A 57671-nucleotide genomic window follows, 5' to 3' on the forward strand; every position below is an offset into this window, starting at 1 on the left:
TCCATACGGTAGCTAGCAATTGCGCTCATCGCGTCTTTCTTCTCTAACATTGAGTGCGCCTCTTTTGTAATCGTCAACTTTGTTCATTAAATTCATAACGAATAGAATCCCATCTCGCACAAAAGACGGCGGCTGGATTCGAATCATTTTACGAATAGATAACCTAACTTTTTATTATATTTATCGTCCGGATACTTCCGGCTCGAACTGTACTATCAACTAATCGATTGCGGTTTCGCAACTAGATTGATATTTAATCAGTAAATTTTAGCCAATTAGGTATTTATTTATTAAATAACAAAGACTTGATAAAAACATAAAAAACTATAAAACACGTAAAAATGCATTCTTTGAGGACGTATTTAGCAAATTGATAGGACAGGCGGTCAACACAAGCATGCATTTAGCTCAGTTATTAGTTGGAATAAGAACAACAGATGACAGCTATATCTCTGATTGAATTTTGCACTTATCAGTCAAATTATCAGCAAATACACACTGAATAGAAATGAGAGAGGAAGAATAAAAATGCAGCCTTCTAAACAGAAAGGCTGCAACAAAATCGTGTCAAAAATGGAAGGAACAGTGTACTGAACAACGTACTTAAATGTTCGACACGTAACTTGGAAAATCAACCTGCTCCCACAGTTGTCTGGATAACTCTGCTTTTGAATCCCATGCACCTTGCAGTACCCAATGAACAATAGCCTGAGCAACATCTGGGTATTTCACACTTTCGGCTTGTTGCTCCTTTAGCCACTGGCGTACTGCGGAAATGTCTAAGCTCTCCATCGACATCGCAAGCCCTAAATCTTCTAAGGTCGCAACATTGCTCTGCTGCTCGAATTGACCCGCGAGTGGCTTTAGTAACAATTTTTTCCCCAAAGACAAGGCTTCTGAAGGAAGCTCAAACCCACCATTAGCAATGACACCACTACAGCGATGCAAATGATGCTGGAAGTTGCTGTGGCATAAAGGGCGCAGTTCTATGTTTTCTACCTGCTCACATTCGATCACATCCGGGTGATAACAGATAAACGCTTGTTGATTAAAGTGGAACAATAAGTCCGAGATATCTTCTATCGATTCGAACGGCAGATACACCAACACGAAGTCGTCGTTTTCTGCTTGGCTATCGACGGTATGCACTATTGGTGGTAACAAAGGTTGATCAAAATGATGCCAATGCAAACCAAGGTGATGTTGAGAAGGCGCAAAGTATTCAATGACGGATTTATCTAACCAACTTGCTCCCTTTAGTGGCACCGGATAACGGAAAGCATTTTGGTGGCTAATACCAATAGAAGGCTTATTTTGTTGTCTCGCTGCCCACGCAGTCACAGGTTCGAAATCATTAATGATAAGATCGTAGGACGACAGATCGAGTTGCTTAACTTCTTTGAAAAACTGCACCAAATTGTTATTCAATGCTGTTTTCGCGTAGTTTACAGAGCCTTTTTCGGTAATAAAGGTGAAGCCTCGGCGAGTCTGGTAATCGCCAAATGCTTCCATTGAAAAGTATTTTTCCGGCGCTCGCCCAGAAAACAAAAAGTTGACCTCAACATTGTGCTCTTTAAACGCATGACTCATCGCCCTTGCGCGTGCAATATGTCCGTTTCCTGTCCCTTGAACACCGTACAAGATTTTCATCAATTAGCCTCCCAACATCGCAATCGCTAATCCACCACAAAGACTGCCAAGCAGTGCACCAATGATGACATCGGTAAAAAAGTGCACACCCAATAAGATTCGCGCGGTTCCGATTAAACTTGCCCAAAAGAATGCAGCAACGCCTAGGCTCGGATAGAAATGGTCAATCAGAGTCGCCATGACAAACGCAGCGGCAGTGTGTCCTGAAGGAAGACTATAGCGATCAGAGGGGGTAATAAAAGCAGGAAGGAGTGCACTAAGCTCTTCAGGACGACGACGCTTAAAACTATTTTTCAGCGTCCAATAAATTGGTAGCTCGATAGCAAAAGCAAGTAAACCCGCCAGTAAAAACCAGACTCCTTGCTCCTTATCTAAATACCAAGCTAATAAACCCAACACCAAGTAAAGGTGCCCGTCACCACTGTGGGAGACTCCTTTGCTGATATTGGCGACTTGTTGATTAAAACGGTGCTTAAGACAAACACTAGAGAGCGCTAAATCAAACTTAGCAATGGTTGCAATTGGCTGTGTAATTGTCTCTATGGTTCGCATGTGACCTTTCCTTACTTTGACAACGCCTTTGTGTGAAAAGTAGGAGGTTTAGGTGACAACAGCATGACGGGAGTTTGGACAATTAATGACAAAGGCCAAATTAAGGTGTGCCCAACAATTTATCTATTGGGCATAACCATAAAAATAGAACATTAAGAAGGGTTTGATGGTTGCGGTTGAGGGGTGTCTATATACCAGACTTTTCTCTTCTTGCGGCAGGCGCGCAAAGAGCCCGTCGTCATGTCGCCATCTTTTGTAAGCTCATAGCTCAGTGAGCGGCAAGTATAGTTTCCCGACAGTTCATGCTCTATACTCGTTTGCTCCGTTTTACTCGAGTTAGGCTCTAGTAGAGGGTTAGGCTGAGTAGATAAAATGTCACGATTTATCACATTGCTGCGCGCATAATCCTTATGGACATAACCTTTTATCACTCCTTTCTGTTCAACGAGAAACCAAGGTTGATCAACCACTTTTGCTAGCACATTAAAGACTTCCCCTTTCGATAATACGCCAAGCTTTGCCCCTTCAAGACTCGGTTTGGAGCGTAGGTTTAATGTGGTCTTAGAGCGGTAAGAGACATCCATAAACTCTACTGGGTTTGAGGTATCGACACCTTCAGTTGTTGGTCGGAAAACTTCCGCTTGCTGTTTCTCACTAGGTTGAACACGGATCTTCCACCAAGAATACGTTTCCGGATCTTTACCTTTAAACTTATTTCGGCTGTCAGACTCAAGGGCAACAAGCATCTGATTCAAGAACGATTCGCGTCCTTCATAACTCAAAAATCGATCCATTTGATCATTGATGACCATGACGCTCTGTGAGTGATCATTCATAACAACGGGGGAAGCCACTTCCACATAGGTCTGCGATTGAAACAGCTGACAACCCGACAAGCTGACCAGAGTAAATACTATGGCTGAACGTCCAAATTGTTTTGTTAACCTCATTCTTTCCCTAACCCTTATATTTCTTTTACCTAGTGCAACTGCACTACTATAAATGGTCATTCAAAACTTTTGCCAAACAATTCGGACCTTTGTGTGACAAGTCGCAATCCCGATGCTTGTTTTGGTAATGAAACGTCGCAAACTTGATGAGAACTTACTTCTTCTAGCACGTTTCTATCGCATCATGTCGTTTCACTTAGTGCATCATTTTTTTCAAGCAAACGAAAAGACTCATCCGATATGAATAAAAAATCGACTTTAGGGTTGACGCGCTTCATGGAGTGCGGTACTAATTTGTTAACTTAATTATGTGGAAAGCTTAACAACTATGCCAGCTCATTTTTCTATCCTGCTTAGCCTCCTCCTGATCGTGACCAGTTCGCGCGGGTAGGCTGTGGAAGAAAAATAACCACACCAATTTCTAAGAACCCGCATGAGAATGCGGGTTTTTTTATATCTAAATACTGGAAGTAAACGATTCACTTGCGCGAAAGTGCAGAAATCAGGAAGGAAGCAAACATGAACGATCAGGTCATTATATTCGACACCACATTGCGTGATGGCGAGCAAGCGTTGTCAGCAAGCTTGACGGTTAAAGAAAAACTGCAGATTGCCTATGCGCTGGAAAGACTCGGCGTTGATGTTATCGAAGCTGGCTTCCCAATCTCTTCACCAGGTGATTTCGAGTCTGTACAAACCATCGCAAAAAACATAAAAAACAGTCGAGTTTGTGCCCTTTCGCGTGCCGTTGCGAAAGACATTGATGCTGCCGCTGAAGCCTTAAAAGTGGCCGACCAATTCCGTATCCACACGTTTTTAGCCACTTCCACCATTCACGTAGAAGACAAACTACGCCGCAGCTACGACGATGTACTAGAAATGGCAGTCAACGCCGTTAAACATGCGCGTAACTACACTGATGATGTCGAGTTTTCTTGTGAAGATGCAGGTCGTACTCCTATAGACAACCTATGTCGCATGGTAGAAGCCGCCATCAATGCAGGTGCGAGTACAATCAACATTCCAGATACCGTTGGCTACACCGTACCAAGTGAGTTTGGTGGAATTATTGAAACCCTATTTAACCGCGTTCCGAACATTGATAAAGCGATCATCTCCGTTCACTGTCACGACGATTTGGGGATGTCAGTTGCCAACTCTATTGCCGCCGTTCAAGCTGGCGCACGTCAGATAGAAGGCACGATCAATGGCATTGGAGAGCGAGCGGGTAACTGTTCACTTGAAGAGATCGCAATGATCATCAAGACTCGTCAAGAGTTTTTGGGCGTTCACACTGGCATTAAGCATGATGAAATTCACCGCACCAGTAAGTTGGTTAGCCAGCTATGCAATATGCCTATTCAAAGCAACAAAGCAATTGTGGGTGCAAATGCGTTTAGCCACTCTTCAGGCATCCACCAAGATGGCATGTTGAAGAATAAGAATACCTACGAAATCATGACCCCTGAGTCTATTGGCCTAAAAAACCAAGCTCTGAACCTAACCAGCCGCAGCGGTCGCGCTGCCGTGAAGAGCCATATGGATACCATGGGTTACAACGAAGACGAGTACAACCTAGACGCGCTGTATGCGGATTTCTTGAAACTTGCTGATCGCAAAGGCCAAGTGTTCGATTACGACCTAGAAGCCCTAATGCACTTCTCGAACTTGCGTGAAGAAGATGACTTCTACAAATTGAGCTACCTAAGCGTGCAGTCTGGCAGCGTAATGGCTACCACCAGCATCAAAATGCAATGCGGTGATGAAGAAATGTGTGAAGCAGCGGTCGGTAATGGCCCAGTTGATGCGCTATACCAATGTATCTACCGCGTGACAGGCTACGACATCGTTCTGGATAAATTCGACCTAACCGCGAAAGGTGAAGGTGAAGATGGTTTGGGTCAAGCAGACATCATTGCCAACTACAAAGGTCGCAAATACCACGGTACGGGTGTTTCCACCGACATCGTTGAGGCTTCCGGCCAAGCATTATTGCACGTTATTAACAGCATTCATCGTGCAGATAAAATCGAAGAAATGAAGCAGAAAAAGATTGCGACTGTGTAATAACAACCGGGCTACACGGCTCAGGAAAGAACACGCTCGTTGAAATAATTAAGCTCAAAATTAGAAAACTTAAAGGATTAACATGACAGACAAATCGTACAAAATTGCCGTCCTACCCGGTGACGGCATTGGCCCGGAAGTAATGGCGCAGGCACATAAAGTATTGGATGCAATCGAAAAGAAACATGGTATTGCGTTTGAGCGTGACGAGCATGATGTCGGTGGTATCGCGATCGACAATCACGGTTGCCCACTTCCAGAGAGCACAATAAAAGCATGTGAAGAGTCTGATGCAGTCCTATTCGGCTCGGTTGGCGGCCCTAAGTGGGAGCACTTACCACCAAACGACCAACCTGAACGCGGTGCCCTACTGCCGCTACGTAAACACTTCCAACTGTTCTGTAACTTACGTCCAGCGCAAATTCACTCAGGTCTTGAAGCTTTCTCACCGCTACGTGCAGACATCTCGGGTCGCGGCTTTGACATCGTGGTAGTCCGTGAACTGACGGGTGGTATCTACTTCGGCCAACCGAAAGGTCGTGAAGGTGAAGGCGCAACAGAAAAAGCATTTGATACTGAGGTGTACCACCGCTTTGAGATCGAACGTATTGCAAAAATCGCTTTTGAGTCTGCTCGTCTACGTCGCAAGAAAGTGTGCTCTATCGACAAAGCGAACGTTCTACAAAGCTCTATCTTATGGCGTGAAGTAGTCGAAGAAATCGCAAAAGACTACCCAGATGTCGAGTTGTCACACATGTACATTGATAACGCGACTATGCAGCTTATCAAAGACCCTGCTCAGTTCGACGTAATGCTGTGTTCAAACATCTTCGGCGACATCATTTCTGATGAGTGTGCAATGATCACTGGCTCAATGGGTATGCTGCCTTCAGCAAGCCTAAACGAAAGTAAATTTGGTCTGTACGAGCCAGCAGGTGGCAGTGCACCCGATATCGCAGGTAAGAATATTGCTAACCCTGTGGCGCAAATCCTATCAGCAGCACTGATGCTGCGTTACAGCCTAGGTGAAGAAACTGCGGCGCAAGACATTGAAGCCGCAGTATCAAAAGCACTTTCAGCTGGGGAGCTAACGGGCGATCTTGCTGGTGACAACCCTGCGCTTACAACATCTGAGATGGGCGATAAGATCGCTGAGTACATCTTAAACTCGTAATACAGAACAGATTCATAATAAATACTAAATCCTCTATCCACCAATGACTTACCTCTAAGTCATTGGTGCTAAAACAAAGCAACAAGGATAACGAGGAAAGGAAGCAAACAATGGGCAAAACACTATACGAAAAAGTCTACGACGCACACGTTGCCGTCGCAGCAGAAGGGGAAAACCCAATCTTGTACATCGACCGTCACTTGGTACATGAAGTGACGTCTCCGCAAGCATTTGACGGCTTGCGTGAAAAAGGTCGTAAGGTGCGTCAGGTCAGCAAAACTTTTGCCACCATGGACCACAACGTTTCAACAACCACCAAAGACATCAACGCATCCGGTGAGATGGCTCGTATCCAGATGGAAACGCTATCGAAAAACTGTGAAGAGTTTGGTGTTACGCTTTACGACATTAACCATAAATATCAAGGTATTGTGCACGTTATGGGCCCAGAGCTTGGTATTACCCTACCGGGCATGACCATTGTTTGTGGTGACTCGCACACTGCTACACACGGTGCGTTCGGCTCGCTAGCTTTTGGTATTGGAACATCTGAAGTTGAGCACGTATTAGCAACTCAAACGCTAAAACAAGCGCGCGCTAAAACGATGAAGATCGAAGTGAAAGGCAAAGTGGCTCCGGGCATTACTGCGAAAGACATTGTGCTAGCCATCATCGGTGAAACGACAGCAGCAGGCGGTACAGGCTACGTAGTTGAATTCTGTGGTGAAGCGATCACTGACCTTTCAATGGAAGGCCGCATGACCGTATGTAACATGGCGATAGAGCTAGGTGCGAAAGCCGGTTTGATTGCGCCAGATGAAACCACGTTCGAATACATCAAAGGCCGTAAATTCTCACCTCAAGGTGCCGACTTTGATGCAGCAGTAGAATACTGGAAGACATTAAAAACTGACGATGATGCTCAGTTTGATGCAGTCGTGACACTAAACGCAGCGGATATCAGACCACAAGTCACTTGGGGTACTAACCCAGGCCAAGTGATCGCAGTAGATCAACCTATCCCAGCACCAGAAAGCTTTGCCGACCCAGTAGAAAAAGCATCGGCAGAAAAAGCTTTGGCTTACATGGGCCTAGAGGCAGGAAAGTCATTGTCTGATTACAACGTTGATAAAGTCTTCGTTGGTTCTTGTACTAACTCACGTATCGAAGACATGCGCGCAGCCGCTGAAGTAGCGAAAGGTCGCAAAGTCGCGCCTCACGTTCAAGCGCTAATCGTTCCTGGCTCTGAGCAAGTAAAAGCGCAAGCAGAAGCGGAAGGCTTGGACGTTATCTTTAAAGAAGCGGGCTTTGAGTGGCGCCTACCAGGTTGCTCGATGTGTCTAGCAATGAACAATGACCGTTTGGGCCCACATGAACGTTGTGCGTCTACTTCAAACCGTAACTTTGAAGGCCGCCAAGGTCGTGATGGCCGTACCCACCTAGTGAGCCCTGCGATGGCAGCGGCAGCAGCAATTGCTGGTCACTTTGTAGATATTCGTGAACTAGACTAAGGAGCAAACCAATGTCAGGCTTTAAACAACACACAGGCTTAGTTGTTCCTCTAGATGCAGCGAACGTTGATACTGATGCCATCATTCCAAAGCAGTTCCTACAAAAGGTCTCCCGCCTAGGGTTTGGTAAGCACCTATTCCATGACTGGCGCTTCCTAGACGATGCTGGCGAACAGCCAAATCCAGAGTTCGTGATGAACGCACCTCGCTACCAAGGCGCGTCTATCTTGCTGGCTCGTGAAAACTTCGGCTGTGGCTCATCTCGTGAGCACGCACCGTGGGCACTAGCGGATTACGGCATCAAAGCGATGATCGCACCAAGCTTTGCCGATATTTTTTACGGCAACTCGATCAACAACCAAATGGTGCCAGTTCGTTTGACTGAACAAGAAGTGGATGAAATCTTCCAGTTTGTTGAGGCAAATGAAGGTGCAGAAGTCGAGGTCGACCTAGAAGCGAATGTCGTTCGTGCCAACGGCAAAGAATATGGTTTTGAAATCGATTCGTTCCGTCGTCATTGCTTGCTAAACGGTTTGGACAACATTGGCCTAACCCTTCAACACGAAGATAAGATTGCTGAGTACGAAGCGAATATTCCAAGCTTCTTGCGTTAAGACGCGTTAGTAAATACACAAATCAAGGGCTGGCAATTGTCGGCCCTTGATTTGTTTTGGGTGACTGATCTCATATCGCTTTGCTTACAGAATACCGAACGCCTCTGTTGAAATTCGTCATCCTGAACAGCGACGAAGGAGCGTGATTCAGGATCGACTACCAGAGCGCACTGTACAGATTCATACTGTCTTTACTCAAGAGTTTGTGGGTATTAGATTCCTGATATCGCTTATGCTCCTCGGAATGACAGCGAATAAAGGCCACTGATTACTGAAAGAAAACAAGCACTAAACTGGTCTACACTATCAACAATATCTCATTCAAAGGTATCTCTATGAAGCGTCTGTTATTGCTGTTGTGTGCTCTGGTTTCTTTCTCGACATTGTCCGCGCCTAAATCCGACTTATGGCCATATTGGAAACAATCGAATCAAGCCAACCAAACCCAAATTTCTCATCAAGAATGGCAACAACTGCTCGATACTTATTTAGTTGAACAAGGCGAGAATACCTTGTTTCGTTATAGCCAAGTCTCCTCTGTCGATAAAACTAAGCTGAAACAATACATCCAGCGTTTGGCAAAACTAGACCCTCTACAATACAACCAAGCAGAGCAATATGCCTATTGGGTAAACCTTTACAACGCCATCACGGTAGATCTTATTTTGGATAACTATCCAGTCGAATCAATCACCAAGCTAGGTGGTTTATTTAGCTTTGGTCCTTGGGGAGACGATGTGGTCGTGGTCAATGGGAAGGATCTAACTTTAAACGATATTGAACATCGAATTTTGCGTCCAATTTGGAATGACCCAAGGACGCATTACGCCGTAAATTGTGCAAGTTTGGGATGCCCTAACCTACAAGCTCAAGCATTCACTGCTGACAACACGCAAGCTCTACTGGATAGTGCCGCCAAAACATTTATCAACAGCAGCAAAGGCGTATCTATCCAAGGAAACACGGCGCAGCTGTCTTCTATTTATGATTGGTTTGCAGCGGACTTTGGTGGAGAGAAACAAGTCTTCAACCACATCGCAAAGTATGCTCCGCAATACAAAAACTTCTCTGGCAAAGTGAAATACGAATACGATTGGGACTTGAATCAAGCCAACTAAACTGGGGGGATGTGAGGTCAATTAGCATTAGGGACATAATAGGCCAAAAGCTAAAGACACCGGCAACTCAAAGACTAAGACATGAAAAAAAAGGGCACTGAGTGCCCTTTTTTACATCCAAATGTTTGATAGAAAATGTCCGACTACTTAAAGCCTTTAACCTTCTTAATAAGATCGTAAGCGTTTTGAATCTCTTGAGATTTCTCTTTCGCGACGTTCATCATCTCTGGTGGTAAACCTTTAGCCATCAATTTGTCCGGGTGATGCTCGTTCATCAATTTACGATAAGCACGCTTGACGGTTTTACTGTCGGCATCTGAAGACACATCCAGAATTTTGTACGCGTCAGCCAGTTGATCTGCTTGTGAAGCTTGTTGCCAGCTACCACCAGAAGATTGGCCTTGATGCTGACCATGAAAACCGCCCTGGCTTTGGAAACGAAATGCGGCTTCTTGCATTTGCAAACGACGCTCTAATTGCTCAGAAGAGAAACCCAAACCACGTGCAATTTTGTGTAGTACATTTCGTTCACTCGGGTGGATTGAGCCATCTGCAAAGGCCGCCGAGATTTGCAGCTCTAAGAAAAATTGCAACAAGTCAAAGCGACCAGCTGTCGAAATTTTCACACGAACAAGAACATCTTCTAACGGAAAGTCGCTGTCTTTACCTTCACGAAACGCGTCTTGCGCTGCGCGACGCTGTTCGCCATGCAAATTCATGCGGTCCATCATGGCTGAAGCCAGTTGGATTTCCTCTTTGGTGACTTGGCCTTTCGCTTTTGCCACATGTCCCATTACCGCAAACGCCGCTTTAAAAAACTCTTCTTGGCGTTGAGCTTGACTTGGCCCTTTTCCAAAGCCGCCAGTAGAGAACCCGGCTTGACTCAAGCGACGTGCTTTATCGAATTGATGGCCAATAAATAAGCCAAAGAGTAAACCTAGCGGCCCGCCAAGTAACAAGCCAAAAAAGGCACCCAGAATTTTGCCAAAAATATGCATTATGTGTTCTCTATCAATGAATTTTTATCGACGACGGCGGTCTTATAGTGCCGGATGCAACGATTTCCTTTATGATAATGGAATTAGTTTTATTTCGGCTAGGCCATTTCGCCTGCTTATCTTTGCAGCTATTTTGTCGTCATTATGCCACAGTGAATCAATACGCTGGGATAAATGCGACTATAGTTGATTCATTTGGCTATTACGCTAGGGTACAACAAGCCCTATAGCCATCGAGTAGTAGTGACACAGGAAAGTTCAATTCAATGCAACATTTCTCCCGCACATTTTTAGCGGCCTCTATCAGCACCGCCTTGTTTGTACCCACCACTCAAGCTGAAGCGAATATCCATGATAGTGTGCAGGAAATGCCCGCCACAGATCAATGTTTGGTCGATACAAGTGGCGAGGAGGACGCTCTTAATACCCCAGTAGTGGTAGAAGCTGACACCCTGCAAGCCATCAATGGTGACAAAGCTCAGTACTCAGGTAATGTACAAGTCACCCAAGGCCAGAAGAAAATTACCGCAGATAGCGTAACGCTGCACCAACAAGACAACGTCGTGGTTGCCGAAGGCAACGTGACTTTCAATGACGGCCAAGTCAAAGCTCGATCTGATCGTGTTACTAACGACATTAATCAAGATACGTTTTCACTTGAGAACACTGATTATCAGTTCCTTTGCCAACAAGGTCGAGGCACTGCAGCCTATATCGCTCGCACAGGTCAGTCGGTTTATGAACTCGAAGACGGCTCTATCACATCGTGCCCTCAAGGCGATAATTCATGGCGATTGGTTGCGTCAGGCATCGATGTTGACCAAGATGAAGAGACAGCGACGCTGCACCATCCTCGATTTGAAGTGTTAGATGTGCCTGTTTTCTATGTGCCGTATCTAACCATGCCAATTGGAGATACGCGTAAAACGGGTTTCCTCTTTCCTTCTTTATCGTATGGTTCTAGTGATGGTATGGAAGTCGAGGTGCCATTCTATTGGAACATCGCGCCTCAATATGACATGACACTCACCACGCTCTATATGCAGCAACGTGGTACAAAACTCGATACTGATTTCCGCTACCTAACAGATGGTTGGGGAAATGGGGAAATCAAAGGCGAATACCTCAATAGTGATCGCAAATATCAGGACGAGTCTCGTTGGGGCTACCAAGTTAAACACGACGGTATCATCAATAAACAGTGGATAGTCAAAGTCGATTACTCAAAAGTGAGTGATATTGATTACTTCCTCGATCTCGACTCCGACATTGGTAACCGTGAAGATGGTCAACTGGTTCAAGAAGGACAAGTACAATATCGTTCTGACTTCTGGGATGCCTCGTTAACCGTTCGTGACTTCCAAATCTTATTGAAAGAAGAGAACCGCCCTTATCGCCTGCTTCCTCAGTTAGACTTGAACTACTACACGCCGTTGTGGGGAGACTACCTTAACTTTGACGTGAAGAGCCAAGTGAGCCGCTTCGATACCAGCGATGCTGCGCGACCAAATGCGACCCGTGTTCACATTGAACCAGGGCTTACATTACCACTCTCAAACTCATGGGCAACGTGGACAACAGAAGCGCGTGTGCTCTCTACGTATTACTCTCAAGACTTAACGGGTTTGACAGATGTAAACTTGCAAAACCAGTTGGATGATGAAGTTTCTCGTGTTATTCCTGAGTTCCGCACGCATGCGCAACTTTACTTAGAGCGAGATACAAGCTGGATCAAGGGCTACACCCAAACACTGGAGCCTCAGCTGCAGTACTTGTACGTACCTGAAGAAGATCAAACCAACATCTACAACTACGATACCACCTTGCTACAAACCGACTACTACGGGCTATTCCGCAGTCGTAAGTACAGTGGCATTGATAAAATCGCCTCGGCGAACCAGTTAAGCTACGGTGCGAGTACTCGCTTCTTTGATGATGACTATAAAGAGCGTCTTAACGTTTCATTTGGTCAGATTTACTACTTCGATAAAAAGACCAAACTGAGCAACAGCCCAAATCTTCCGGATGAGACAACCAATTACTCATCATGGGCGATTGAAGCTGATTTCAACTACAACGATTACTTGTTCTATCACGGTGGAATTCAATACGATATTGATTTGAGCTCCATGCAGTTGGCAAACAGTACCTTGGAATACCAATTCAACGGCGGCTTTATTCAGGGTAACTATCGCTACGTTACGCGTGAATACATCGAAGATACGATCATTCTCGAAAACCTAGACACAATTACTCGTAAAGGTATTTCTCAAGCAGGTATTGTAGCGGCCTACGAGTTCAACCCGAACTGGTCTGCGAGTGGTCAATACTACTACGACCTCAATGAAAATGCGGACCTAGAATGGTTAGCGAGCCTACGTTACCAATCTGACTGTTGGTACATTGGCGTCACTTACTCAAACCAATTGCTTGGTTGGGAAGACCAAGCTATCGGCAGCACCGGGGCATCACCTGAATACGAAAATAACTTCAGCGTTAACTTCGGTATTCAAGGCTTTGCGACCAACCAGCGTGAAGACACTGCTGTCAAAGAGCTGGATGGTTCTGACAACGCGATTAAGTACGGCCGCCCATTCTATCTGAACAATTAATCAAAATAGGCGTCTTAAATGAATAAGACGCCTATTCAAAAATACTGACGGAATTTTAAATGAAAATTTGGAAATCAATCTTATTCACGACCCTACTCTCTTGCGGAGCGGTTGCAGCACCAGTAGAGATCGATAAGGTTGCGGTCATCGTGAACGACGGTGTAGTTCTACAAAGCGACATCGAAACAGCGATGAAAACGCTGCAAGCCAACGCTCGTCAAAGTGGAAAGAGCTTACCTTCTACCAGCGTATTAAAAGAACAAGTTGTTGAAAAACTTATCATTGACACGTTGCAAGGCCAAGAAGCTGACCGTATTGGTGTGCGTATTGACGACAACCGTTTAAACCAAGCGATTGCAGAGATCGCACGTAATAATGAGCAATCGGTAGAACAACTCGCTGCTTCTGTAGAAAGTGAAGGTTTAAGTTACCCAGAATTCCGCGAACAAATTCGTAAGGAAATCGCCGCATCAGAAGCTCGCAATGCACTGGTTCGTCGCCGTATTAATATCCTTCCAGCAGAGGTCGATAGCCTTGCTGAGCAACTATCACAAGAAACCAATGCGACTGTTCAATACAAAATTGGACACATTCAACTGCGCTTCTCTGACGATAAAGAAAAGTCAGCTGTAGAAGCAGAAGCTAAAGCGCTCGCGAAAAAGCTAAACGAAGGTGCAGACTTTACGGAGATGGCCTACACCTACTCAAAAGGTCCTAAAGCTTTACAGGGTGGTGATTGGGGATGGATGCGTAAAGAAGAGATGCCAACCATCTTTGCTGATCAGATCAAGATGCAAAACAAAGGCAGCATTATTGGTCCATTCCGTAGTGGCGTTGGTTTCCACATCCTAAAAATAGAGGATGTAAAAGGCCTAGAAACGGTTGCGGTAACGGAAGTAAATGCGCGTCATATTTTGATTAAACCAACAGTGATTCTGAGCGACGAAGGGGCGAAGAAGCAACTGAATGAATTTGTACGCCGCATCAAAGCCGGTGAAGCAACGTTCGCTCAATTGGCAACACAATACAGTCAAGATCCTGGCTCGGCAGCACAAGACGGTGAACTAGGTTATCAAACACCAGATCTTTACGTGCCAGAATTCAAGCACCAAGTAGAAACTCTGCCAGTTGGCTCAATCAGCGAACCGTTCAAAACCGTTCACGGCTGGCATATCGTTGAAGTGTTGGATCGTCGCCAAGTTGACCGTACTGACTCAGCGATGAAGAACAAAGCTTACCGTATTCTATTTAACCGTAAATTTAATGAAGAAGCGGGCGCATGGATGCAAGAGCTACGCGCAAGTGCGTTTGTTGAAATCGTGGATGACAACAATGACAACTAATACAATTCGTAGAATTGTCGTAACCGCAGGGGAACCTGCGGGTATCGGCCCAGACTTAGTGCTTGCCCTATCGAAAGAAGATTGGGCGCACCAAATTGTCGTCTGTGCCGATAAGAATATGCTGACGGAGCGAGCCAAGCAGCTTGGCATCGAAGTCCAACTGTCTGATTACAATCCAGAAGAAGCACCTAAAGCACAAAAAGCGGGCACGCTTATCGTTGACCATATCCAAATATCGGAACCTGCGGTCGCAGGCGAGCTCAATGAAGCGAATGGCCACTATGTACTAAAAACGCTAGAAAGAGCGGCTTTAGGCTGTATGAATGATGAATTTGATGCTATTGTCACCGGCCCTGTTCATAAGGGGGTGATTAATCGCGCAGGTGTTGCATTCAGTGGTCATACTGAATTTTTCGCCGAGAAGTCACAAACGCCGCTAGTCGTAATGATGCTAGCAACGGAAGGACTACGCGTGGCGCTGGTTACAACACATATTCCTTTAGCTTATGTGTCCAAAGCTGTCACCGAAGAGCGATTAGAAAAAATCATCGATATTCTTCATAAAGACCTTGTAGAAAAGTTTGCTATCGCACAACCAAACATCTACGTTTGCGGGCTTAACCCTCATGCTGGCGAAGATGGCTGCTTAGGTCGTGAAGAGATCGAGACCATCACTCCGACACTGGAAAAAATTCGACAAGAAAAAGGTATCAACCTGATCGGCCCTCTGCCGGCTGATACCATTTTCAATGAAAAATATTTAAATGATGCTGATGCTGTTTTAGGCATGTACCATGATCAAGTATTGCCAGTATTAAAATACAAAGGCTTTGGTCGTTCAGTAAATATTACTCTTGGTCTACCTTTTATTAGAACATCGGTGGACCACGGTACTGCATTAGATCTGGCAGGGACAGGTCAAGCGGATACAGGGAGTTTCCGAACAGCGCTCACGCATGCGATAGATTTGGTAGAGAAGAAACAATGAGAAATGATGTCCATTTAGGACACAAAGCGCGTAAACGTTTTGGTCAAAACTTCCTGAACGATCCATACATTATTGATGGAATCGTATCAGCGATTAACCCAAAACCAGGTCAAAACCTGGTTGAAATAGGTCCTGGTCTTGGTGCAATCACTGAGCCGGTAGGTCGTGAAGTAGATAAGTTCACAGTTATCGAATTAGACCGCGATCTGGCGGAACGCCTACGTACTCACCCTGAACTGGCAGATAAGTTGACCATCCATGAGGGTGACGCTATGCGTTTTGACTTCACTCAACTAGTGAAGCCAAACAACAAGCTGCGCATTTTTGGTAACTTGCCATACAACATCTCTACACCATTGATGTTCCACCTTTTTGAGTTCCATAAAGACATTCAAGACATGCACTTTATGCTGCAAAAAGAAGTGGTAAACCGCTTAGCCGCCGGCCCTGGCAGCAAAGCTTACGGCCGTTTAACGGTAATGGCTCAGTACTACTGTAAAGTGGTACCGGTACTGGAAGTACCGCCAACGGCATTCGTTCCACCACCGAAAGTGGATTCTGCCGTTGTTCGTTTAGTGCCTTACGAAGAGCTGCCATGCCCGGCGAAAGATCTGCGTTTGCTCGATCGCGTTTGTCGTGAAGGCTTTAACCAACGTCGTAAAACCGTTCGTAACTGCTACAAATCGTTGTTAAGCACAGAAGTACTAGAAGAGCTAGGTGTTAATCCAAGCATGCGTCCAGAGAACCTGACGCTAGAACAATTCGTCGCAATGGCGAACTGGCTTGCGGATAACCCGCAGCACTAAGAACTCAAACAATAAGCCAAACCCTTGTAGGTTTGGCTTATTATTATTGGGATATTACGTTTCTGAGGAGTGCACATGGACGTCATTCAACCTTGCATCAAAATTCAAGTTCACACCAAATACATCGAAGAACAGTCCAACCCAGAGCTACAACGCTACGTTTTCGCTTATATCATCACCATCAAAAACCTTAGCCAACAAACCGTACAGTTAGTGAGCCGCCGCTGGCTAATCACAGACTCGAACGGCAAGCAAATGACGGTTGAAGGTGACGGAGTGGTAGGCCAGCAGCCCTTTATTCCAAGCAATGATGAATACACGTACAGTAGCGGAACCGCGTTAGAAACCCCTGTCGGCGTTATGCAAGGACACTACAAAATGCTGGATGAGAAAGGGCAAGAGTTCATCACCGAAATCGAACCATTTCGCTTGGCTGTTCCAAATGTTTTAAATTAGTAAATTGGAGATTCAGTGGCTACCTATATTGTTGGTGACATCCAAGGCTGTTTTGATGAATTGCAGCGACTACTAGAAAAAGTATCTTTCTCTGCGAAAAAAGACCAACTTTGGCTTGCTGGTGATTTGGTCGCCAGAGGGCCTAAATCACTAGAAGCGTTACGCTTTGTGAAGTCACTTGGCGCAAGCGCAATCGTCGTGCTTGGTAATCACGACCTTCACCTTCTTGCAGTGGCTCACGGGATAAAAAAGGTCAAAGACAAAGATAGAACCGCACCTATTTTCACGGCCCCTGACAAAGAGGAACTACTGACATGGCTAGCTCAGCAACCTCTAATGGCCGAGCATGACGAGTTCGTGATGTGTCACGCTGGCATATCACCGCAGTGGAATCTAAAAACAGCGAGAAAGTGTGCCCGTGAAGTTGAGCGCATCATCCAAAGTGAAGAGCTGCCTTGGCTATTAAAAAACATGTACAGCAATCAACCTGATTCCTGGGATGACTCTCTACAGGGTTTGGACCGATACCGTTATATTATCAATGCTTTTACGCGGATGCGCTTTTGTTTCCCTGATGGTCGTTTGGATATGGATTGTAAATTGCCACCGCAACAAGTTTCCGGTAACGAACTTATTCCATGGTTTGATGTGCCTAAACGTATCCACTTAAACAAAGCGGTGCTCTTTGGGCACTGGGCTGCACTACAAGGCTATATGAACAACGAAGTCATCGGGCTAGATACTGGCTGCGTTTGGGGCGGAAGACTGACCATGATCCGTTGGGAAGATAAGAAAATTTTTACTCAGGATGCGTTAAGTTAAACACTGAATAACAGTCGATAATCCATAGTAGGAGGAATACCTGTCACTTAACACCTCCTGTAGGGTCAACGAGCCTTAACGAGACTAGGAATCTAATATCCTCGCGCTGCGAATAGATAGAAATACCTTTGACAACAAAGTACTCGTATAGAGGCTCCTGAATCTCGCTCTTTCGTTGCTTTTCAGGATGACGGTAGGTTGGGATGGCCGCTCGCTGTTATACGAACGGCATTACCGTATTAACTACGCGGTGTTAATCTCGAATTACTTTTCTAACACAGTAAAGCGCATGTTGTAGGCGTTCTTCTCATCGGCTTGATACATTTCTGAGTAAGTTTCCTTAAACTCGTCTCCCCAATCTGGGAACTGAGTATCACCATCAATGGCCGCTTCAATGTGTGTTACATACAGTTTATTGGCCATAGGCAGACAAGTGGTGTAAATCGCACCACCACCAATGATCATCACTTCTTCCACATCACCTGCGACTTCCAGAGCCTGCTCAATCGATGTTACGGTAGTGACGCCTTCGATCTTTAGTGTCTCATCACGGCTAATAACAATATTCAAGCGACCTGGTAAAGGGCGACCAATAGACTCATAGGTTTTGCGTCCCATCACAACCGGTTTTCCCATGGTACAACGCTTAAACCAAGCGAAATCGGCGGGAAGATGCCAAGGCATTTGATTGTCTTTGCCAATGATGCGATTGTCGGCCATAGCGGCAATCATACTAATGATCATGTTAGGTCCTTATACAATTGGTCTGCGGCGATAGAATAACAGCCCTGGAACCGCAAGACCAACAGCTAAACCTGCAATAATAAACATGGCCTTAAGAAAGTTTTCCATACAGGTTGCGACAAGCTCGGGTGAGTAGCCAACATGATTGATTTCTACCATAGCGATCATTGCTTTGTACGCAAACACACCCGGCACCATCGGGATCAAAGCAGCCACAGTAAACACTTTTGGATGCGCGAGAAAACGGTGAGACCAGTACACACCAATCATCCCAACTAACGTCGCAGCAAAAAAGGTTGCCCACTCAATAGGAATGCCAAACTGCATCATCAAGTAGCGGCTACCATGACCAATCGCGCCACCAACAGCGCAATACACTAAAGCTCTTTGTGGTACGTTAAAAACCAATGCAAATCCTACAGCGGGAATCGCCGCAAAAAACATGTCATTCAAAAGGCCAAACATCAATTCAAATAAACTCATTAGATTGCCCACCCCCAAATTCCAGTTACACTCATCGCAGCAACGATCCCCAAACATGTCGCCAACGTTAGTAAACTAGCCATCACAAATCGAGCAATCCCCATATTAATGTGGCCTTTCAACATATCTGCGACAGAGTTAATGAGTGGGAAACCAGGTACAAGCATTAATACTGACGATGCCATTGCTACGGTAGGTAGATTACCGATTTGGTAAATTTCCGCCTGTGCTGAAATTAAGGTGGTCACAAAAGCGGTCGCAGCAAAGTTCAATAGAGGGTTGAAATGACGATGACCAATTTCTTGGCGAACGATCATGCCACCAGCTGAAGCTAAAAAGGTCATAATGAATACTCCCCAATCACCACCAGCTAGATGACTGAATGCCGCACAAGACAAGCCAATCATAAACACCACCAACCAGCGGTTATAACGCTCTGGACTGATAGCGTTCAGCTTTTTCTGCGCCATGGTTGCATCGAGCAAACCACGCTCCATCATGATACAGATTCGTTGAATTTGCGTAATAACGCGCATATTGATGCCACGATCAGCGCAGCTTCGGGTGGTGGTGATGCAATGCCCATCCATTACCGTCGTCACAACCAATGCATTAGCTGATAGTGCTACCGCAACTTCATTCACCCCACAAGCTAGGCCAATACGACGCATAATATCGCTCACAAGAGTACTTTCAGCACCATGAGCAAGTAGCATTTGTCCGGCTTGGGCGACAAGACGAGAAATCGATCGTTGAGTAGATACCGCCAACTCTCTAGGCGGTATGGTTTCTAGAGTCATAAATAAGTCTAATTCCTTTTAGGGTGTTACTCATTCATACGCGCGAGGGCCAAACTAACCCTCAAAAAACACGACGTATCGGTTATTGTGCCGTAAATCACATCACCTAAATATGATTTAGATACAAAAAAAGCCGCAATAAATAATTGCGGCTTAATGAATTATAGGCAAACAGGCATTGTTTGACCGTTCTGATTAGTCACGAACGTAGACAACGTGACCGTCATCTTCTTCATCGTCCCAGTCATCCCAATCGTCGTCGTCATCTTCAGTGATAACGTCTTTACCCGCCATCGCATCTTTATGGTAATCATCCCACATGAAGTTAACTTTATCTTCTTCAGCCACTTCTTCCTCTTCGCGAGGTAGGTTATCCATAAAGTCAGCCAGTTTGTAACAAAGCTCTTTAGTACCGTTACGATTGATCGCCGAGATCTTAAAGTACTCGTCTTCCCAACCTAGTGCGTCTAAGATTTCTTGGATCTTCTCATTCGCTTCTTCTTCAGGCATTAGATCAACTTTGTTGAACACTAACCAGCGCGGCTTACTTGCCAGTTTTTCGCTGTATTGTTCTAGTTCATCAATGATCGTCAATGCATTTTGCACCGGATCGGACTGATCAATTGGCATAATATCGATCATGTGCAGCAACACTCGACAACGCTCTAAGTGCTTCAAGAATCGAATACCAAGGCCAGCGCCATCTGCTGCACCCTCGATCAAACCAGGGATGTCTGCAACAACAAAACTTTTCTCTGGTACGACACTTACGACACCCAAGCTTGGGATCAAAGTCGTGAATGGGTAATCAGCGACTTTCGGTTTTGCTGCTGATACTGCGCGGATAAAGGTTGATTTACCAGCATTAGGTAGACCAAGCATACCCACATCAGCAAGAAGCAATAGCTCAAGGCGAATTTCGCGTACTTCACCTTTTGTACCCAATGTTCTCTGACGAGGCGCGCGGTTTACTGAAGATTTGAAACGCGTGTTACCTAGACCGTGCCAACCGCCTTTTGCGATCATCACTTTCTTACCGTGTTCAGCAACTTCCGCCACGATTTCATTTGTGTGGATATCCACAGCGCGCGTACCCACAGGTACACGAAGAACGATGTCTTTACCACGCTTACCTGTACAGTTACCACCGCGACCGTTTTCACCACGCTCAGCTTCGTAGAAGCGCTGGAAACGGTAATCAATCAGGGTATTTAGGTTTTCATCAGCTTGGATATAAACATCACCACCGTCACCGCCATCACCGCCATCAGGGCCACCTTTAGTGATGAATTTTTCACGCCAGAAACTGACAACGCCACTACCGCCATCACCAGCCTGAACTTTTACTACCGCTTCATCTACGAACTTCATCTTTTACTCCGACTACTTCGTGCGTGGATTAAATCTTACTATGTCATCCGACAATTTTAGCAGATGACAGATCTAAGCTCCCAGATTCAAATCGCTTAGGATCTTAGCGAGAAACTTCGATATGTCGACTACCACAAATAAAAAACCCCGCCGATTCGGCAGGGCTTTTGAATTCAGCTTAAAGCTATTAAGTAATTTGGTTAAAAACCTAATTACTCAGCTTCGATGCTTACAAACTTACGGTTCTTAGGACCTTTCACTTCGAACTTCACTTTACCTTCAGTAAGAGCGAATAGAGTGTGGTCTTTACCGATACCTACGTTGTTACCAGCGTGGAACTTAGTACCACGTTGACGAACGATGATGTTACCTGCAAGTACAGATTCACCACCGAAACGCTTAACACCTAGACGTTTGCTTTCTGAATCGCGGCCGTTACGAGTAGAACCACCAGCTTTTTTGTGTGCCATTGTTAAACTCTCCTAATAGATTAAGCGTTGATACCAGTGATCTTCACTTCAGTGAACCACTGACGGTGACCCTGTTGCTTACGAGAGTGCTTACGACGACGGAACTTAACGATTTTAACTTTATCGCCACGACCGTGTTGTACAACTTCAGCAACAATTTTGCCGCCCTCTACAAGAGGAGCACCAACTTTGATGTCTTCGCCGTTAGCAACAAGAAGAACTTTATCAAATTCTACAGTTGCACCAGTTTCAACGTCTAATTTCTCTAAACGAAGAGTTTGACCTTCGCTTACACGGTGTTGTTTACCACCAGATTGGAAAACAGCGTACATATTTTACTCCGCTTTTTCCGCACAGCCTTTCTTGAGGGTGTGCGCTAAACTAATCATCAATAGGGCGCAGATTCTACAGAATAGATGCTCCTATGACAAGCCATATTTTGAAAAAATTGGCGAAAAGCTAATCGCCAAAGAAAAGTGCGGCAATCATGCCCTTTAGTAATGTATTAATCAACGTTTTTTAGTGTATTATTCGACAATTATATAAATCGAATAAGCCTTGCAGGGTCTAACTTCAGCCGGATATACGATGGATTTTAAAACTATCCAAGCGCTTACTGCCGATGACATGGCAAAAGTGAATGAAACAATTCAAGCCCAACTTAATTCTGATGTCTCTTTAATCAACCAGCTCGGTTTTTATATCGTGAGTGGTGGAGGCAAACGTCTAAGACCGCTTTTAGCGATACTGTCAGCCCGTGCACTTGGTTACCAAGGCAATGGTCATACAATGGCAGCTGCGTTTATTGAGTTTATCCATACAGCGACTTTGCTGCATGATGACGTGGTAGATGAATCAGACATGCGCCGTGGTAAAGCCACTGCGAATGCAGCATTTGGCAATGCGGCTAGCGTATTAGTTGGGGACTTTATCTATACACGCTCATTTCAGATGATGACAGAACTAGGATCCATGAAGATCCTTAAACTAATGAGCAATGCCGTAAACGTGATCGCCGAAGGTGAAGTACAGCAGTTGATGAACTGTAACGACCCTGACACGACAGAAGAAAGCTACATGCAAGTCATCTACTCTAAGACTGCGCGCTTATTTGAATCCGCAACTCAAATCGGTGCAATCTTAAATGATGCTCCTGAGCATGTTGAAATCGCAATGCAAAATTACGGTAAGTATCTAGGCACTGCGTTTCAGCTCATTGATGACGTCATGGATTACACTTCTGATGGCGAAGACATGGGTAAAAATGTGGGTGATGACTTGGCCGAAGGCAAGCCAACTTTACCTCTACTCCATGCTATGCGTAATACCACACCAGAAAACTCAATCATGATTCGTGAAGCGATTGAGAAAGCGAATGGCATGGATCGCTTAGAAGAAATTCTTGCGGTCATGAAAGAAGCAGGCTCTCTGGAATACACAACGCAAAAAGCTCTAGAAGAAGCAGACAAAGCAATCGCAGAACTATCAGTGTTGCCAGAGTCTGAATACAAACAAGCGCTTGTTACTCTGGCTCATGTCGCTGTACAACGCACGAAGTAATCAATAGCTACCCATAACGCAAGGCTTATAGCTAAAAGGAAGAGCATGCTCTTCCTTTTTTACGTTTGATACCTAATGACGACGCCCGAGGCGCTAGTAATATCTGTCACTACCGCCATGCAGTTGTGGATCATCTTCTATTTCATCAAAGCTAACGGCGAGCTGCTGTTCAGTCCCTTGTTTGGACAACAATACCGTCTCTGCTTCATGGTCGACCACTAATATCGTACCGACGCCTTGTTGGCACTCAACAACCATGCCTTTACGGATTCGCCTCGCTTCCATCATCTTCTCCTTCACTACGTGGTTTTATTCGACCATTTTTACGAAGTTGAGAAATCAAGGATCAAAAAAGCCGATCAAAATGATCGGCTTTCTTCTTATATAGGCTTTCTAGATTACTTTGCGAATTCAACACCAATGTTGATGTCGCCATTTAGTGTTTCTAGCATACCGTCTAATGCAGACTTTTCGTAATCGCTGAGTTTGCCGTAGCTTAGTACTTCTTCAACGCCTTCTTTACCCAGTTTCACAGGTTGCGCGAAGTACGTCGCGTGTTCGCCGTCGCCTTCAACGTAAGCGCACTCAACTACGCCTTCTTCACCTTGAAGAGCACGAACCAGAGACAGACCAAAGCGACATGCAGCTTGGCCCATTGATAGTGTTGCACTACCACCACCCGCTTTCGCTTCTACAACTTCAGTACCTGCATTTTGAATACGTTTCGTTAATGCTTCTACTTCTTCAGCTGTAAACTCAACACCTTCTACTTGAGACAGTAGAGGTAAGATCGTTACGCCAGAGTGACCACCAATAACTGGCACGCGAACGTCACCTGGATCTTTGTCTTTTAGCTCAGCAACAAACGTTTCTGAACGGATAACATCCAACGTTGTTACACCAAATAGACGACGCTTATCATAAACACCCGCTTTTTTAAGAACTTCAGCAGCAATTGGCACTGTTGTATTTACAGGGTTTGTGATGATACCAACACAAGCTTTCGGACAAACAACCGCAATCTTCTCCGCTAGCGATTTAACGATACCAGCGTTTACATTAAATAGATCCGCACGATCCATACCTGGCTTACGCGCAACACCAGCAGAAATTAGCACAACATCCGCGCCTTCTAGTGCTGGAGTAGGATCTTCACCAGCGTAACCTTTGATAGAAACTGGCGTAGGGATGTGGCTAAGATCAGCGGCCACACCAGGAGTTACTGGAGCAATATCATATAGGGCTAGATCAGAACCAGCAGGAAGACGGTTCTTAAGTAGAAGGGCCAGGGCTTGACCGATGCCACCAGCGGCACCAATAACGGCTACTTTCATGTAGTTCTCCTTGAGAGTATTTCTCTTATAAACGTATTCGTAGGGTAGTTTGTAACCAACTTAAATAAAGCTATCGGAATCACAACTTGATTACAATCAATTAACGCTAGCTTTGCGACCTCGCGCAACTCGCTGTTACCGTGCTACAAATGGGGCTTGGATTATTCTTTTATTCTGTTGAAATGACAAGGAATTCAAGAAAACAGATACAGCCCTACTTCAGCGCGCTAAAGAATTCTATGTGGTATATAGTTTACAGTGACGCATCTAACATAATCCTGGGACTCTTTGGCACCGCCTGAATATATATGCGAGAATATGCAAAATTGCTGACCCGTAATAAGAGATTTGTAATGACTATGCGCAATTCAGAAAAACAAGACAACTTAGTTCGCGCCTTTAAAGCCCTGTTAAAAGAAGAAAGCTTTGGCTCACAGGGCGAGATTGTTGACGCACTCAAACAGCAAGGGTTTGAGAGTATCAACCAATCTAAAGTCTCACGTATGCTGACTAAATTTGGCGCCGTCCGTACGCGCAATGCAAAAATGGAAATGGTTTACTGTCTTCCTGCTGAGCTAGGTGTCCCAACAGTCAGCAGCTCTCTGCGTGAACTGGTACTAGACATCGATCGTAATGCAGCGTTAGTGGTAATTCACACCGGCCCAGGTGCAGCACAGTTGATTGCTCGCTTGCTTGATTCACTCGGTAAATCCGAAGGTATTCTTGGCGTTGTCGCAGGTGACGATACCATTTTCATTACGCCAACCATGGCAATTACGACTGAGCAACTCTTCAAATCAGTGTGCGAGCTGTTCGAATATACTGGTTAAGTTCTATAAAGCTTCAATCAGCTAACTCATTGTGGGTTATAAAAGAAGTCTCATTTTGTAGCCCATAATTTATGTAAATTTTTTGCTTGCTCCGCTCATTATTTAACCGCCCATTTTGTGATTAACATCACGCAATTGATCTTTTTCATTTCAATCACTAAACGTCAATTAAGTAATTGTTATAAAAAGAATTAAATCACAAATTGAATCCTATCCCCTGATACAAAATTCAGACTTATCAACTATAACATTTAACAATTGGATAATTTTCTGCCAAATTTTTGTTATGATTCGCTCGCTTTTTCAAACGATTGGATTGAAAAAGGTGCCGTTTCCAAATAGGAAACTCCAGAAGTGATTTATGGTTATTTCCGGGTAAATAATGAATATAAGGAAGGGAAATTCATGGCATTTAACAAACTTCTCAAAGTAGGCGCTATCGCTGCAGCCGTAATGGGCGCAGGCGCAGTTAACGCTCAAGAGTTTATTACCATCGGTACTGGCTCTGTGACTGGTGTTTACTACCCAACTGGTGGTGCTATCTGTAAGTTGGTAAATAAAGGTCGTAAAGACCACAACATCCGTTGTTCAGTAGAATCAACTGGTGGCTCAATTTACAACGTTAACACTATCCGTGCAGGCGAATTAGATTTTGGTATCGTGCAATCGGATTGGCAGTACCACGGCTACAACGGTACGAGCAAGTTTGAAGAACAAGGCCCGTACAAGAAGCTACGCGCAATGTTCTCTCTTCATACAGAACCTTTCAACATCATTGCGCGTGCAGATTCAGGTATTGAAAATGTTGAAGACCTGAAAGGTAAGCGAGTAAACATCGGTAACCCAGGCTCTGGTGACCGTGCAACGATGGGCGTTGTCATGGAAGCGATGGGTTGGACAAACGACAGCTTCAAATTGGCGTCTGAGCTAAAAGGCTCTGAACGCTCTCAGGCACTTTGTGATAACAAAATTGACGCCTTCATTTACATGGTCGGCCACCCGAACGGTTCAATCAAAGAAGCAACCACATCATGTGATGCGAAGCTAGTTTCAGCAACAGGCCCTAAAATCGATAAAATTGTTGCCGACAACCCATACTACGCCTTTAGCTCAGTACCGGCTGGTATGTACCGCGGTACAGACAAAGACGTAAACAGCTTTGGTGTTGCAGCAACAATGGTAACGACCTCTGATGTTTCAGACGATGTCGCTTACAACGTGGCAAAAGCTGTGTTTGAAAACTTTGATACCTTCAAACGTCTACACCCTGCATTCGCAAACTTGAAGAAAGAAGACATGGTGAAAGCTGGTCTTTCTATTCCTCTTCACCCAGGTGCAGAAAAATACTACAAAGAAATGGGTCTAATTAAGTAATTTCCTCAGACTCTACATACAGGCAGGAAAGAATATTTTCTGCCTGTTTGAGCATACAGGTTGTAGCACGTTCTAACTGTATGCTTCATTCGCCAGTTTTCTTCTGAAAACTGCGAGCTCATACCCAAGAAAACTTAAACGCCGCCTAACAGAGTATCCAACAATCAACACTTTGAGTTCAGGCAGCAAAATACTCGAAAGCAAACTTCGCTCCATTCACTACACTGATAGAGGCGAAGTGTGGTTCTCGATAAAAATCAGACAGGACCATCAATAATAAGGAAAAAGTACATGGCGACGAATCAAGCTCCGTCACAAGATGTGCAAGAAATGGTGGCTCAGGCAGACACAGGTGCACGTAGCCCTTCGGGAATGCAAGGACGAATCCTTTGGTTTGTTCCTCTGTGTTGGTCACTATTTCAATTATGGTACGCATCCCCGTTACCATTTATTTTCAATTTTGGCGTACTGAACGACACGGAAGCGCGATCTATCCACCTTACTTTCGCGATCTTTTTGGCTTTCACTGCTTATCCAGCGATGAAGAATTCTCCTCGCGATCATATCCCTCTTGTTGATTGGATACTCGCGTTGGCTGGCAGCTTTTCAGCAGCCTATATATACCTTTTTTATACCGAGCTAGCAGGACGCTCAGGCGCACCGACAACGGTTGATATCGTTGTTGCTGTTATCGGTATGATCCTCCTTTTAGAAGCAACACGCCGAGCTCTTGGTCCACCATTAATGGTCGTGGCTGCTGTTTTCCTTACTTACACCTTTGCAGGCCCTTACATGCCTGACGTTATCGCGCACAAAGGGGCAAGCTTGAACAAGGCCATGTCTCACTTGTGGCTAACAACAGAAGGCGTATTTGGGGTTGCGCTAGGTGTTTCTACCTCTTTTGTCTTCTTGTTTGTATTGTTTGGAGCAATGCTGGAACGCGCTGGTGCTGGTGCTTACTTCATTAAAGTTGCCTTCTCGTTACTTGGCCATATGAAAGGTGGTCCAGCTAAAGCGGCCGTTGTTGCATCAGGTTTATCTGGTCTGGTTTCTGGTTCTTCAATCGCAAACGTAGTAACAACTGGCACCTTTACGATTCCACTGATGAAGCGTGTTGGCTTTCCCGGCACAAAAGCGGGTGCGGTAGAGGTAGCGGCTTCAACCAATGGTCAGTTAACACCGCCAATCATGGGTGCAGCAGCATTTTTGATGGTGGAATACGTCGGTATCTCCTACGTTGAGGTGATTAAAGCCGCCCTACTTCCAGCGCTAATCTCTTATATTGCTTTAATTTACATTGTTCACCTTGAAGCGTGTAAAGCAGGCATGACAGGGCTTCCTCGTCGCCACAACCCAACACTAGTACAAAGTCTGCTGTCCTTTACTGGCACAATCTTAGGATTGTGTGTGATCAGCGCATTGGTTTACTACGGAGTGGGCTGGACAAAGGACGTCTTTGGTGATGCCGCGACACCAATTGTTACCGTCGCACTATTAATCGCGTACGTTGGGTTGGTGAAAGTCTCAGCAAATCACGTGCAAGATGGCGCAATTGAGATTGATGCAGAATTAACAGAAGTACCTGATCCTGGCCCAACCGTTAAGTCAGGCTTGCACTACCTACTCCCTATCGTCGTATTGGTTTGGTGTTTGACTGTCGAACGTTTCTCACCTGGCCTTTCGGCATTCTGGGCAACGGTGTTCATGATTTTCATTTTGCTTACTCAACGTCCGTTGATTGCACTGCTGTCAAAGCAAGGTGACATGCTTCAGCAAACCAAAGATGGCTTTGTCGATCTTGCCGAGAGCTTAGTTTCTGGTGCGCGTAATATGATTGGTATCGGCGTTGCAACCGCGGCAGCGGGCACCGTTGTTGGTGTTGTTACACTAACGGGTATCGGCCTAGTGATGACCGACTTCGTCGAGTTTATCTCTGGTGGCAGTATCATTCTTATGCTGCTGTTTACCGCCATCATTAGCTTGGTTCTGGGGATGGGTCTGCCAACAACGGCGAACTACATCGTGGTCTCTACGCTAATGGCGCCGGTTATTGTTACGCTCGGCGCAGCGCATGGCTTGATTATTCCGTTGATAGCGGTGCACTTGTTCGTTTTCTACTTTGGTATTTTGGCCGACGATACCCCACCTGTAGGTCTTGCAGCTTTTGCAGCAGCCGCAATTGCGAAATCAGATCCAATTCGTACCGGTATCCAAGGCTTTACTTACGATATTCGAACCGCTATTTTGCCGTTCATGTTTGTGTTCAATACCCAGCTATTGTTAATGGGGATCGACTCTTGGTGGCATTTGGCACTCACGGTCATCTCATCGATCATTGCAATGCTGATATTCTCTGCGGCAACTCAAGGATGGTGGTTCACGCGTAACAAGTGGTGGGAAACAGTCCTATTATTAGTACTGACATTTTCGTTTTTCCGTCCAGGTTTTTGGTGGGACATGCTGTACCCAGCGAAAGTTCTTTCTCCTGGCGTTGAGGTAGCTCAAATCACGGAAACACTAAATGTAGGAGAATCATTGGAGTTACGTGTTGCCGGTGAAAACCTTGAGGGCGACTACATTGAGAAAACGGTTCGTCTTCCATTCGAAGACAGTGCGACAACAGCAGACGCACGTATTTCATCTATGGGTCTGATGCTGACCGAAAGTGACAACAAAATGATTGTCGATATGGTTGAATTTGGTAGTCCAGCAGAATCTGCAGGTATCGACTTTGATTGGGAAATCAAGTGGGTTATCCAGGATGCAGACCGTCCGATGAAAGAGTGGGTGTTTGTACCATGCTTAATGATTTTGCTGGTGCTTGCCATGAACCAAAAACGTCGTGCTCGTAAGGAACAATTGAGCGCATAACCGATTTGGCCCCGAGGATAAAGGGGCCTTAATGAGAGACATTGAATGTACAAACAAATTCTTGTTCCGGTTGATCTAAATGACCAAGGCTTTTCAGACCGAGCAGTTGAACTAGCGGTTTGGCAGGCAAAGCAAGCAAATGCTCAAATCCATCTTCTGACGGTACTACCTGGTATTCACATGTCGATGGTTGCCACATACTTTCCGAAAGATGCTGCAGCCAAAATGAAGCAAGACGTGAAGCAGCAACTAAAAACTTTCGCTAATGAGCATATTGCTGAAGATGTGGTTTACCAAGTGCATGTTGCTGAAGGCAAGGCCTACGCGACCATTCTTGATTATGCAGAACGTTTAGGCGCTGATCTCATCATTATGCCAAGTCACAAGCGCTCTAAAATCAATAAAGTAATGCTTGGCTCCGTCGCGAGTAAGGTTGTGGAATATTCTCCAATCAATGTGATGGTCGTAAAACCGCAAGGCTAAGTAAATACAGAAACGAAAAAGGACGCTAACATTAGCGTCCTTTTTATATGAAACAAGTAAGGGTTATGCCATCACTGGGTAATCGGTATAACCTTCTGCTCCACCCAAATAAAAGTGTTCTGGTTTCGCCTCATTAAGAGGTGCATTTTTCTTAAATCGCTCAACTAAATCTGGGTTTGCGATAAAGGGAACGCCAAATGCGACCACATCAACTTTGTTTTCTGCAATTGCTGCTGCCGCTTCTTGTGCACTGTAGCCCACGTTCGCCATTAAGTGACCTTGATAGTTTTCGCGTGCTGGCTTGAGAACATCTGCTTTTTGTACGCCTTTCAGATCCGCACGCATCACGTGCCAATAAGCAAGATCGAAAGAATTAAGTTGCTCTGCTAAGTAACGCACCAAACCAACCGGATCACTGTCTTTCATGTCATTAAATCCATTTAGCGGAGATGTACGCAGACCGACTCTTCCAGGTCCCCATACCTCAACGACTTCTTTCACTATCTCAAGTAAAAATCGAGCACGATTTTCAACCGAGCCACCGTATTCATCGGTACGTAAATTTGAGCCGTCACGAAGGAAGTTATCAATAAGATAACCATTGGCGCCATGTATCTCGACCCCATCAAAGCCGGCTTTCTTGGCGTTTTCTGCACCTTGTTTAAACGCCGCAATAATGGAAGCTATCTCATCCACTTCGAGTGCTCGTGGTACCGTATATGCTTGCTTACCCGAAGGGGTATGGACTAATTCATCACGAATAGCCAATGCGCTCGCCGCTACAGGTGTTTTTCCTTCATTCAGATCAGGATGACAAGCTCGTCCCGCATGCCAAATTTGCAGTACAATCTTACCGCCTCTCTCATGAACCGCATCCGTTACCTTTTTCCAAGCTGCGATTTGCTCTTCGTTGTAAATGCCCGGCTCTGCCATGAAAGCAGACGTACCTTCCATCACCATGGTGCATTCAGCAATGATAAGTCCGGCACTCGCACGTTGAGCGTAGTATTCAACCATAAGGTCATTAGGAATATGGTCCGCACCAGCACGAGCTCGCGTTAAAGGCGCCATAATGGCACGGTTATCTAATGCTAATTGACCGAGTTCGATAGGAGAAAATAAGTCTACAGAGTTGGACATGGTGTTTACCTCAAATGACAATAACTTGATGGCTAAGGATGAGGTGCCAGACTATAATCAGATTAATATTGAAACAATATGGATAATTGAAAGTGATTGTTCGCAATTTAGAAACAATTGACTTTAGAACGCTTTCTATCTTTGTCACAAGCTGTCGACTACTGAGCTTAACCAAGTGCGCGCTGGAGTTAAACCTACCAAAATCTACTGTTAGTAAAGCCATAACCAAACTCGAACAACACTTTGAAGCCAAACTGCTAGAGCGCACAACCCGAAAGTTAGTGATCACCGAAGCTGGCCAAATGGTTTTAGAGCGTGCTGCAAGCTTAGTTGAGGAATTCCACTCAATTGGCCATGACGTACAGGAGATGGAACAACAGATCCAAGGCCGGCTGCGTATTTCCGCGCCACCAGCGTTGGATGCGTATATGGCGGAACACATCTTTTTGCCATTTTTAAAACAATGGCCAAAAGTACAAATTGCGTTAGAAGCATCGAACGATTTTGTTGATCTGTTTTCACACGGCTTTGATATGGCAATTCGAGTCGGTCAGATAGTTGATGATCGATTGATCGCAAAAAAATTAGGCTATACCACTCGAGTCCTGGCTGCTAGCCCTGAGTATTTAGCTGAGTTCGGCGTACCTGAAACGCCAGAAGATCTGACAAAACACAACTGTTTGAGGTATCAATATGTTTCAGAAATAGGGCCTTGGACGCTGATCTCACACGATAATACCGTCAATGTTTCAATAACCAGTAACTTCTCAAGTACAACTGTAGAAGCAATATTGAAAGGCGCACTTAAAGGACTAGGCATCGCTAACTTACCTGTGCAGAACATGACGCAAGAGCTAGAAAGTGGCACCTTAGTCAGAGTGTTACCGCAATGGCACACGGTACCAATGCCTATTTATTTAGTCTATCGTCCTGGAGCAAACCGCCCACGGCGTGTACAAGCAATGATTGACCATATCATGAGCTTAAGATCTCAATTTGAATTTGGCCCTCGGCATGGTTTGTGTTGCGGAGAAGCATAACCTAGCAACTATCAGGCACTAGCATGCTGCTCGGATAAATGCCGCAAGCTTCTCACTAGCATGCTGTTCACTCAATGCAGACATATCACCCGCGGCTTCCACTTTACCATCTGCCACAAACACAAAGTGGCTGGCAATCGCTTTGGCATCGCTTAAATGGTGCGTGACCATCAATACGGTTATTCCCCGCTCTGCTGCGAGTTTTTTTACCAAGCTCAGCATCTCTTCACGCAACACCGGATCAAGCGCCGAGAACGGCTCATCCAATAGCCACATGGGATGAGGCTGAACAAAACAACGCGCTAAGGCAACACGTTGACGCTGGCCACCAGAAAGATGCTCTGGCAAACGGTCGAGGTACTCTGCAACACCAACTTGCTGCGCGGCTTGTTCAATCTGACGATTTTGGTCCACCGTAAGCTTTAGCCCTGGGTGTAAGCCCAAACCGATGTTGTCACGCACCGATAAGTGAGCAAACAAATTGTGCTCTTGGAACAACATAGAGAACGGACGCAGATAAGGCTCTTTACGCACAATGGACTCACCATCAACACAAATATCACCACGGTCAGGATGGATGAATCCTGCCACCAACGCCAGCAAGGTTGACTTCCCTGCCCCACTTGGTCCCATCAGCGACACAATCTGTCCTTGCTCAATCGTTAAGTCAAAAAGAAACAGTTCACGTTGGTAGGTGTACTGCACATCATCCAACACTAACATTACGCTCTCTCCTTCGTTTTCAATACTTTCTCAATCAAGGCAAAACAGCCCACACTCAACAACAATAAGGTCACCGATACCACCGCAGCCGCGTCCATCTGATAGCTGCCAAGCAGCTGGAATAAATACAGAGGTAAAGTGCGGAACTCTTGTCCGCCAAACAACGCAATAGCACTTAAATCGCCAATCGCAAACATAAAGCTGATCGCAAACGCATGTGCAAACGGCTTGCGTAGCGCCTGCCACTCCACCACTTTAAACCGTTGCCAGCCACGCATGCCTAAGCTGGCACATACATACTGATACTGTTGTTCAATGTGCAGCATTGGCTGCGCTAGCGTTTTGATCACGTAAGGCAAAGCCATCAAACCGTTCACCAAAATCACGACAAAAAATGCCAAGCTAAAAACATCGGTAAATGCGCGCAGTAGTAAGAATAAACCGGTGCTAATCACCAGACCTGGAGTCACCAAAATAACGGTGCCGATTAACTCAATCTGATCGGCTCGCGTGTTTTTGTACTGCAACCGCCAACGGCGACTGGTCAATAGTATGGACACCCCTGCAGCGACCGCAAGCGCGCTAGCGACACAGGCGACTTTGAGGGAGTTCAATAGCGCAGACCAAAAACGCTCATCGGTTAATACTGTCCAAACTTGTTGGTTGATGCCACTCAGTAACACCATCAATAACGGCGGTATTACCAGTAAAAAGGCACCTATGATCCAAAAGCTATCCCAAGCTTTTGACCACCCATGATCCTTCGTTAAATATTGCTGTACCGATGTGCTTCCAGCACTGATAGAAACAGGCCTTGTTAACTTCTGCACTCCAATAGCAAGCAGTCCACATAACAGCATCTGCCACAGCGCCAATAACGCCCCAGCTTGTAAATCAAAATCAAACTTAATCGCTTGGTAAATGGCCAATTCAATGGTGGTGGATTTTGGCCCGCCCCCCAACGCCATTACAGTGGCAAAACTGGTAAAGCACAACATAAACACCAACCCACAAACGTGGGGAAGCTGCTGCCTTAAACGCGGCCATTCTACCCAGCGAAACTTATCCCAATGGCTCATCCCAAGATGCGCGCAAAGCTTATGCTGCTCGGCAGGAATAGACTCCAAGGCTTGCAGAAGCAATCGTGCCGCGTAAGGTAAATTAAAGAACACATGGGCGAGTAAAATGCCGTTCAAACCGTAAATAGAGAATGGCAGTTTAGTGTCGAAACTTTGCAACCACTGCGCCAACAAACCACTGTTGCCATAAATCGCTAACAGCCCAAAAACACCAACCAAAACCGGCAAAACCAGTGTCGATGCAAACAGCTTAAGCAGTAATGATTTACCAATAAATTGGCGACGCGAAAGTGCGTGCGCTACTGGAATGGCAAAGCCAACACTGAGCAATGTGGAAAGAAACGCTTGGTAGAAACTGAACTTGGTGACATGTTGATAGTACGGGTCGCCCCATACCACAGACACATCAAGTGAAGGGGCTTGAACAATCAAAGCACCTAGGGCAGAAATAACAAAGGTCGCGATGATCATCGCGACCCCTAAACCTATTTTTGGAACAGAATTCAAAGGTAAAACCTATCTCATTCAGATGAGGATGGAAACGTCAGCTAAAACGTCAATGCGCTTTGCCATTCGCGAATCCAAGACTTACGCATTTTTGCCACTTCATCAGCACTAAAGCTCAACGACTTGCTTGGAACACTCAAAGTTTCAAAACCTTTAGGTAACTCAACGTCAGTGACTGGGTACATCCAGTTACCCGTTGGCATCGCCGATTGGAACTCATCACTTAAAATGAAACTCATAAATTGATCAGCAAGTTCTGAATTTTTTGCCCCTTTCACTTTGGCGGCTACTTCAACTTGCATGTAGTGGCCTTCAGCAAAATTCGCCGTAGCAAACTTCGAATCGTTTTCCGCAATTAAGTGGTACGCAGGTGAAGTGGTGTAAGAAAGCACTAAATCGGACTCACCATTGAGGAACATAGAATACGCCTCAGACCAACCTTTCGTGACCGTTACGGTTTTGCTCGCTAGCTTCTGCCACGCTTGCGTCACATCGTCGCCATAAATAGATTTCATCCATAGCATTAAGCCTTGGCCCGGCGTTGAAGTCCGCGGATCTTGGTAAATCACTTTCAGATCGTTGCGCGTTTCCACCAGCTCTTTCATGCTTTTCGGCGGATTAGCCAGTTTCTCTTTGTTGTACACAAACGCGAAGTAGCCGTAATCGTACGGTACAAACGTCGTGTCACTCCAACCGTTTGGTAACACTGTGTTAGCCGTATCCACATTGTGCTCGGCAAGCAGATCGGTTTTCTTCGCTTCTGCCATCAGATTGTTATCCAAACCTAATACGATGTCCGCTTTGCTATTACCGCCTTCAAGACGAAGACGATTCAGAATCGACACACCATCATCCAACGCTACGAAGTTAACGTCACAGCCACATTTTGCTTCAAAAGCTTGCTCGATTTTAGGACCCGGCCCCCAATCTGCGGCAAAAGAGTCGTAGGTATAGATGGTTAATGTGTTTTCAGCGGCAAACGCTGAAGTAGAGGTGATTGCAGCTAGGGCAATCAGATTTAGAGTGGGTTTCACAGCTCGCTCTCCATGATTATTTCAGAGAAATAAGTTGAGCGGCACAGGGTTTGAGGCGGCTATTAAGGACTTCCAATATCCAGACTCAATTCCTACGCCAGCATTATCTGGTTCAGGTAATACGGGTCCCTAGTTAAACACTTAGGTCTCAGCGCCCCAATGCATTGATTGACTCAATGCTAAATGGGTTTGCTCCCCGATGAGTTGGATGGATTGTAAAGGTATTTGAGTGGTTACACAATCAGCTCACGAGCGCTGGTCATAACCCCAACGAGGCACCAAACCTTGCTCAATACCTAAGTGGTCGAGAATTCTCGCCACCATAAAATCCACTAAGTCTTCAATGCTCTTTGGCTGATGATAGAAGCCCGGAGCCGCTGGCATGATGGTGACGCCCATTTGCGACAGTTTGTGCATGTTCTCCAGATGTAGCGTTGAAAATGGTGTTTCGCGAACCACGAGCAACAGCTGCCCGCGCTCTTTCATTACCACATCAGCGGCCCGCTCGATCAAGTTATCTGACATACCATGCGCAATCGCTGCAACGCTTCCCGCAGAACATGGGCAAACCACCATTTGCTTTGGTGCAGCAGAACCAGACGCAACCGGTGAGAACCAGTCATCTTTACCGCAAACGGTGATGTTATCGGGATTGCAGTTCAGGTGCTCTACCAATGCTTGCTGCGCCGCTTCTGGGCCACTTGGTAGCTTAAGATTATGCTCGGTTGCCATCACAACACGAGCTGCCGAAGAAATCAGAACGTAGACATGATAATCCGCCGCAACCAAGCATTCTAAAAGACGAAGGCCGTAGGGAGCACCAGAAGCCCCCGTTAATGCCAACGTGATGGCTTTTTTATGAGAGGGTTGTGTTTTGTTTTGCATATAAATCAGGCTTTTTGTTTTAACTGCTCAAGAAGTTTTCCGTGAATACCACCAAAGCCACCGTTGCTCATGACTAGAATTTGGTCACCTGGTCGCGCACGTTCGACGATCTTGGCTACAAAGTTATCTATATCCGCATCGACAAACGCTGGCTGTTTGCATTGGTCGGCAATGTCTTGCACAGACCACTCGATATTATCTGGCTGGAACAAGAAGACTTCATCTGCACTGTGTAGTGACTCTGCAAGTGTGTTTTTGTGTACACCACGCTTCATGGTGGCAGACCGCGGCTCTAACACAGCAAGGATGCGTTTTTCACCTACCTTGTTACGCAAACCACCGACAGTAAGTTCAATTGCCGTTGGGTGATGCGCAAAATCATCGTAAACCGTCACACCTTGTTCTTCACCTTTCAGCTCTAAACGGCGCTTGGTATTGATGAAACGCCCTAATGCCTGGCAAGCAAGATCCGGAGTGACTCCAACATGTCGTGCAGCAGCGATTGCCATCAGCGCATTATCCACATTGTGGTCACCCACCAAATTCCATTCGACGGTACCAACCTTCTCACCTTGCAACGCAACGTCAAACTTTGAGCCATCAAGCACTAATTTGTGCGCTTGCCAGTCGCCATCAACACCTGAAAACTGCTTTTCTGTCCAGCAACCACGCTCTAATACATCCGCTAACGCTTGATCCTGCCTCGGCGCTAAGATCAATCCATTGCCCGGTACAGTTCGCACTAAATGATGGAATTGGCGTTTGATCGCCTCTAGATCATCGAAGATATCAGCATGATCGAACTCAAGGTTATTCATGATTAAAGTGCGAGGATGGTAATGCACAAACTTAGAACGCTTATCGAAAAAAGCACTGTCATATTCGTCCGCTTCAACGACAAAAAACATGCTTTCACCCAAACGAGCAGACACTCCGAAGTTACCGAGTACCCCACCGACTAAGAAACCCGGTTGATAACCACAATCTTCAAGTATCCAGGCAAGCATGCTCGACGTGGTCGTTTTCCCATGTGTACCCGATACCGCCAATACCCACCGATCATGCAGCAAAAACTCGTTGAGCCACTGCGGACCAGAGGTGTAGCGCATGTTAGTGTTGAGCACATGCTCGACACAAGGGTTGCCACGGCTCATCGCATTACCAATCACCACAAGATCTGGTTGAGGGTCGAGTTGAGACGGGTCAAAGCCTTCAATAATTTCAATACCTTGAGACTCAAGCAGTGTGCTCATTGGCGGATAAACGTTGGCATCAGAACCAGTGACTTTATGTCCTAATTGGCGCGCTAGAATCGCTGCGCCGCCCATAAATGTGCCACAGATACCCAAGATATGAATGTGCATAAACTAAACCTTGTAATGCGTTTTTTAATGCTTTCATTATCGCGATTACCGCCTGAAAAGCGAGTGACTTTAGCCTTCTTCTTGCAGTCCCTTTCACAAATATGACAAGGTTGAACACAGACTGTACAACCTCTTGCTTACTGATGAATCCCTCAAACAAGTCTACAAATAAATTGAGATCTCAAACAGTTACTTCATTACCATTAAAAAGATCTGCGACTTAAACTTACATCCAGCGCAATCGTTTAACATCCATAAAGAGATGCTCACTTGCGCACTACCCCCAATGAAATGAAAATGTAAGGATTAACCATGTCAGGACTGCGCACCCTAGGCGAGTTCATTGTCGAAAAACAAGCGGATTTCCCCCACGCTAGCGGTGATCTATCATCCCTTTTAGCCTCCATTCGTTTAGCTGCAAAAATCGTTAACCGCGAAATCAACGCAGCGGGTCTCGGTGATATCACTGGTGCTGTAGGTACGGAAAATGTCCAAGGTGAAGATCAGCAAAAGCTCGATGTTTACGCGAACGATAAGTTCAAAGCCGCGCTTGAAGCTCGTGATCAAGTGTGTGGCGTTGCCAGTGAAGAAGAAGACGAAGCAGTTGCGTTCAATAAAGAACTCAACCAAAACGCCAAATATGTAGTACTGATGGACCCACTTGATGGTTCTTCTAACATCGATGTGAACGTCTCTGTTGGTACTATCTTCTCGATTTACCGTCGTGTTTCTCCAATCGGTACTCCACCAACTGAAGAAGACTTCCTACAACCTGGTCACAAACAAGTGGCTGCGGGCTACGTAATTTACGGCTCCTCCACCATGTTGGTATACACAACAGGTAACGGCGTAAACGGCTTTACTTACGACCCATCTATCGGCAGCTTCTGTCTTTCTCATGAAAACATGATGATTCCTGATGATGGTAAGATCTACTCCATCAACGAAGGTAATTACATTCGTTTCCCTCAAGGGGTGAAGAAGTACATCAAGTACTGCCAAGAAAACGTGCCAGAAGACGGTCGCCCATACACTTCTCGCTACATTGGCTCGCTGGTTGCTGATTTCCACCGCAACCTACTGAAAGGCGGTATCTACCTTTACCCAAGCACACAAAGCCACCCACAAGGCAAGCTACGCCTGCTTTACGAATGTAACCCTATGGCATTCCTCATTGAGCAAGCTGGCGGCATTGCATCGGACGGCGTGAATCGCATTATGGACATCAAGCCTACTGAGTTGCACCAGCGTGTACCTTTCTTTGTGGGTTCGAAGAACATGGTTCGCAAAGTTGAAGAGTTCCTTGAACTGCACCGCGACGAAGAATAATTTCAGACCTTTGTCCAACGCGGCAGGTGTTTACCTGCCGCGTTTTTGTCGCTAAAGTGAAACGCGAATTTATCATCAGATGAAGCCGCTTTTGTGTGACTCATCGTTAATGAAAAGGAATATTCTAATGAGCTTAAACCATGTACCAGCAGGCAAGTCGCTGCCTGAAGATATCTATGTCGTTATCGAAATTCCTGCAAATGCAGATCCAATCAAGTACGAAGTAGATAAAGACTCTGGTGCTGTATTTGTCGACCGTTTCATGTCTGCACCAATGTTCTACCCATGCAACTATGGCTACGTGAACAATACCCTGTCTCTTGATGGCGACCCAGTCGACGTATTGGTACCAACACCATACCCACTCATGCCAGGTTCAGTCATTCGCTGCCGTCCTGTTGGCGTTTTGAAGATGACAGATGAATCGGGTGAAGATGCAAAAGTGTTTGCGGTTCCCCACTCAAAAATCTCGAAAGAGTACGAGCACATCCAAGATGTGGACGATATCCCAGAACTACTGAAAGCGCAGATCACGCAATTCTTTGAGCGTTACAAAGAGCTTGAAGCAGGCAAATGGGTGAAAGTGGATGGTTGGGCAGATGTTGCTGCCGCCAAAGCTGAGATCCTAGAATCTTACGAGCGCGCTCAGAAAAAATAAGCATCACTGCTGATACAAAACTAAAAAGAGCTGCTCTAGGGCAGCTCTTTTGCTTTCATCTTACCTGTGTCAACTAGATAGGTGCGCCTGCTGAAGACATTCGTCCAGCGTCGTAGTCATGTTGAAAGAAGGGGTCAACATCATCACAAATGCCAAAATACGGCCGCCCGATAACACCGAGCATATAAGCACTTTGCTCGCAATACTCTTGCTTGCCTTGCTGGTAACCCGCTTGATAAGCCATTATCAGTTCTGCCGTCGCATGGTTAACATCATCCAGCTTCGCAATTCGCTCCTCAGATAACTCCCGTAATCCATCTAAAGCTGACTGCTTACCAAACACTTGCCAATCGGTCACATTATTCGAAGTCGGTAGTGTTGTTTGTGCGCATGCAGCAAGAAGCAACGCCATTGATCCAATTACGAATGTTTTCATCGTGACTCCTTAGTGTTTAGCTCGTTGCTATTGATAATGTCAGTATAGCTCACACCTTTTGACACCAATCTCCGGAAGCGATTTCTTCGGTTAATTGCTCAGTATCTTGATATAAGTAGATCCAAGCTTGGCCAAACGGCGTAACGATGCTCTCTCGGCGATATTCCACTGGCACATCTTCTAACCTATCTAGCTCGGATAAGGTTTCATCATCAATCAGATACACTTCACCTTGAATCGAGCGTTGCCCATCAGACAACGCTGGATAAGGGCCTAAGTCATACATTGCAAATTGAGCATCCGTTTCATGTAAACCAAGAAACTGCGCCGAGCGCAAATACTGATGGTTGTACTCTCCCTTGCGTAACGTGCCGTAGACAAAAATCAAATGCTGCATAACCACTCCTTAGTCATGACTGTGTATGCTTAGGTTAAAGCACTTTAATCGAACTCAAACTGATAGAGTAGGTCAACGGCGCTATCTACACCAGATACCGCTTCTAAATACAAGTCTTGCATCAATCGGTAACGCACAGTGAACTCACCTAGGGAGTTAAAGATGCCGACACCATATTTCACCTGCAAACCTGGCAGAATATAACCACTCACCGTCACTTGCGAGTCATCGCCCGACCCAGCAGTGTCCAGCTGTAAATCCTGTACGCCAAAGGCTTCACCGATTTCACCAACCACACGCCCACTCTTCGCCAAGCTTAAACCAATTAAGGTAGTCGTCATTGCATTACCACCAGCTTCACCATCAATATCTTGACCACGAAGTAGATAAGAAAGTGCATTGGCTTGGTTCATCGCGGGCTCTGAGAAAATTTCTATACTCGGATCAGATGCTGGGCCCGACACTTGTACCCCCGCAATGACATCATCTTGGGTATTGTCTGGATTACGAATCGCTTTGATAGACAAGTAAGGTTGATCTGGTGGACCATTCATCAGAATCTTACCTTCTTTAATCAATAAGTCCTGACCAAACGAACGATAAGAACCGTCGACAACATTCACTTCACCAACGATGAAAGGACCTTTGTCTTTTTGTGTCACGTTTAGGTTCCCTTTCAACCCACCTTTTAAACCAAAAGCGGCAAGTTGGAAGTCATCACCAATTTTAATGTTGATGTTCGTTTCCACATCAAACGGCATCGCAGCCACATCGTCCACTGGCTGCAAGTTTCTATCGAGAATAACGGTATCACTCGATACGCCTACCGCACTTGGTGGAAGCTCTTCGACGACAATTCTGCCCCATGGCAAATTAATATCACCCTCAATTTTCGCAAGCTGAGGAGTCACATCTATTGTCATGTCAGGCTCAACTTTGATTTTTACCATTGGAGGCAAATCAACATTGAGCTCTTTAGCAAATACACGCGCTTTAGTGCGCCAGTTCTGTAAGTCCTGCCAGTCGGCATCACCGGTAACGTTCAACTCACCATCCGGGGTTAAAATTCCAGCATCCAAGTCCGCTTGATGACCTTTAAAGTTGATGACGACCTGTCCTGAGTTTATATCTATCGGTGTGACTTCACCCTGTAGCTTCATTTGGTCAATCAAGAACTGACCGTTCACCTTCGGATGCATAACGTCACCTGATATCGCTAGGTCAGTATTCATGTTTGCTTTAAACAAGCTGTACTCACCAATCAACGGTGCCAAGAAGTCCAAGTGGAACGTAGAGAGTGAAACCTTACCATCAATAGTGGGCTTTTCAGACGAGACATTCAGTAAAGAAACCTTACCAGACAAGTCACCGTTATCTTTCACATCAAATAGCCACTCGGCATCAAGCTTGTCTTTCGCTAATGCCGCTTTAAAGTTGAAGCTTTCCCAACCGACTTTAATTGGCTGCTCAAGTGCTTGTTCAACTTGGCCTTTTGGCATATTGACACTTAAGGTTACTTCGGGCTTTTTCTCTGGTGCCCATTTAGCAAAAACCTGTGCATTAACCGAGCCTTGCAGCTTGGTTTCTGGCGGCAGGAATTGCTTGATTTGGTCAAAATCAAAATCATTGATGGCTAGCTTCGCCTGGCCACTCTTACCAACACTAATGTCTTCGGTTAGACATACGCTCGACTCCGCTTGCAACCAACAATGCGCTTGAACGTTCGCGATCTGTTTGTCGATATTGACCTTGACCGCGGTCGATTTTTGCAACGCCCACGGGCCTTGTTGCGAGCTCAGCGTCAAGCGGCGCAGCGCCCCATCCCAAATCATTTCTGGTTTCTGCTGGAATGTCCCTTCAATTTCTAAACTGGTCGACACCAGGTCAGACACTACATCGAGCGTCAGTTGATGCAGTTTTTCATCCCCAGAGACTTCAAGGTCAGCACTATCAACTTTTATGTCGTCATAGGTAATGTTGTTCGCAATAAGGCTTATGTTCGCTTTTGGTGCTGGCAGAGGCTTCACATCACCCTTTAAGGTGATCGTTTCTACGTTCGCCTGTTGCTGCCAGTTTATCTGATTTAAAGCGAGATCAAGATTGATGTCTGGTTCTTTCAAGCTACCACGTAGTGCGACTTTACCTTGCATCTTACCTGCAAGGTCCGGAACACTTTTCGCAAAATCAGGGAAGTTAACCTCAACATCCATCAGAATTTGCTTATCTATCTTACCCTTTGCACTCAGTTGGTTCGGACCATGAGAAAGCGCTAAACCCTGAGTGGTAAGTTGGATGTCTTCGCCTTTGCCGTTCTTATCAGACGCTTCAAGTTGCCCTTCAACATTCAGCGGATAACCTCGCAAAATGCCGTCAATGTCTAACTTAGGCAAACTGACTTGCCAACCGCCTTGTTCTGTTAACAACCCCGAAGTCGAAAGATTACCGCTGATATCCCCTTCGGCTTCTTTCCACTGCAATCCTGGTTGAATGTTCTTCAGGTTTAAGTCAGCTTGCCAGTTGATTGGCGCGGCCCAATTGGCCATGACTTTCCCAGAGAGTTCGCCCCCTAAGGTTTTCACTACAAGGCTTTCAAGGTCAATTTGCTCTAACGTACCTTTGCCGTTTAGTGCGACATCAACGGCGGGAATATCTTTGCCTGACGCTTTGGTTTCTAATGCGACTTCGTAGCCGTCAAGTGAGCCTTTTGCCGCCAAGCTTGGTACAGAAACCTGGTAATCGCTTTGTCCAAATAGCGGCCATTGCGCTTGTACATTTTTAATCGCGACATCAAACGGTAACTGTGTTTTAAGCGGTTGAATATCACCTTTGATCTCCGCTTGTATAAGCTCAGAAAGCGTAGCATTTAGTGACAAATCACCAACCGAACCCGAGACCGAAAGCGACAGTTTTTGTCCCTTCGCATCCGCTTGCTTCACTAACGCGTCCAGTTGCGCTTTGATAGGGTAATCAGAAGAAAGCGTCACTTGTGTGCTCAACTTGCCTTCCACTTCTGGCATGTCGAGCTCTAATGTTTTGACATCAACACGCTCACCGCCTGCTCTTGCAACCAAACCAAGATGATTGACGATCACTGGCGTTTCACCTGCCAGTTTGAAATTGTGAATATCAAGACGACGCGCTTCCACCGTCAGTGGAATCCATACTTCGGGTAACACAATATCTTGCGGCGTAACGTCAGTTTCTTTCGGCTCCTCGGCAGCCGCTTCAGGTTCAGCCTCACTTGGTGCTAAAGCCACATTAATGTCTTTCAACGCGGTAGGTGCGATCACCAAACGATCACCCTGCATCGACAAAGCGGTCGAGAATGTTTGCCAATCAATTTGATTGCCCAGCACATTGACATTGATGTCATTAAAGCTGACTTTATTAACAAAAATTGGCACTGGCGTACTGATAGAACGCAGTGGTGGTGTTTCCTCTTGCTCCTCGCTTGCTGGCGGTAGCTCTGGCATCTTAAAGTCAAGCCCCTGCAGTCTTAACTCATCGACACAGACCTTAGGGTCAAAGAAACAGCGGAAGTTCACTGCCAAAGCTAAACGCTCGACTTTGGCGTCGATATTCAAAGACTCATCGACAAAACTGACGTTATGCAGTTCGAAGCGAGGAAACAATGAACCCTGCACTTTTTCAATCTGCAATTGTGGTAATGCTTTTTCAGCTCCCCACAAGGCAAATTTGAGGCCTGGGTGGGTAAACAAAACTGTCGCGACAATAATGATGAGCAACAGCAATAGACCAATCAAACTGAGCGACAGCCATTTGGTCCACTTAAACATCATTTTGATCATAGCTCAGGCCCCAATGAGAAGTGGATACGAAACTCTCGTTCTGGTTTTGCATCCAACCCCCATGCAAAATCAAAACTAACAGGGCCCACCGGAGACGCCCAGCGGATACCAACACCAGCACCTGATTTCCAATCTGGTGTTTCATTAAACGCATCACCAATATCGTAAAACGTTGCAGCCCACCAGTTTCCATAAACACGATATTGGTATTCTAATGTACTGCTAACAATGTATTTACCACCCGTCAAAGCACCACTCTCATCCACAGGTGAAATAGATTCATAGCCGTAACCACGAATATTATTGTCACCACCAGCGAAGAAACGCAGCGACGGTGATAGTTTTTCAAGTTCATCGGTAATATTCGCACCACCTTCTAAGCGGAACAAACCACGATGATTCTCTCCAATACCACGAATCCAAGAAGTCGAGCCAATTAAGCGGAGCACTCTAGTTTCAGAAAGCATAGCGGTATCACCATACTCAATAGTGATGCTTTGCTTGTCTCCCCACATTGGCATATTGCCCCCTCGAACCCTAGTCCGAGAAAATGTCGCACCTGGAAGTACGAAGTTGAATTCATCATCTTGTAAACCTTGCGTAAAGCTCTCGTACAAATGACGAACATAAACGGTATTATGCCAACCACCGTCTGCTAACCAATGACGCTCCACTGCAAGGTTAGACTCGATACTCTGCGTGTCACGGTTGTCTAGGTTTTTAAGCCCATATTGAACTTGATAATAATCGTTAGCGACATCTTCTAAAGGAATTTTGTAAGAAGCAGTCACGGTTTGCTCTGGCTTAGATAGGGATAAAGCAGTGTTGAAACTGTGTCCTCGGGAGCTCACCCAAGGTTTCTTCCACTTCAACGTTCCTCGAACGCCAACATCCGTTGAGTAACCAATACCCGTCTCGATCTGATTCTTCGAAGCAGGAGATAAAGACACTTTAATTGGCAAGTCTCGGCCATCATCAAGCCTATCCAATTCAGGCTCAACAAAAACTGAGGAAAACCACTCCGTATTTGATAGCTTCTGGTTAAACTCGCCCAGCTTCGAAACGTTGTATGGGTCCCCTTCTTTAAAAGGTTGTAGTGATGCGACACGGTCTTCCCAGATGTGGTTGCCAATAAAAGAAACGTCGCCAAAATTGAAACGTATTCCACTGCTGTAGTGCAAACGGACATTAGCTTCGTTCAGATCAGGGATAACCTCTAATCGACTTAGCGTAAACTCACCATTGAAGTAACCACGCTGAAGCGCCAAGTTACGAATGCCTGACTTAAGGCTGTCGTATTGGCCTTGATTCAAAACTTGACCAACTTTGAGCGGAGAGCGCTCAATAAGTTTTGCAAACTCTTCATCGTCCTTGGCCTCTCCAGTGATGACCACATCCATGACTTTCACTTTCACTGGCAAGCCCGGCTTGATGAGCACAATTAACTCATCATTCGCTTCAGGAATAGAGTATGAAATTTTTGCATGATAATACCCAAGCGCGTTAAGCGCTTCAGTGATACTTTGATCTAATCTCGCTTGAAAACGCAGAGAAGTGGAGTAATCCTTCTCTGGAATAGATGATAGATACGCACTGACATTCTCTTCTAAAGCGCCATCAATGCCTTTCAAAGTCAAAGAAACATCGGCATAGGCACCATGAGAAAAGGCAAACAGGCCAACAATGGTGGGGAGAGCTTTTTTTATCATGCTTTTATGGCTGAATGAGGTTAAGTAAACGTAAATAATGATAACGCCAATTAGATTCTAAGTCTGTAATATTAATAGGTTTAACGCGGTCTATGTCATCACAGCATCAGATACAGACGAAATGAAAAAGTTCGCAAATTTAAGACACGTATTGAAGGACAAATACCATGCTCAACAAACAAACATTGATCAGTATAGAAGATGCCTTGCCAGGTAGAGATCAACCAATGCAGATTGACGATCATCATTTTGTAAATAAATCTAACCTAAAGGCGCCTCTGGCGTCACACCAACAGCAGATTTTGCTCGGAATGGGCTGTTTTTGGGGCGCTGAGCGCGTATTTTGGCAACTCGACGGCGTTGTATCTACTTCGGTCGGTTACGCTGGGGGGTACACACCCAATCCCACCTATGAAGAAGTCTGTACGGGTAAAACGGGTCATACAGAAGTCGTACGAGTCGTTTTCGATGAACGCGTCATCTCATTAGAAAAGCTACTGGCTGTTTTTTGGGAAAAACACGACCCAACTCAGGGAATGCGTCAAGGTAACGACTTAGGTACTCAATATCGTTCTGCAATTTACACTTATTCGACGGAGCAACTCGAGAGCGCAGAGAAATCGAAACTCTTGTATCAGCAAGCACTGCAAGAAGAGCAGCGCGCGAACATCACCACCGAAATACAACCAGCAGGTCCGTATTACTTTGCGGAAACCTACCACCAGCAATATTTGGCGAAAAACCCTGATGGTTACTGTGGCATCGGAGGAACGGGAGTTTGCTTCCCACCAAGCCTCCAAGGATAAACCTAACCAGCAACAAAAAGAGCGACCGATATGGTCGCTCTTTTCTAAATCTAAGTGGGTACCAAGCTAACTAAGCCGATAATGATGCTATCACTTGGTTGACTTCTTTAAAGATGGTGAGCCTTTTATGATCGTTGACGTCAGGTAGTAACACTTTGCCATTGTCGAACTGAAAACAGCCAACCCCAACAATAAAAAATTGACCTTTGAACAACGTTTTAACAAAACGGGCCACTTGTAATGGTCGATATACAGCAAACTCACGTAGCATAACTCACCTCAATTCCTTTGAGAAAACACGGATTGCTTATTTTTCCTCTGCAATCTTAATGCGCAATTTGCGACGGAAATCATTTTAGCAAATTCTAAATATAACGCAAGATTACACCACTCCATACGTTAAATAAATGTTATCAACGGTCCTACAAATTTCTAAGATCTGGATATATACTGGAAGCTTTCAAACCTCGTACGGAATATAACAATATGAAAACTAAGACTCTCCTACCTCTACTACTGGCCTTAACGCCAAGCTTGACCTTTGCACACAACTTGTCAGTAGGAAAAAGCGTTCCTCCTGTCAATGTTGCCGCTTACGGCGAGATTGTTTTACAAGGCGAAGGCGTTGCATACCAACCCTGGGCAACTCAACATATGCAAGGCAAAGTTCGTGTTATTCAAGCCATCGCAGGCCGTAGCAGTTCAAAAGAGATGAATGCCCCTTTAATGTCGGCAATAACAGCGGCAAATTTTCCACAAGAAAGCTACCAGACGACGACTATCATCAACCAAGATGATGCAATTTGGGGGACAGGCTCTTTCGTGAAGTCTTCAGCTCAAGACAGCAAAAAAGAGTTTCCTTGGTCATCCATGGTTCTTGATGAAAATGGCGTAGTTGCTAATACTTGGGACCTGAAAGAAGAAAGCTCGGCCATTATTGTTCAAGACAAAACGGGCAAAGTTCTGTTTGTCAAAGAGGGCGCACTTGAGCAAGATGAGATAACAAAAGTCATTGAGCTTATTAAACAGAACATCTAGCTTCATTGAATGGCTCCTTGTTCCTGTTGTAAGGAGCTATATGAATTTGATTAGAAGCATGGGCAGTGATAACTCTGCTCTTTATAAGTGCGACACTTCCATCAGAGAGTATTACCAATATTTTTCGGCACGTATGTGTTGAGTTAAATTTTTCTGCTAGCCAACAAAAGAGTGAACTTTTATTCATTATGGGTGTTATATTATAACAGTCGGTAAGAGGAGCTCAGATGTACCACCACCAGCAAAAAATACTAAGATATTGGTATCGCACTGCTTTATTTTTCAGTGTTGCGTTGCTGATCGCTTGGAACTTTGCGGTTGTACTTCATCAAGTCGCTCTGACGCCCGACCATCATACCCATCATCATTGCCAATTATTTTCTGGTGTTCAGCACGGTATAGCAAAGGTACAACCTACCCTCTCTACACCGACTTTTACGCGCGCCCAGCATCATCATGTTTTTTTGCATCTCGTGTACCGCGAAGAAGTTCTTGGCGCTGCTCGTGCCCCTCCTTATTTTGCTTAATTTCCAAACTATTCCACACTCAAAATTATTGAGTTCATTCCCGCACCTAGTGTGTCAGGGAATAATAACTTAGTGAAACTCGAATCTGAGCAATACCGCCTTTGGTTAATGCCAGTAAAATTAGGAAAAATACAATGTCATCAAAACACGTTTTAGCCCTTGCTATTGGCCTCACTTTATCGACAGCAGCGAATGCAAACGAATACCGCCAGCATGGTGCTCATGTGCATGGTCACGTCGAGTTTAATATCGCCCAAGATGGCAAAGATCTGTTAGTAGAGATCACAGCTCCTGGAGCTGATGTTGTGGGTTTCGAACATGCTCCAGAAAACGCACAACAAGAGCAAGCGCTTAAACAAGCCGTCGCTACACTCGAAGACAGCAACGCATTGTTCGCTATTAACTCACAAGCTGATTGTAGTGTTGAAGAAGCTTACGTGAGCCACAACCTAAGCGAAACTCATGAGGAACATGATCATAGTGAGCACGACCATGATGACCATGCACATCACGATCATGAAGGGCACGAACACCATGATCATAATGAACATCATGATAAACATGACCACCATGACGCTCATGATGAAGCGCACGATCATGGCGGTCACGGTGAATTTTCGGTGCAATATCGCTTCAGTTGCGAACAAGTTAATCAGCTTAGCCAAATCCAAACCGATTGGTTTAACCAATTCCCAACTACAGAGTCCATCAGCGTCAATATATTCACTGATACCATGCAATCAGCAATTAAATTAAGCAAAGATAACACCCAAATCGTAATCAAATAACACGAGTGGCGTGTAAGTACCCACTTACACGCCACAGCTTTGGTGATTTAATATGACTGAAACCACACCAAATGTTGTCGAGCTAGAGGATGCCCAATTTTTCTGGCCCGGTTCAACCAACGCAACCATCCACATTCCCAAATTACACATTACACAAGGCGAGCATGTGTTTATCAAAGGTCCAAGTGGCTGCGGTAAATCGACCTTGCTCGCTTTGTTGACGGGGATTAACACATTAACTTCAGGCTCTCTATCTGTACTCGATACTGACCTTGCTAGTTTAAGTGCCAGTCAGAGAGACCGCTTTCGCGCCAATCATATTGGCTACATCTTTCAACAGTTCAATTTATTGCCGTACCTTAACGTACTTGAAAACGTATTATTGCCATGTCAGTTCAGTAAAATACGACGTGACCGTGCCCATTTAGGTGCCTCATCTCAAACGTTAAATGAACAGGCTCAGGCCCTACTAGAACGACTGCACTTGCCAAACGAGCTTCATACACGCCCTGTCTCTGAATTGAGTATTGGTCAACAACAACGTGTGGCTGCGGCTCGAGCTCTGATAGGACATCCAGAGTTAGTGATCGCTGACGAACCAACCTCAGCTTTAGACTATGACAATCGTAAAGCATTTATTGAGCTCCTTATGGAGCAAGCGAATCAAGCCAATGCCACACTGGTATTCGTTAGCCACGACCCAACACTCGAACCCTTATTCGATCGCACGCTCAATCTACCCGACATTAATCAAGTATCTAGCCTAGGAGCCATATCATGAGTGCTGTTGTAAAGCTCGCCTGGAAAAGCTTGATGAACCGCAAAGCTACGGCAATTCTAACCATCATGACCGTTGCGATTTCAGTGGTACTCCTCTTGGGCGTCGAGCGTATCCGAACTCAAGCCAAGGATAGCTTCGCCAATACAATTTCAGGCACTGACCTCATTATTGGTGGACGCTCTGGGCAAGTGAACCTATTGCTCTATTCTGTGTTTCGTATTGGTAATGCGACCAACAACATCGATTGGAAAAGCTACCAAGAGTTTGCCAATCATCGTTCAGTCGATTGGGCTATTCCAATCTCGCTTGGCGACTCGCATAAAGGCTTCCGAGTTATGGGAACCAATCACAGTTACTTTGAGCATTACAAGTTTGGAAGTAAGCAACCACTAACATTTAGCAAGGGTAGAGAATTCAATGGTTTATTTGAAACCGTGCTAGGTTCTGATGTCGCTAAACAACTTGGTTATGATATCGGTAGCGAAATCATCATTGCCCACGGCATTAGCGACGTTGGCTTTAGCCGTCATGACAATCTGCCATTTAAAGTTGTCGGTATCCTTGCACCTACAGGAACACCAGTCGACAAAACCGTCCATGTATCATTGGAAGCAATCGAAGCCATTCACGTTGGGTGGGAAAGTGGTGCGCGTTTGGGCCCGACACCCAAGGCACAAGATCTCAAAAACAGAGACTTTCAGCCCAAACAAATTACCGCTATGCTCGTTGGTTTGAAATCTCGTATTCAAACTTTCGCCCTGCAAAGACAAATTAACACCTACCCCAAAGAGCCGCTTAGCGCCATTATGCCCGGCGTTGCGTTGCATGAGTTATGGGAAATGATGTCGGTTGCAGAGCAAGCCCTAATGGCAGTATCTGGTTTTGTCGTGATTGCAGGGTTGTTAGGTATGTTAAGCAGTCTATTAACTAGCCTACAGGAACGCCGCCGTGAAATGGCGATTTTGCGTGCCATGGGAGCAAGGCCTCGTCATGTTTTCTCACTCTTAATTAGTGAAGCTAGCTTGCTTACTGCTGCTGGTATTATTACTGGCGTTACTGGGCTGTATGCCATTCTTGCTATCGCGCAGCCGATCATCCAACAGCACTATGGAATACATCTCACCTTAAGCATCTTATCTACTTATGAGTGGATGCTATTAGGTTTCGTACAATGCGCTGGTATTGTGATTGGTTTCATTCCCGCACTCCGCGCCTACCGACAGTCACTGAGTGACGGAATGACAATAAGGATTTAATAAAATGTGGAAAAAAATACTCGCAAGTTGCTTGCTGGTCGTCGCATTCACAGCGCCTGTTATGGCCAGCGAAGAACCATTGAAGCTTGACTGGATTGACCTTGTTACAGAAAAAGAGCGTAAATTGTTCGACAGTATAGGCATGCCTGCATCTGATCACAGTGGTGGCGCAGCGCAGCAGTCCAAGATTGGTAATGTTCGACCAGAACTGAACGGAAGCCAAGTTAAAATTCCAGGGTTTGTTATCCCACTTGAAGGTGATGCCAATACCGTCACCGAGTTTTTATTAGTGCCATACTTTGGAGCTTGTATTCACGTGCCACCACCGCCTCCAAACCAGATCATTTACGTGAAGTTTCCGAAAGGCGCTCCTGTTCAAGAGTTGTGGGATGTTATATATGTGGTTGGAACGTTGAAAACCGAGACGATAAACCACGAACTGGCAGAAACGGCTTACGTTATTGAGGGATCAGAAATAGAAGCCTACGACGATATGTAATTTAAGTCGTCGATAAGCCTCGCTACACCTAAGGCGTCACACTGGCGCCTTTTTTAGCTTTGTGCTACACGATATAACGAGATAAATACGCTAACACGCCCACATAAATAACCAAAAGAAACGCTATCGACAGGTGCTTTTTGAGTTTACCTGCTTCTGAGAACTTCATAGCCCCTCCAAAATAACGATAACAATTTTAACAACTCATTATCATTTTGAATAGCCCTATTCGTTCAAAAACTGAGAACTCCTGTCTGGTCGCTTGGTCAGATAAGGTGTAAATTTAAACGTGCGAACCGCGCAGTTCTTGGTAGGAAAACGAATGGCAGACCCGACAAAGCAACCTGTTGTCATCGAACATCAGTCAGACACAAAAAAAAATACGCAACAAGAAAAGAAACAAGGCTACATAAAAGACAGTGCTAGTAAGGTAAAAACCATTGCCCAAATACACGGTCTTGACGCCTTACTGCAAACCGAACCGCCAGCCAAATCTGCGTTTGAAAGAGCCCAATTGCGAGAGCAAAGACGCCAAGAACAGCGACAAAAAAACTTAGAACAGATTTTAAAATTAGCGCACAGTTCATGCCGAGATGAGACAGCGGGAGAGCCAGACCAAGATTGGTTGCATCGATTTTTTGAGATGGCTCAAGACATCCATAACAGCGCGATGCAAAAGCTATGGGCTCAAGTGATGAAGCGTGAAGTGACCAATCCGGGTTCAACGTCCATGAAAGCGTTGAAAACCCTCAAAGACATGTCACCAAAGGAAGCACAAACTCTGCAAAGAGCCGCCTCTTTAGCGTGCAGTTTTGGAGGGGATCACAGCAGAAAACTGCTGATTGGTTACAAAGCGCAAGGAGGAATATTTAGCTTCGGCAAGCGAGACGTCGCCAACAGCCTAAATATGGGAAGTTTTCAACTGCCGTATTCAAGCTTGTTGCTCTTAATTGAATTAGGGCTGCTGCACAGTGCCGAACTTGAATCTGGCGAAATTAGTATCGAGACACCGTTGGCCCTCACCTACCAAGGTAAAAACTTGTCACTGAACGTAAACAGCAAAGGTGTCCGCCTTTTATATTACCGCTTCACACCCACAGGTAATGAGCTCTGTACCTTGCTCGGAAACAAACCACATGCCGAATACTACGATCAAATGCTTGCACTGTTAAATCATAGATTTAGTGTCCATAGTGAAGCTAAAAGTACGGTTCATCATACCGTCTAGCCAGCTTGAGAAGCATTTGATCACCTATGATCCAAATACTTCTCAAGCAGCTCAAAGAGCTTTAGGTCACCTATGATCTAAATGCTTTTTTATCGGATCACACCGCGTTGTTTAAGATCGATTAAGCACAAATCTACCAGCTCATCGACACTCTTTTCTCCCGCGGGCAAATCGATTTCAGGGTTCTCTGGCGCTTGATATTCCGAATCAATACCAGTGAAATTAGGAATCTCTCCCGCACGGGCTTTACGGTATAAACCCTTAGGATCTCGACCTTCGCAAACCTCTAGAGATGCATTGACATACACTTCGATAAACTCGCCTTCTGGCAATAAATCGCGCACTAACTTCCGCTCTGCACGATGCGGTGAAATAAACGCCGACAGAACAATTAAACCCGCATCTGCCATCAACTTCGCCAGTTCACCAATGCGACGAATGTTCTCGCGACGGTCCTGTTCAGAAAAACCTAAATCGCTACACAAACCATGCCGTACATTGTCACCATCCAATAAATAGGTGTGGTAACCCAATGCTGCAAGGCGATTTTCCAACGCCCCCGCTACGGTTGATTTACCCGCTCCAGATAAACCAGTGAACCACAATACGGCAGGTTTTTGCTTCTTTAATTCAGCACGAAACTGTTTATCAACCGAATGCTGGTGCCAAACAATGTTTTCATCTTTTACCGTCGTTTCGGCAGTCATAACGTATCCTTGTAAATATCGGAATTAAAACGGGAAAAAGACCGGGATCAAAGTAAGTACTAATACAGAGTACACAATCGAAATTGGCACTCCAATTCTCACGTAGTCGGTCAATTTGTAATTTCCTACGCTGTACACCAGCAGGTTAGTTTGGTAACCGTAGGGAGAGATAAAGCTCGCACTCGCGCCGAACAAAACCGCCATGATGAATGGCATCGGATCCACGCCATAACCCACCGCCATGCTATAGCCGATAGGAAAAGAAAGCGCAGCCGCGGCATTGTTTGTCACCAATTCAGTGAGTACCAATGTCATGATATAAGTCGCCACCAAGGCACCAAATACTCCCCAGCCATTAAACGCTTCAATAAACATCACTCCCATTCTTTCTGACAATCCAGAAGAGATCATCAGTTGAGCAATAGACAAAGCGGAACCGACAATCACGACGATATCGATCGGAAAACGGCGGCGCAGTTCTGAAATCTGCACAATACCAAACGCAATAAGCGCGATAAGGTACGCAGCTAGACCTTTAATAATTGGCACTAACTCTAATAGAGCGCATCCAATTACGGCTGCAAAGCCCAGTAATACAATGGAAGACTTATTCGTATCAAGCCGAGCGCTAGAGTCCAAGTCATGCACTAAAACAAACTCTTTACGATGAGCTCGGCGTTCAGACTCAAAACGCTTTCCTGGAACCAGAACTAACGTGTCCCCAGGCGCTAAGGTAATGCTACCCAAGCCACCTTCTAGGCGTTCGTGGCCTCGGCGAATCGCCACAACAACGGCATCGAATCGGTCGCGGAATCGGCTCTCTTTGAGGGTTTTGTAGCAAAATGTCGCCGACGAGCTCACCACAACTTCGATAAAGTTTTGCCCATTTAAGTGCTGCTGACCAAACAACTTGAGGCCCGGAATTTCTTGCAGGGTCGCGACGCTCTCAACATCGCCACAAAATAACAGGCGGTCTTTTGCATTGAGCACAAAATCCGGTCCCACAGAAGAAACAGTAACACCATCGCGCACCACTTCTGCAAGAAACAGTTTGCGCAGCGCACGTAAATTATTCTCGCTGATCGTACGCCCAACTAGCGGTGATCCAGGCTCAACGCGAGACTCAAGAAAGTAAGGTAAATCTTCTTGGTTTTGATCATCATAATTCGGTAGCAAGTAGCTGAGCGGGATAAGAATCAGCATCCCTCCCACCAGCACAGCCAAACCTATCATCGTAGGTGTAAAAAAGCTCAGGCTCGGTAAGCCTGCGTCTTCAACAAAGCTGTTGATGATTAAGTTAGTCGACGTACCAATCAAAGTTAACGTGCCACCAAAAATGGCGGCGTAAGACAATGGGATAAGTAATTTCGAAGGTGCATGCTGCTGATTACGCTTAATCGCCCCAATCAATGAGACAACCACAGCGGTATTATTCGTAAATGAAGAGAGCAAGGCTGTCGATACACCGAGCTTAGCAATCACGCTGCCTAACTGGCCCTCAGAGATACTTCGGCTCACCCAACTGATCAGCAGTGTTTTTTCTAGAGCACAGGATGCAAGAATCAATAGAACCAGGGTTAACAATGAAGAGTTGGTAAAATTGGATGCGATAGTGGCTGAATCCATCATCCCAGCCATGAATGCAATAAAAGCGGCACCCGCAAAGACATAACTAGGCTTAATTTTCGTGACAAGCAAGCAAGTGATAATGCCAAGCAAAATCGCTAACACAAACCCTTGTTCCCACATAGCCTTTCCTTACCAAATAGCCCTAAAGGGCACAACAACGACTCATTTATCCATGAATCACCGACAAACGAGCAAACAGACAAAAATCAGCGCAAGCGAAAAGAACATCAGAATGCTCGGTTTCTTGGGCTCCACCGAAGCATTCTGGTATTAGGAGAATACCTAACGACATTTCGCAATTCAGTTAGGTAGCGACACCCCAAGTACAACAGCAAACAGTGCCTGAAATTATCGTACTTGGGTGAGCCAGTTACTTTTTCAGAAACTGGCTGACGTCTTTTGCTTCCCAGTGTGGGAAGTGTTTACGGACAAGCGCATTAAGCTCAACTTCAAACGCAGAGATGTCCGTCAAATCGCGCTCAACCACGGCGAGGCTCTCTTTAACCATGCCAGCACCAACCGTCACGTTTGTCAGACGATCGATAATGATAAAGCCACCGGTATCTGCACAGTCTTGATAATTGTCCAGCGCGACTGACTCATTAAGAGACCATTCACACAAACCAATACCATTCAATGGCAGCTCTGCCGAGCTATGAGTCGAGAGATTATTAATGTCATATTGATGACGAATCGCTTCAACATGACCTACGGTTTTCTTACCTGCGATTTTGATGTCATAGTCACGACCCGGTTGCAGGGGTTGCTCTGTCATCCACACCACATCGGCAAGCAAATGGTTTGTGGTTTCCACTTGAGCATTATCTAGAACAATCAAATCGCCACGGCTAATATCGATCTCATCGCTTAGCGTCAGAGTGACAGCTAATCCGGCACGAGCTTCTTCGATATCACCATCAAAGGTCACAATACGTGCCACAGTTGACGTTTTACCCGATGGCAAAGCTTTAATGGCATCACCGACTTTGATCGAACCAGAAGAAATGGTCCCCGCAAAACCACGGAAATCGAGGTTAGGACGATTAACGTATTGCACAGGGAAGCGGAATTCACCCGCGCCTTTTTCTTGATCCACATCGACCGTTTCAAGAAGCTCAAGCAATGATGGGCCTTTAAACCAAGTCAGGTTTTGGCCTTTATCCACCACATTGTCCCCTTCAAGCGCTGAGATCGGGATGATTTGAATATCAATATCCCCTGTCAGATTCTCAGAGAACTTCAGATACTCATCGCGGATCTCTTCAAAGCGCTCTTGGGAGTAATCCACTAAGTCCATCTTGTTGATCGCCACAACAAAGTGCTTCAAACCCAACAGGTTGGAAATGAAAGAGTGACGACGAGTTTGATCGAGAATGCCCTTACGTGCATCAACCAGAATCACAGCTAAGTCACATGTCGATGCGCCTGTAGCCATGTTACGTGTGTACTGCTCGTGTCCAGGAGTATCTGCAATGATGAATTTACGTTTCTGCGTCGAGAAATAGCGGTAAGCCACATCAATCGTGATCCCCTGCTCTCGCTCAGCTTGTAAGCCATCGACCAACAACGCAAGGTCGGGCTTTTCACCCGTGGTACCCACACGTTGGCTGTCTGAATGCACTGCCGCTAGCTGATCTTCATAAATTTGTTTTGAGTCATGGAGTAAGCGACCGATTAATGTACTTTTACCGTCATCCACCGAGCCACAAGTCAAGAATCTAAGTAACGACTTGTACTGGTGTTGTGTTAAATAGCCTTCGATACCAAGCTCGGCTAATTGAGCTTCAACTGCACTGTTCATTATCTTTCCTTAGATCCTTTAGAAGTAACCTTGACGTTTCTTAAGCTCCATCGATCCTGACTGATCGTGGTCGATCGCTCGGCCTTGGCGCTCACTCGACGTTGCCACCAGCATCTCTTCGATAATGCCAGTTAAAGTGTTTGCTTCAGACTCGATAGCCCCAGTCAATGGATAACAACCAAGGGTACGGAAGCGCACACTCTTCTCTTCAATCACTTCACCCGGTTGAAGCTCCATACGATCATCATCAACCATGATCAGCATGCCATCGCGTTCAACAACTGGGCGTTTGTCCGCGAGGTAAAGCGGCACGATCTCGATGTTTTCTAAATAGATGTATTGCCAGATATCAAGCTCAGTCCAGTTAGACAGTGGGAATACACGAATGCTCTCACCCTTATTAACCTGACCGTTGTACGTCTTCCATAGCTCAGGACGTTGGTTTTTAGGGTCCCATGTATGGTTCTTATCGCGGAATGAATACACGCGCTCTTTCGCCCGTGATTTCTCTTCATCGCGG

54 protein-coding genes and 1 riboswitch (1 of these 55 running past the window's edge) are annotated in these 57671 nt (G+C 45.5%); of the genes, 27 read left to right on the forward strand and 27 right to left on the reverse strand.

All coding sequences use genetic code 11. The annotated features are described in order from the left end of the window. Window positions 1-603 precede the first annotated feature (603 nt). The 3 genes from R7O12_RS15315 to R7O12_RS15325 all read right to left on the reverse strand — a co-directional run bounded on the left by R7O12_RS15315 (window position 604) and on the right by R7O12_RS15325 (window position 3152). Complete coding sequence (locus R7O12_RS15315) at window positions 604-1650, reverse strand: MJ1255/VC2487 family glycosyltransferase (protein ID WP_054576647.1); 1047 nt, start codon at window positions 1648-1650, stop codon at window positions 604-606. A gap of 3 nt (window positions 1651-1653) precedes the next feature. Further along, window positions 1654-2202: a phosphatase PAP2 family protein gene (locus R7O12_RS15320; RefSeq protein ID WP_005379690.1), complete on the reverse strand. Its 549-nt coding sequence runs from the start codon at window positions 2200-2202 to the stop codon at window positions 1654-1656. Between the two features lie 152 nt (window positions 2203-2354). Then, window positions 2355-3152, reverse strand: coding sequence for an SH3 domain-containing protein (locus tag R7O12_RS15325; protein WP_054574255.1), 798 nt, complete (start codon window positions 3150-3152; stop codon window positions 2355-2357). Between the two features lie 519 nt (window positions 3153-3671). Here R7O12_RS15325 and leuA point away from each other — a divergent pair. The 5 genes from leuA (at window position 3672) to R7O12_RS15350 (ending at window position 9636) form a co-directional block, all read left to right on the forward strand. After that, the gene (gene leuA / locus R7O12_RS15330) at window positions 3672-5219 is read left to right on the forward strand and encodes a 2-isopropylmalate synthase (protein ID WP_005379685.1); all 1548 of its coding nucleotides are present in this window, start codon (window positions 3672-3674) and stop codon (window positions 5217-5219) included. 82 nt (window positions 5220-5301) lie between these two features. Further along, window positions 5302-6393 carry a 3-isopropylmalate dehydrogenase gene (gene leuB, locus R7O12_RS15335; RefSeq protein ID WP_042522421.1) on the forward strand — a complete coding sequence of 364 codons (1092 nt, stop codon included), beginning with the start codon at window positions 5302-5304 and terminating at the stop codon, window positions 6391-6393. Window positions 6394-6503: 110 nt separating this feature from the next. Next, the gene (leuC, locus tag R7O12_RS15340; RefSeq protein ID WP_005383069.1) at window positions 6504-7904 is read left to right on the forward strand and encodes a 3-isopropylmalate dehydratase large subunit; all 1401 of its coding nucleotides are present in this window, start codon (window positions 6504-6506) and stop codon (window positions 7902-7904) included. 11 nt (window positions 7905-7915) lie between these two features. Continuing rightward, complete coding sequence (gene leuD / locus R7O12_RS15345) at window positions 7916-8518, forward strand: 3-isopropylmalate dehydratase small subunit (RefSeq protein WP_005383071.1); 603 nt, start codon at window positions 7916-7918, stop codon at window positions 8516-8518. Window positions 8519-8853: 335 nt separating this feature from the next. Beyond that, window positions 8854-9636 (forward strand): DUF547 domain-containing protein, encoded by a 783-nt coding sequence (locus tag R7O12_RS15350; protein WP_318100817.1) that lies wholly within the window; start codon window positions 8854-8856, stop codon window positions 9634-9636. 143 nt (window positions 9637-9779) lie between these two features. Here the strand turns inward: R7O12_RS15350 and djlA are convergent, their stop codons facing one another. Continuing rightward, entirely contained in the window at window positions 9780-10634 is an 855-nt protein-coding gene (gene djlA, locus R7O12_RS15355) for a co-chaperone DjlA (RefSeq protein WP_005383076.1), read from the reverse strand. 266 nt (window positions 10635-10900) lie between these two features. On the opposite strand from djlA, the gene lptD reads away from it, so the two are divergent. The 6 genes from lptD (at window position 10901) to apaH (ending at window position 17661) form a co-directional block, all read left to right on the forward strand. Further along, complete coding sequence (gene lptD, locus R7O12_RS15360; protein WP_005379673.1) at window positions 10901-13246, forward strand: LPS assembly protein LptD; 2346 nt, start codon at window positions 10901-10903, stop codon at window positions 13244-13246. Between the two features lie 59 nt (window positions 13247-13305). After that, a complete protein-coding gene (gene surA / locus R7O12_RS15365; RefSeq protein WP_005379672.1) occupies window positions 13306-14589 on the forward strand; it encodes a peptidylprolyl isomerase SurA in 1284 nt (427 codons plus the stop codon). Continuing rightward, window positions 14579-15577: a 4-hydroxythreonine-4-phosphate dehydrogenase PdxA gene (pdxA, locus tag R7O12_RS15370; RefSeq protein ID WP_005383085.1), complete on the forward strand. Its 999-nt coding sequence runs from the start codon at window positions 14579-14581 to the stop codon at window positions 15575-15577. Before surA ends, pdxA begins: the two co-directional genes overlap by 11 nt. Further along, complete coding sequence (gene rsmA, locus R7O12_RS15375) at window positions 15574-16383, forward strand: 16S rRNA (adenine(1518)-N(6)/adenine(1519)-N(6))-dimethyltransferase RsmA (RefSeq protein ID WP_005379669.1); 810 nt, start codon at window positions 15574-15576, stop codon at window positions 16381-16383. The genes pdxA and rsmA overlap by 4 nt, the downstream gene beginning before the upstream one ends. Window positions 16384-16458: 75 nt before the next feature. Further along, a complete protein-coding gene (gene apaG, locus R7O12_RS15380; RefSeq protein WP_005379668.1) occupies window positions 16459-16839 on the forward strand; it encodes a Co2+/Mg2+ efflux protein ApaG in 381 nt (126 codons plus the stop codon). A gap of 15 nt (window positions 16840-16854) precedes the next feature. Continuing rightward, complete coding sequence (apaH, locus tag R7O12_RS15385; RefSeq protein ID WP_054574252.1) at window positions 16855-17661, forward strand: bis(5'-nucleosyl)-tetraphosphatase (symmetrical) ApaH; 807 nt, start codon at window positions 16855-16857, stop codon at window positions 17659-17661. Window positions 17662-17925: 264 nt separating this feature from the next. On the opposite strand, the gene folA is transcribed toward apaH, so the two are convergent. The 6 genes from folA to rplU all read right to left on the reverse strand — a co-directional run bounded on the left by folA (window position 17926) and on the right by rplU (window position 21861). Beyond that, window positions 17926-18405, reverse strand: coding sequence for a type 3 dihydrofolate reductase (gene folA / locus R7O12_RS15390; protein ID WP_005379666.1), 480 nt, complete (start codon window positions 18403-18405; stop codon window positions 17926-17928). A 9-nt stretch (window positions 18406-18414) separates the two neighbouring features. Continuing rightward, entirely contained in the window at window positions 18415-18888 is a 474-nt protein-coding gene (locus tag R7O12_RS15395) for a threonine/serine exporter family protein (RefSeq protein ID WP_053306852.1), read from the reverse strand. Continuing rightward, window positions 18888-19688, reverse strand: a complete 801-nt coding sequence (locus R7O12_RS15400; protein ID WP_005383089.1) for a threonine/serine exporter family protein — start codon at window positions 19686-19688, stop codon at window positions 18888-18890. Before R7O12_RS15400 ends, R7O12_RS15395 begins: the two co-directional genes overlap by 1 nt. A 195-nt stretch (window positions 19689-19883) precedes the next feature. Beyond that, window positions 19884-21059 (reverse strand): Obg family GTPase CgtA, encoded by a 1176-nt coding sequence (cgtA, locus tag R7O12_RS15405; protein ID WP_005383091.1) that lies wholly within the window; start codon window positions 21057-21059, stop codon window positions 19884-19886. Between the two features lie 212 nt (window positions 21060-21271). Beyond that, complete coding sequence (rpmA, locus tag R7O12_RS15410) at window positions 21272-21529, reverse strand: 50S ribosomal protein L27 (protein WP_005383095.1); 258 nt, start codon at window positions 21527-21529, stop codon at window positions 21272-21274. Window positions 21530-21549: 20 nt separating this feature from the next. After that, complete coding sequence (gene rplU / locus R7O12_RS15415) at window positions 21550-21861, reverse strand: 50S ribosomal protein L21 (protein WP_005383096.1); 312 nt, start codon at window positions 21859-21861, stop codon at window positions 21550-21552. 256 nt (window positions 21862-22117) lie between these two features. Here rplU and ispB point away from each other — a divergent pair, with 256 nt between their 5' ends. Next, a complete protein-coding gene (gene ispB / locus R7O12_RS15420) occupies window positions 22118-23089 on the forward strand; it encodes an octaprenyl diphosphate synthase (RefSeq protein WP_025768368.1) in 972 nt (323 codons plus the stop codon). A 93-nt stretch (window positions 23090-23182) separates the two neighbouring features. Here ispB and R7O12_RS15425 read toward each other — a convergent pair whose 3' ends face one another. Continuing rightward, window positions 23183-23374: a hypothetical protein gene (locus R7O12_RS15425; protein WP_213883837.1), complete on the reverse strand. Its 192-nt coding sequence runs from the start codon at window positions 23372-23374 to the stop codon at window positions 23183-23185. Between the two features lie 113 nt (window positions 23375-23487). Next, window positions 23488-24423: a malate dehydrogenase gene (gene mdh, locus R7O12_RS15430; RefSeq protein ID WP_005379660.1), complete on the reverse strand. Its 936-nt coding sequence runs from the start codon at window positions 24421-24423 to the stop codon at window positions 23488-23490. Between the two features lie 359 nt (window positions 24424-24782). Here mdh and argR point away from each other — a divergent pair, with 359 nt between their 5' ends. The 4 genes from argR (at window position 24783) to R7O12_RS15450 (ending at window position 29981) form a co-directional block, all read left to right on the forward strand. Further along, window positions 24783-25253, forward strand: coding sequence for a transcriptional regulator ArgR (argR, locus tag R7O12_RS15435; protein WP_005379659.1), 471 nt, complete (start codon window positions 24783-24785; stop codon window positions 25251-25253). Between the two features lie 405 nt (window positions 25254-25658). Then, window positions 25659-26627: a TAXI family TRAP transporter solute-binding subunit gene (locus R7O12_RS15440; protein ID WP_005379657.1), complete on the forward strand. Its 969-nt coding sequence runs from the start codon at window positions 25659-25661 to the stop codon at window positions 26625-26627. Between the two features lie 291 nt (window positions 26628-26918). Continuing rightward, window positions 26919-29498 carry a TRAP transporter permease gene (locus tag R7O12_RS15445; RefSeq protein ID WP_005383099.1) on the forward strand — a complete coding sequence of 860 codons (2580 nt, stop codon included), beginning with the start codon at window positions 26919-26921 and terminating at the stop codon, window positions 29496-29498. A 45-nt stretch (window positions 29499-29543) separates the two neighbouring features. Next, complete coding sequence (locus R7O12_RS15450) at window positions 29544-29981, forward strand: universal stress protein (protein ID WP_005379654.1); 438 nt, start codon at window positions 29544-29546, stop codon at window positions 29979-29981. A 63-nt stretch (window positions 29982-30044) separates the two neighbouring features. Here R7O12_RS15450 and R7O12_RS15455 read toward each other — a convergent pair whose 3' ends face one another. Then, on the reverse strand, window positions 30045-31121 hold the full coding sequence (locus tag R7O12_RS15455; RefSeq protein WP_054576642.1) for an alkene reductase: 1077 nt from the start codon (window positions 31119-31121) through the stop codon (window positions 30045-30047). Window positions 31122-31213: 92 nt separating this feature from the next. Here R7O12_RS15455 and R7O12_RS15460 point away from each other — a divergent pair, with 92 nt between their 5' ends. Next, window positions 31214-32161, forward strand: a complete 948-nt coding sequence (locus R7O12_RS15460; protein WP_005379650.1) for a LysR family transcriptional regulator — start codon at window positions 31214-31216, stop codon at window positions 32159-32161. Window positions 32162-32179: 18 nt separating this feature from the next. Here R7O12_RS15460 and thiQ read toward each other — a convergent pair whose 3' ends face one another. From thiQ to mpl, 5 genes are all read right to left on the reverse strand, one after another. Further along, complete coding sequence (gene thiQ / locus R7O12_RS15465; RefSeq protein ID WP_053306850.1) at window positions 32180-32884, reverse strand: thiamine ABC transporter ATP-binding protein; 705 nt, start codon at window positions 32882-32884, stop codon at window positions 32180-32182. Beyond that, window positions 32884-34470, reverse strand: a complete 1587-nt coding sequence (gene thiP, locus R7O12_RS15470) for a thiamine/thiamine pyrophosphate ABC transporter permease ThiP (protein ID WP_017820277.1) — start codon at window positions 34468-34470, stop codon at window positions 32884-32886. The genes thiQ and thiP overlap by 1 nt, the downstream gene beginning before the upstream one ends. Window positions 34471-34511: 41 nt before the next feature. Beyond that, window positions 34512-35504: a thiamine ABC transporter substrate binding subunit gene (gene thiB, locus R7O12_RS15475; protein WP_047101920.1), complete on the reverse strand. Its 993-nt coding sequence runs from the start codon at window positions 35502-35504 to the stop codon at window positions 34512-34514. Between the two features lie 72 nt (window positions 35505-35576). Continuing rightward, a riboswitch (TPP riboswitch) is annotated at window positions 35577-35713 on the reverse strand. 37 nt (window positions 35714-35750) lie between these two features. Further along, the gene (locus R7O12_RS15480; RefSeq protein WP_033906022.1) at window positions 35751-36389 is read right to left on the reverse strand and encodes a flavin prenyltransferase UbiX; all 639 of its coding nucleotides are present in this window, start codon (window positions 36387-36389) and stop codon (window positions 35751-35753) included. A gap of 5 nt (window positions 36390-36394) precedes the next feature. Then, entirely contained in the window at window positions 36395-37753 is a 1359-nt protein-coding gene (mpl, locus tag R7O12_RS15485; RefSeq protein ID WP_171345712.1) for a UDP-N-acetylmuramate:L-alanyl-gamma-D-glutamyl-meso-diaminopimelate ligase, read from the reverse strand. Between the two features lie 312 nt (window positions 37754-38065). Between mpl and fbp the strand changes: the two genes are divergently transcribed. Beyond that, window positions 38066-39082, forward strand: a complete 1017-nt coding sequence (gene fbp, locus R7O12_RS15490; protein WP_005383114.1) for a class 1 fructose-bisphosphatase — start codon at window positions 38066-38068, stop codon at window positions 39080-39082. Between the two features lie 127 nt (window positions 39083-39209). Then, entirely contained in the window at window positions 39210-39740 is a 531-nt protein-coding gene (gene ppa, locus R7O12_RS15495) for an inorganic diphosphatase (protein ID WP_005379635.1), read from the forward strand. Between the two features lie 73 nt (window positions 39741-39813). On the opposite strand, the gene R7O12_RS15500 is transcribed toward ppa, so the two are convergent. The 4 genes from R7O12_RS15500 to R7O12_RS15515 are packed head-to-tail and all read right to left on the reverse strand — an operon-like array spanning window position 39814 to window position 46091. Then, the gene (locus R7O12_RS15500; RefSeq protein ID WP_005379633.1) at window positions 39814-40176 is read right to left on the reverse strand and encodes a DUF2799 domain-containing protein; all 363 of its coding nucleotides are present in this window, start codon (window positions 40174-40176) and stop codon (window positions 39814-39816) included. Between the two features lie 49 nt (window positions 40177-40225). Further along, window positions 40226-40573, reverse strand: coding sequence for a gamma-glutamylcyclotransferase (locus R7O12_RS15505; RefSeq protein WP_033906019.1), 348 nt, complete (start codon window positions 40571-40573; stop codon window positions 40226-40228). Window positions 40574-40617: 44 nt separating this feature from the next. Then, the gene (locus R7O12_RS15510) at window positions 40618-44382 is read right to left on the reverse strand and encodes a translocation/assembly module TamB domain-containing protein (RefSeq protein WP_318100824.1); all 3765 of its coding nucleotides are present in this window, start codon (window positions 44380-44382) and stop codon (window positions 40618-40620) included. Continuing rightward, window positions 44379-46091, reverse strand: a complete 1713-nt coding sequence (locus R7O12_RS15515) for an autotransporter assembly complex protein TamA (RefSeq protein WP_005383121.1) — start codon at window positions 46089-46091, stop codon at window positions 44379-44381. Before R7O12_RS15515 ends, R7O12_RS15510 begins: the two co-directional genes overlap by 4 nt. Window positions 46092-46258: 167 nt before the next feature. Between R7O12_RS15515 and msrA the strand changes: the two genes are divergently transcribed. Then, a complete protein-coding gene (gene msrA, locus R7O12_RS15520; protein ID WP_005379620.1) occupies window positions 46259-46897 on the forward strand; it encodes a peptide-methionine (S)-S-oxide reductase MsrA in 639 nt (212 codons plus the stop codon). A 70-nt stretch (window positions 46898-46967) separates the two neighbouring features. Here the strand turns inward: msrA and R7O12_RS15525 are convergent, their stop codons facing one another. Beyond that, window positions 46968-47168 (reverse strand): DUF1107 domain-containing protein, encoded by a 201-nt coding sequence (locus R7O12_RS15525; protein ID WP_005379612.1) that lies wholly within the window; start codon window positions 47166-47168, stop codon window positions 46968-46970. A 215-nt stretch (window positions 47169-47383) separates the two neighbouring features. Between R7O12_RS15525 and R7O12_RS15530 the strand changes: the two genes are divergently transcribed. The 7 genes from R7O12_RS15530 (at window position 47384) to R7O12_RS15560 (ending at window position 53014) form a co-directional block, all read left to right on the forward strand. Continuing rightward, the gene (locus R7O12_RS15530) at window positions 47384-47935 is read left to right on the forward strand and encodes a YtfJ family protein (protein ID WP_005383122.1); all 552 of its coding nucleotides are present in this window, start codon (window positions 47384-47386) and stop codon (window positions 47933-47935) included. A 227-nt stretch (window positions 47936-48162) separates the two neighbouring features. Further along, entirely contained in the window at window positions 48163-48462 is a 300-nt protein-coding gene (locus R7O12_RS15535) for a DUF2607 family protein (RefSeq protein WP_318075941.1), read from the forward strand. Between the two features lie 134 nt (window positions 48463-48596). Then, on the forward strand, window positions 48597-49250 hold the full coding sequence (zrgA, locus tag R7O12_RS15540) for a zinc uptake protein ZrgA (protein ID WP_054576634.1): 654 nt from the start codon (window positions 48597-48599) through the stop codon (window positions 49248-49250). Between the two features lie 52 nt (window positions 49251-49302). Then, complete coding sequence (locus R7O12_RS15545) at window positions 49303-50031, forward strand: ABC transporter ATP-binding protein (RefSeq protein WP_042522447.1); 729 nt, start codon at window positions 49303-49305, stop codon at window positions 50029-50031. Next, window positions 50028-51287: an ABC transporter permease gene (locus tag R7O12_RS15550; RefSeq protein WP_258481022.1), complete on the forward strand. Its 1260-nt coding sequence runs from the start codon at window positions 50028-50030 to the stop codon at window positions 51285-51287. The genes R7O12_RS15545 and R7O12_RS15550 overlap by 4 nt, the downstream gene beginning before the upstream one ends. Window positions 51288-51291: 4 nt before the next feature. Further along, window positions 51292-51786 carry a DUF3299 domain-containing protein gene (locus R7O12_RS15555; RefSeq protein WP_318100827.1) on the forward strand — a complete coding sequence of 165 codons (495 nt, stop codon included), beginning with the start codon at window positions 51292-51294 and terminating at the stop codon, window positions 51784-51786. A gap of 322 nt (window positions 51787-52108) precedes the next feature. Then, window positions 52109-53014: a TIGR03899 family protein gene (locus R7O12_RS15560; protein ID WP_064353580.1), complete on the forward strand. Its 906-nt coding sequence runs from the start codon at window positions 52109-52111 to the stop codon at window positions 53012-53014. A gap of 89 nt (window positions 53015-53103) precedes the next feature. Here R7O12_RS15560 and cysC read toward each other — a convergent pair whose 3' ends face one another. The 4 genes from cysC to cysD form a co-directional block, all read right to left on the reverse strand. Continuing rightward, window positions 53104-53721, reverse strand: a complete 618-nt coding sequence (gene cysC, locus R7O12_RS15565; protein ID WP_005379598.1) for an adenylyl-sulfate kinase — start codon at window positions 53719-53721, stop codon at window positions 53104-53106. A gap of 24 nt (window positions 53722-53745) precedes the next feature. Beyond that, window positions 53746-55470 carry an SLC13 family permease gene (locus R7O12_RS15570; RefSeq protein ID WP_005379596.1) on the reverse strand — a complete coding sequence of 575 codons (1725 nt, stop codon included), beginning with the start codon at window positions 55468-55470 and terminating at the stop codon, window positions 53746-53748. Window positions 55471-55720: 250 nt separating this feature from the next. After that, window positions 55721-57151: a sulfate adenylyltransferase subunit CysN gene (gene cysN, locus R7O12_RS15575; protein WP_017633444.1), complete on the reverse strand. Its 1431-nt coding sequence runs from the start codon at window positions 57149-57151 to the stop codon at window positions 55721-55723. Window positions 57152-57169: 18 nt separating this feature from the next. Further along, on the reverse strand, window positions 57170-57671 hold the 3' portion of the coding sequence (cysD, locus tag R7O12_RS15580) for a sulfate adenylyltransferase subunit CysD (RefSeq protein ID WP_005379592.1). Its footprint extends 407 nt past the window's final position; only the last 502 of its 909 coding nucleotides appear in the window; the start codon falls outside the window, past its right edge; its stop codon occupies window positions 57170-57172.

It is taken from the genome of Vibrio sp. Vb1574, assembly GCF_033338675.1.

Bases quoted from the DNA above. Each gene is read 5' to 3' on its own strand.
- leuD (WP_005383071.1), top strand. From the start codon at position 7,916: ATGTCAGGCTTTAAACAACACACAGGCTTAGTTGTTCCTCTAGATGCA.
- cgtA (WP_005383091.1), bottom strand. From the start codon at position 21,059: ATGAAGTTCGTAGATGAAGCGGTAGTAAAAGTTCAGGCTGGTGATGGC.
- R7O12_RS15455 (WP_054576642.1), bottom strand. From the start codon at position 31,121: ATGTCCAACTCTGTAGACTTATTTTCTCCTATCGAACTCGGTCAATTA.
- folA (WP_005379666.1), bottom strand. From the start codon at position 18,405: ATGATCATTAGTATGATTGCCGCTATGGCCGACAATCGCATCATTGGC.
- rpmA (WP_005383095.1), bottom strand. From the start codon at position 21,529: ATGGCACACAAAAAAGCTGGTGGTTCTACTCGTAACGGCCGCGATTCA.
- R7O12_RS15510 (WP_318100824.1), bottom strand. From the start codon at position 44,382: ATGATCAAAATGATGTTTAAGTGGACCAAATGGCTGTCGCTCAGTTTG.
- ispB (WP_025768368.1), top strand. From the start codon at position 22,118: ATGGATTTTAAAACTATCCAAGCGCTTACTGCCGATGACATGGCAAAA.
- cysC (WP_005379598.1), bottom strand. From the start codon at position 53,721: ATGACTGCCGAAACGACGGTAAAAGATGAAAACATTGTTTGGCACCAG.
- R7O12_RS15530 (WP_005383122.1), top strand. From the start codon at position 47,384: ATGAAAACTAAGACTCTCCTACCTCTACTACTGGCCTTAACGCCAAGC.
- pdxA (WP_005383085.1), top strand. From the start codon at position 14,579: ATGACAACTAATACAATTCGTAGAATTGTCGTAACCGCAGGGGAACCT.
- lptD (WP_005379673.1), top strand. From the start codon at position 10,901: ATGCAACATTTCTCCCGCACATTTTTAGCGGCCTCTATCAGCACCGCC.
- R7O12_RS15440 (WP_005379657.1), top strand. From the start codon at position 25,659: ATGGCATTTAACAAACTTCTCAAAGTAGGCGCTATCGCTGCAGCCGTA.
- R7O12_RS15480 (WP_033906022.1), bottom strand. From the start codon at position 36,389: ATGCAAAACAAAACACAACCCTCTCATAAAAAAGCCATCACGTTGGCA.
- R7O12_RS15570 (WP_005379596.1), bottom strand. From the start codon at position 55,470: ATGTGGGAACAAGGGTTTGTGTTAGCGATTTTGCTTGGCATTATCACT.
- R7O12_RS15560 (WP_064353580.1), top strand. From the start codon at position 52,109: ATGGCAGACCCGACAAAGCAACCTGTTGTCATCGAACATCAGTCAGAC.
- R7O12_RS15320 (WP_005379690.1), bottom strand. From the start codon at position 2,202: ATGCGAACCATAGAGACAATTACACAGCCAATTGCAACCATTGCTAAG.
- rplU (WP_005383096.1), bottom strand. From the start codon at position 21,861: ATGTACGCTGTTTTCCAATCTGGTGGTAAACAACACCGTGTAAGCGAA.
- R7O12_RS15500 (WP_005379633.1), bottom strand. From the start codon at position 40,176: ATGAAAACATTCGTAATTGGATCAATGGCGTTGCTTCTTGCTGCATGC.
- argR (WP_005379659.1), top strand. From the start codon at position 24,783: ATGCGCAATTCAGAAAAACAAGACAACTTAGTTCGCGCCTTTAAAGCC.
- R7O12_RS15400 (WP_005383089.1), bottom strand. From the start codon at position 19,688: ATGACTCTAGAAACCATACCGCCTAGAGAGTTGGCGGTATCTACTCAA.
- R7O12_RS15555 (WP_318100827.1), top strand. From the start codon at position 51,292: ATGTGGAAAAAAATACTCGCAAGTTGCTTGCTGGTCGTCGCATTCACA.
- djlA (WP_005383076.1), bottom strand. From the start codon at position 10,634: ATGCATATTTTTGGCAAAATTCTGGGTGCCTTTTTTGGCTTGTTACTT.
- R7O12_RS15505 (WP_033906019.1), bottom strand. From the start codon at position 40,573: ATGCAGCATTTGATTTTTGTCTACGGCACGTTACGCAAGGGAGAGTAC.
- R7O12_RS15525 (WP_005379612.1), bottom strand. From the start codon at position 47,168: ATGCTACGTGAGTTTGCTGTATATCGACCATTACAAGTGGCCCGTTTT.
- leuB (WP_042522421.1), top strand. From the start codon at position 5,302: ATGACAGACAAATCGTACAAAATTGCCGTCCTACCCGGTGACGGCATT.
- apaG (WP_005379668.1), top strand. From the start codon at position 16,459: ATGGACGTCATTCAACCTTGCATCAAAATTCAAGTTCACACCAAATAC.
- mpl (WP_171345712.1), bottom strand. From the start codon at position 37,753: ATGCACATTCATATCTTGGGTATCTGTGGCACATTTATGGGCGGCGCA.
- leuC (WP_005383069.1), top strand. From the start codon at position 6,504: ATGGGCAAAACACTATACGAAAAAGTCTACGACGCACACGTTGCCGTC.
- R7O12_RS15450 (WP_005379654.1), top strand. From the start codon at position 29,544: ATGTACAAACAAATTCTTGTTCCGGTTGATCTAAATGACCAAGGCTTT.
- ppa (WP_005379635.1), top strand. From the start codon at position 39,210: ATGAGCTTAAACCATGTACCAGCAGGCAAGTCGCTGCCTGAAGATATC.
- R7O12_RS15350 (WP_318100817.1), top strand. From the start codon at position 8,854: ATGAAGCGTCTGTTATTGCTGTTGTGTGCTCTGGTTTCTTTCTCGACA.
- R7O12_RS15535 (WP_318075941.1), top strand. From the start codon at position 48,163: ATGTACCACCACCAGCAAAAAATACTAAGATATTGGTATCGCACTGCT.
- R7O12_RS15515 (WP_005383121.1), bottom strand. From the start codon at position 46,091: ATGATAAAAAAAGCTCTCCCCACCATTGTTGGCCTGTTTGCCTTTTCT.
- leuA (WP_005379685.1), top strand. From the start codon at position 3,672: ATGAACGATCAGGTCATTATATTCGACACCACATTGCGTGATGGCGAG.
- msrA (WP_005379620.1), top strand. From the start codon at position 46,259: ATGCTCAACAAACAAACATTGATCAGTATAGAAGATGCCTTGCCAGGT.
- R7O12_RS15315 (WP_054576647.1), bottom strand. From the start codon at position 1,650: ATGAAAATCTTGTACGGTGTTCAAGGGACAGGAAACGGACATATTGCA.
- thiQ (WP_053306850.1), bottom strand. From the start codon at position 32,884: ATGTTAGTGTTGGATGATGTGCAGTACACCTACCAACGTGAACTGTTT.
- surA (WP_005379672.1), top strand. From the start codon at position 13,306: ATGAAAATTTGGAAATCAATCTTATTCACGACCCTACTCTCTTGCGGA.
- R7O12_RS15545 (WP_042522447.1), top strand. From the start codon at position 49,303: ATGACTGAAACCACACCAAATGTTGTCGAGCTAGAGGATGCCCAATTT.
- R7O12_RS15425 (WP_213883837.1), bottom strand. From the start codon at position 23,374: ATGGAAGCGAGGCGAATCCGTAAAGGCATGGTTGTTGAGTGCCAACAA.
- rsmA (WP_005379669.1), top strand. From the start codon at position 15,574: ATGAGAAATGATGTCCATTTAGGACACAAAGCGCGTAAACGTTTTGGT.
- R7O12_RS15325 (WP_054574255.1), bottom strand. From the start codon at position 3,152: ATGAGGTTAACAAAACAATTTGGACGTTCAGCCATAGTATTTACTCTG.
- R7O12_RS15445 (WP_005383099.1), top strand. From the start codon at position 26,919: ATGGCGACGAATCAAGCTCCGTCACAAGATGTGCAAGAAATGGTGGCT.
- R7O12_RS15395 (WP_053306852.1), bottom strand. From the start codon at position 18,888: ATGAGTTTATTTGAATTGATGTTTGGCCTTTTGAATGACATGTTTTTT.
- R7O12_RS15550 (WP_258481022.1), top strand. From the start codon at position 50,028: ATGAGTGCTGTTGTAAAGCTCGCCTGGAAAAGCTTGATGAACCGCAAA.
- mdh (WP_005379660.1), bottom strand. From the start codon at position 24,423: ATGAAAGTAGCCGTTATTGGTGCCGCTGGTGGCATCGGTCAAGCCCTG.
- cysN (WP_017633444.1), bottom strand. From the start codon at position 57,151: ATGAACAGTGCAGTTGAAGCTCAATTAGCCGAGCTTGGTATCGAAGGC.
- fbp (WP_005383114.1), top strand. From the start codon at position 38,066: ATGTCAGGACTGCGCACCCTAGGCGAGTTCATTGTCGAAAAACAAGCG.
- zrgA (WP_054576634.1), top strand. From the start codon at position 48,597: ATGTCATCAAAACACGTTTTAGCCCTTGCTATTGGCCTCACTTTATCG.